We start from the raw sequence: 57,092 nt of genomic DNA, 5'->3' as shown, positions 1-57,092 counted from the left end.
GGCCGCCTGGAACAGGATGCGCACCGGACCTGTCAGTTGCTGTTCGCGCTGCTTCAGCAGAATAGCGGCACCCAGAGCGGCGGAACTGTGAAAATCATGGCCGCAGGCGTGCATCACCCCAGGATTCTGCGAAACAAAGTCAACACCGGACTGCTCTTCAATCGGCAGGGCATCGATATCGGAACGTAATACCACTAATGGCCCTTGTTGCGGTCCCACCTCGGCCACCAGACCGGTCTTCAGCGGGAGGTCCAGCACACGAATGTGATAATTTTCCAGCTGTTGGCGAATGCGTGCAGTGGTTTCAAACTCCTGGTTAGAGAGTTCAGGGTGGCGATGCAGTTCGTGGCGGAAAGCGATCAGTTGTTGTTCCAGACTCATACGTCAAACTCCAGGCTGTTGAGCAGCGAGTTTTTCCCACCAGATGTCATGCTGCGGCTGGTTCAGGACTTTTTTCATATACAGGGTGATGTGGCCTTTGCCAAGGTCCGTGGTATGCATGGCTTCATAACCGCGTTTCAGGTACATCTCTTTCAACCACGGATGGCTGGTCGCGGTGCCCAGTGAAACTGCGGGTGCTCGCAGTTGGGCAATCAGCACCTCTTGTTCCAGTCGATCTAACACCTGGCGGCCAAAGTGGTGCCCGGCATAGTCAGGATGTGCGCCGAACCAACCAATATGCGGTAAACCAAACGGGCCTGGCAGTGGTCCCCAGGGGTAGCGAATGGTCACCGAGGCAACCATAACGCCGTCGGCGTATAGCGCGTACACGCCGTGTGAGGCGAGATGCTGTGTCGCCTGCTCCAGTGTCGCTGTTGCGGCATCAAACTTAATTCCCAGCGCTTTAACCGGCGCATAAGCGGCGTGCATCAGGTCCAGATACGTGCGGACTTCATCACTGCGGACCTGACGAAAATCGAGTTGCATAACGTTCCCCGGAATAGCGATTTCAGGCTAAGAAAAAAGTAGAAAAAACCAAGGGATCAAGATTACAGGAAAGCGATTATCTTCTATATGTGAAAAACAGATAAGCAAATGCAAATATGAGATTTAGAAAGGGCGGCTTTTGTCAGCGCTAAGCGGTAAAATGCCAGAATTGATTCTGTTTATGCATTATGCACTTTTTTGAACCAGGAAGATTATGCAAAGTTCATCACAACAACGTCGTTTGCGCTTGGGTCTGTTTGTACAACCGGTTGGTCAGCACGTGAGCGGCTGGCGGTTAACGGAAAATCTCGGATCGCCAACCGATATCGACTGGCTGATCACGCTGGCTAAGAAAGCGGAAGCGGGCACGTTTGATCTCTTCTTTGTTGGCGATGCGCTGGCGACCAGCATGTATCGCCTGCCATCCACCATGGCGCGCCTTGAGCCGCTGACCCTGTTGTCGGCGCTGGCTGTTAATACACGCCGTATTGGTCTTGCCGCAACGGCTTCCACCACGTTTAGCGATCCTTTCACCATGGCGCGTGCGTTCTCCTCCCTGGACCACATCAGCCGTGGCCGTGCCGCATGGAATGTCGTGACTTCTTTCTCTGCTGATGTCGCACGTAACTTTAGCCGTGATGATATGCCCAACCACGCAGAGCGCTATGGCCGTGCGCGTGAGTTCCTGGACGTGGCCTTCAAACTGTGGGAAGGCTGGGAAGAGGGGGCGGTGCAGCCAGACGCGGCGAGTGGCCGCTACTTCGTGGATGAAAAAATTCAGCCTATTAACCACCAGGGTGAGCATTTCCAGGTGCAGGGGCCGCTCAACATCACCCGTTCTCCACAGGGGCGTCCAGTGATTATCGAAGCTGGCTCGTCTGCCGATGGGCAAAAACTGGCCGCAGAAACCGCAGAAGTGATCTTCACTGCGGCGGCGAGCCTGGAAGAGGCGCAAACGTTCTATCGCTCGCAGAAAGATCAGGTGGTTGCGGCAGGTCGTAATCCAGAGCACGTGGTGATTATGCCGGGTGTGATGCCGATTGTTGGACGCACGCGTGAAGAAGCACAGGCACTGTGGAAAGAGCTGAACTCACTGGTTGATATCGAAAATGGCTTACGCCAGCTCTCGCTGCGTTTCAGCATGGATATGTCCCAGTTCCCACTGGATGGCCCGGTACCGGAAGTTCCGCTGGGTGAAGGGAATCAGAGCCGTGTGAAACTGATGACCGATATGGCAAAACGCGAAAACCTGACGCTGCGTGAGTTAGCGGCGGTTGCAGCAGGTTCCCGTGGTCACCGTGTGATTGTCGGTACGGCTGAAGATATTGCCGATGACTTCCAGCTCTGGCTGGAGCAGGGTGGTGCAGACGGTTTCAACATCATGCCTGCGGTGATGTCAGAACAACTGGACCTGTTTGTTGAGCTGGTTATTCCTGAACTGCGCCGCCGTGGGCTGTTCCATGAAGATTATGAACACGCGACGCTGCGTGAGAACTTAGGTTTGCCGGTGGCCTGATAAAACTAAGCCAGCCGTTGAGGCTGGCTTTCGCTTAAATCAGGAAGTCTTCCAGAGAGCCGCCGTTGTCGATGGCTTTCTTAATCGGTGAAGGTGTGCGACCCTGGCCGGTCCATGTCTTCTCCGCACCATCTTCATCGGTGTAGCGGTATTTTGCTGGGCGCGCGGCACGAGTTTTGCTCTCCTGAGCACTCCCCATCAATTCGCTGATATCAATTCCATCATTGAGCAGCATGGCACGATACTGAGCAAGCTTATCGGCTTTTTCCTGACTGGCAGCGTTTTCTGACGCCATTTCTTCGCGCCGTTCTGTAACTACCACTGAGAATTTATCTAACATCTCATCAAGCATGTCCACGTCCATTTCACGGACCAGAGCACGCAACGTGCGAATGTTATTTAAAGACTTTAACGCCTCGCTCATTCATTATCCTTTATAAAACTGCTTTATCTGAGTCGGGGAGTCTACGGCAAAAAGAGAAAGAAAGCGATATGAGTAAAGCGTCGAAAATTTACACTGAAGACGTAACACGATTTAATAAAAATAAATGGAACGAGGCGCACCTCGTTCCGAATAGTGGAATTAATTAACTCGAGTGATAAAAGGGAAACCCGGCCGTTGCCAGACTGGCGATCAGTAATACCAGTGATGTTGCACAAGACCAACGCAGGGTGTTGCGCTGCACCTGGGCATAATCCTGTTGCAGCATCCCCACCAGCAAATAGGTGGAAGCCACTAAGGGACTGAGGATATGTACCGGCTGCCCGACTAAAGCGGCACGCGCCATCTCAATAGGCTCAATCCCGTACTGTCCTGCGGCTTCAACCAGTACCGGCAGCATCCCGAAATAGAACACGTCGTTAGACACCATCCAGGTCACCGGAATACTGATTAGCGCTGTGATCAGGGCGAGGTAAGGGCCGAGCGTATCCGGGATGACATGGACAATCCCTTTTGCCAGGCTGTCCGCCATCCCTGTGCCGGAGAAGATGCCCGTAAAGACGGCGGCGGCAAAAATCAGGCTCGCAACGGAGAGAATCGCTCCCGCATGTTTTTGCAGCTGTTCCTGTTGTTCCGACAGTTTCGGATAGTTAATTAAGAACATCAGCGCGGTCGCTAACATAAACAACCACGGCATCGGGATCACATCCAGTACCAGAACGGTCATCAGTGCAATGGTCAATGCCCAGTTACACCAGAAACGCCAGGCCGGACCACTGTTTTCCGGCAGTGAGAGTGTTGGCACTGTTGAAGAGGTCTCTGGCGAGAAACCCAGACGGCGTCTCTCCTGACGGCCGAATATCCATGCCATGACAAATGTCCAGACTACGCAGGCCAATAATGGCAGTAGCATCGGAACAAATAACGATGAAATATCGGCTTTCACTGCGGCTGCGGCACGCGCCGTTGGACCACCCCAGGGAAACATATTACCCAGTCCGGTACATTGCAGCAGGATGCAAGCCGCTTTGAGTTTTGATAATCCCACGCGTTCGTAAATTGGCAGAAAAGCGGAGAGTACGATCATATATACCGTAGCGCCATCACCGTCCAGGGCCACAATAAAGCCCAGTAATGCGGTGCCGAGGTATATTTTTACCGGATCGCTATCAACAGAAGAGACGATTCTTCTGATGATGGGATCAAACATCCCGGCGTCAGTCACGCTCATAAAATAGAGCATGGCAAAAATCAGCATCACTCCGGTGGGTGCTACGGTACGCAACCCTTTCACCACCATCTCCCCGGTATCCCCTGTGTGTCCGGCCAGCAGGGCGAAAAGGGTTGGAATCAGGATCAAAGCGGTTATCGCCGACATTTTTTTGCTCAAAAGCAAGCCAATAAAAGTGACGATCATAAGCAGGCTGATGATCAATAGCATAGTTATTTCCTATATCAGAGGTTTATTATTTTTTACAATCACGCATCACAAAAAATACAAATATGAAACAGTTCTGGCGTTGGTGTTTTTCATTTTTCAGTAGTAAATAGTCATGGTTATTAATTAACGCTGACCCGTGTCGATCATTTTATGTTCGGAATATTCCCCCTGTGATTTCAGTGCCGGTTTATAGACAGTGTCGTTTTTGACACTGATATTTACAACCTATTTAGGCTTTGCCTTCCGGTCCCTTCTCCAATGCTGTATAACCATCCTGGCATTACCTGAAGATAAATAATATTCTCTCATTTTTATGACTAAATTCCTGGCAGGAATGAATGGAACTGAAAGATCTACATTACCTACTGGCGGTACGCGAGACCGGGCACCTGGGCAAGGCCGCTCAGTCCCTTGGTATCACTCAGCCCGCACTGACAAAATGCATCCAGCGCCTTGAGAAAATGTACTCAACCCGACTCATTCTGAAAGTTGGCCGTGGCATGCAACTGACGGAAGCGGGTATCCTACTTTGTGAACGTGCTCAAAAAGTTGTCCACCTGATGCAGGTGACGCGACAAGACATGCAGGCTCTGGGAGAGGGCAAAGCGGGCGTGATTCGCATTGGCGTTGCCGCAACCGCCGCAGAATTCATGTTGCCACAGCTAACACATGAACTGCTGATGCGTGCCCCTACGGCCGTACTGGAAGTGCAGGTGGGTCTGAACGATCTGCTGCAGAAAAAACTGCGTGAGAACAAGATCGATCTGATTTTGGGCTTCTTACCGGGACAAAATAATGAATTTGTCACCCGACCGCTGGTAGAAGATCCGGTGGTGGTGGTCGCCAGTCGTAACCACCCGCTAGCGGGCATTCACCCCACACCAGAGCAGCTAGAGCAATATCGTTGGTTACTGACTTCAGATAACGTAGCGACACGGCAATGGTTAGAGCAGCGCTTGCGCAGTGGGGGCTATGCGGCGCCGAGAGTCCAGATGCTAAGTAATACCATGTCACCCATGCGTCAGGTGATTGCGCAGACCCAACTGCTGAGTTTTATTTCTCGCCGTCTGTTACAGGGGCAGGAGTTATTAACTGAAATTCATCTGCCGTTAGTGATTATGCCGCGTACTTTCGGCTGGCAGTTCCGCTCGTTGAGCGAGCTCTCGCCTGCTTCACGTCTGTTAGTCGAACTGGCCGAAAAACACTGGCGCTGGTGAGCATAGCGAAAATGCACGCACGGATGTCGTGCATCTTCTCCTCGCGTTAAAGGGTTTTTAGTTCTGCCTTTGCCTCAATAAAGATATATTTTCACTCCGATAATCACGCAGCAAAATCATTATTCCGCGCAGTCCAGATGAAATAATTTCATTGAGGTAAGCTTTATTGTAAATAATCGGTAGCTACTGACAGTAACAACTTGCGCTGATAATAATAATGCGTATAGTTCTCATCAGCATTCTGTAAGTTATGCTGAATGATTCAGCATAGTTTAGGTGAAGCCTATCGTCTCGCCCCGTTCAGAGTGGGCAATGCGTTTGTCTGCACCTCTTGCAACACAACAATAAAAGCCGTCAGAGGATTTCATGATTAATGATGTTTCGCGCGTCAGGGATTCGTTCGTCCCAAAAACACCACTTCGTCTCTCGCTTCTCACGCTGTTAGTAGCTAGCGCGCTGGCGCATGCCGCCAGTACCGATCAGCCTACGTTGACGGTCAATGCGGATGCCAGCGCCAGCGGTGACAGCAGCAGTTCGCAGCAGGATTCCCAGGACTATGCGGTCAAAAGCACCCGAGCAGGCACCAAGCTTAATCTGGTACCCCGTGATGTGCCTCAGTCGATCAGTGTGATCACTGAACAGCGCTTGAAAGATCAGAACCTGCAAAATATTGGTGATGCGCTGGCGAATACCACTGGCGTGACGCTGTCACAAATTGACTCCGATCGACAGAACTTTTTCGCGCGCGGATTCTATATCAATAACTTCCAGTTTGATGGTATTCCTGCCACACAGAGCAACGTGTGGGACTTCGGCGACTCTTCACTCGATAGCGCGTTCTTTAACAGCATCGAAGTTGTGCGTGGCTCTACCGGCCTGATGAGCGGTTCCGGTAACCCGTCTGCAACTGTGAATATGCTGCGTAAACACGCAGACAGCCGTGAGTTTAAAGGCAACGTTTCAGCCAGCTACGGCACCTGGGATAACCAGCGCTATGTGGCTGATTTGCAGGCTCCACTGACGGAGTCGGGCAACGTGCGTGGTCGCCTGATCGCAGGTTATCAAGATCAGGATAGCTGGATGGATCGCTACCACAAACGCGATAAATTCTTCAACGGCATGATTGATGCCGATCTAACCGACAGTACTCAACTTTCGGTGGGGTATATTTATCAGGAAAGCCATACCAATGACCCGTCATGGGGCGGGATGCCGATCTGGTACAGCAATGGCACGCGCGTTAACTACAGCCGCCATTTCAATGCCGCACCAGACTGGACCTTCTCTGACAAAGAGATCAAACAGGTTTATGCCACGCTGACGCAAAACTTTGCTAACGGCTGGCAGGCGCGTGTGAATGGCACCTACACCGAAAACGTCTTCAACACCTTGCTGATGTATGGTTATGGCAATCCAGATCAGGAAACCGGCGAAGGCGTAGTGGGCTATGGCGGCTGGAATAAAGGAACGCGCAAGGTGGCGGCTTTTGATGCCTATGCCAGCGGACCGTTCGAGCTGTTTGGTCGCCAGCATGAGTTGATGTTTGGTGCAAACTATAGCCGTCAGCACAGCCGCTTCTTCAATTCATCCCCTACCGAGACGTTGGATCTGGGCGATTTCAACAACTGGAACGGGAATGTGGCCTATCCGGAGTGGAGCGACTGGTCACTCTATTCCGACGACACCATTCGTCAGAAATCGGTTTATACCGCTGCACGCTTCTCGCTGCTGGATCCGTTACATCTGATTGCGGGTGCGCGCTATACCCAATACAGCACCAACGGCACCACCGCGAACGTGAGCAAAAACGATCTGACGCCGTATGCTGGTCTGATTTACGACATTAACGACACCTGGTCAGCTTACGCCAGCTATACGTCAATCTTCCAGCCGCAGACGGAACGTAATACATCCGGGCAATACCTTGATCCGATCCGCGGCAAAACTTACGAAACCGGCCTGAAGTCAGACTGGTTCAATGGTCGCCTCACCACCTCCTTCTCGGTGTTCCGCACCGAGGAGCAGAACCTTGGACAATCGCTTTCTAACACCTACGTCAATGGGTCAACGGAAGTGGCTTATCGTCAAACGAAAGGCGTGGTGAGCCGCGGTGCGGAGTTTGAAGTCAACGGTGCGTTAACCGATAACTGGCAAATGACCTTTGGCGCAGCGCGTTATGTGGCTGAAGAGCGCGATGGTACGGCGGTTGAGCCAGATAAACCACGCACCACGCTGAAACTGTTTACCCGCTATCAGCCTTCTGCCCTGCCTGATTTGACCCTCGGTGGTGGCATCAACTGGCAGAGCAAAATCTGGGCTGACGACGCAGGCGGCCCAAATGGTCTGAATTATGTTGAGCAAGGCAGCTATGCTCTGGTCAACCTGTTTGGTCGCTATCAGGTTACTAAGCAGCTGTCCGCACAGGTTAACCTTAACAACCTGTTCGACAAGACCTACTACAGCTACCTCGACAGCTACTCAGTCTATGGCGCACCGCGTAACGTCTCGGTTAGCCTGAGCTACGATTTCTAATCCCTACCAGCCAGATAAAACACCTCTTCGGGGGTGTTTTTTTGCCTTGACGCTGAGCAATAAACATCCAATAATAACTATTAACAACTATTGTTATGGAGGTGTTTATGCCAACTAGCATCGCGCTGAATCCTTATTTCGAAAATTTTATCCGTGAACAGATCAAAAGCGGCCGTTACAACAACGTCAGTGAAGTGGTTCGTGCAGGGCTGCGAGCATTGCAAGAGCGGGAAGAACGTTCTGAGCTTGAAATTCTACGTCAGGCGGTAGCGGCGGGTATTGATAGTGGAGAGGGTAAAGAAGCTGAAGACGTTTTCAAACGGTTGCGCGAAAAATATCGCAGCCAGGAGAGTGAAAACGGATGACCCGACTGCAGATATCCCCCTTAGCGGAGCAAGACTTGGAAGAGATCGGTGACTTCATTGCGCGCGACAATCCGCAGCGCGCAATGTCTTTTGTCGAAGAAATTTATGGCAAGTGCCTTTCAATAAGTGAAACACCTGAAATATATCCTCTTCGCCCTGAATTAGGCACAGGAATAAGAAGTTGTTCGTTTGGTCGATATATTATTTTCTTCACTGATAATGAAAAATCAATCCGTATAGAACGTGTGTTACATGGTGCCAGGAAATGGCAGAGTGATTAAATAACACATAACCTCATGCGAAATCAGCATAATTGCACCACTGGCTCCTGCTTTGAATACAATTTATTCTGCTTCTGATTAATTAAAACCTTCACGATTGTTAACGGTTGTATTTAGCATTCGTTTAGCCGTGAATGTAAATGCTATTTGTATCGCGCCGATGCGGGTATAAAGAGAGTTTCACGCCTCCTTAAGATAACAGGAGGCGTGAAGATTAAACGACTAATGGCTGGGTAAGTAGCTGGATCGAAGTGACGGTTGCTACCGCTTGTTTCAGGTTTTCTGTTGCGATACGGGCGTCAAACAGTTGCGTTGAAAGATAGTTCCCCCCGCCATCGGCCAGTAACACCACAATTCTCTTCCCCTGGTTCTCCGGCCGCGCAGCTAGCTGTTGTGCTGCAAACAACACCGCACCTGAAGACTCACCCGCAAGAATGCCTTCTGACAATGCCAGCTCCCGCGCTGCCTGATAAGCCTGCCAGGTTTCAACCGCAATCACTTCATCGTAAACGCTGTGGTCAAGATTGGAGGGGATGCGCTCCGGCGGCTGATTGGTGAACGCATGTACGCCGGTGATCTCCAGCGGTTCCGGACGTTCGTCGCTAGGCTGCGAATCGGGGCCGGGTTCTACCGCCACCACCCGGATGTCAGGCGACTGTGACTTAAGGTAACGCCCGGTGCCGGAAAGCGTACCGCCAGTACCCACTGAGGCGACGAAAATATCCACTTTACCGGCGGTATCGCGCCAGATCTCCGGGCCAGTGGTGGCTTCATGGGCTTGTGGGTTGGCCGGGTTTTCCAGCTGTTGCAGGAAAAATACGTTGGGTTCAGCTTCCGTAACCTGCGCGACCAGCCAGCGCGAGGCGGCAACGAAATCGCCGTCGGTGGCTTCAAAAAACTCCGGGAACCCCGGCACAATACTGAATGGCACGACTTCAGCACCAAAGGCGAGAGGGATTTTGCTGCGTTCAATGCTGACAAAATCGTTGATGTAGACACGAAAACGATAGCCTTTGGCTGCGGCAATCGCGGCAACCCCAATGCCGGTATTCCCACTGGTGGTCTCGGCAATGATATCGCCCGGTTTCAACTTGCCGCGACGTTCTGCATCTTCAATCATCGCCAGCGCGATACGATCTTTAACGCTGTGGTTGGGGTTAAACAACTCCAGCTTGGCGACGATCTCCGCCTGAAGTGACTGCTGCTGGCTAAAACGGTCTAAACGTACCAGAGGGGTATTGCCCACCAGTTGAGTAATCGAAGCGTAAATGGATTCAGCCATAATGGAACCTTATGCAAGGGAGAAGCACGCCAGCCTGTGCTGGCGTGGGAAAGGGTTACCACTTAACGGTATTTCGCTGCCAGGCCAGCGTGCGATCGCGGACGACAAACAGCAGTGAAATCAACGATGAGAACAGCAGCGCCATCACAATCAGCGCGGCGTACATGTTGGCGTAGGCTGCCCAGCCCTGTGCCCATTGCAGATACCAGCCCAGCCCTGATTTCACGCCCATCATTTCTGCGGCGACCAGAACAGAGAAAGAGGCACCTAACCCCATAAACAGGCCGACAAACAGGCTGGGCAGTGAAGCCGGAACCGCAACGCGCAGCACGAGAAATAGCGAGTTCGCACCTAGTGTGCGGGCGACATCGTAATAGCGATTATCCACGCTCGCGACGCCAGACCAGGTCAGGACCGTCACCGGGAACCAGGTGGCTAAGGCAATCAGGAACACCGCCGCAGAGAAGCTCGACGGGAAAAAGTACATCGACAGCGGTAACAGCGCGGTGGAAGGCACCGGGCCGAGGAAGCGCAGGATCGGATGTACCCAGTAGCCCAGCCCGCGTGACCAGCCGATTGCCACCCCGGTAATGAACCCCGCGATGCTGCCATAGACATACCCCAACGCCAGCAAACGCAGAGAGTGCAGCACGCTATCCAGCAGGCGAGGCCAGTCAGTCACGTAGGCTTCGATTAAGGCGCGGGGAGGTGCAAAAAAGGGCAGCGGCAACAGTGCCAGTTTTGCGGTACACAACTCCCAAATGCCGGTCAGAATGGCTATCGCCGTTAACCAGCGCGCACTGCGCTTCAGCGGACTGAGCACCGCCAGTCGCGGTGCTGCGCTGCTCAGTAAGGTCAGTAGCGAGAGTAAAACCGCGAAGCCGATGAAAATATCATGGGTCTGAGCCACATAGCGCGGTGGGGCAAAACCCTGCACTTTATCAGGCAGACCGGTCATTAATGCCACCAATGCCCACCAGAACAGCAGTGCTGTCCACACGGCCGGTTCGATGCGCTTAACGCGCGCCTGTTGCTGCTGTAGCGTCAGGGTTTCGCTGGACATGACTCTCTCCTCAGCTCGACATATTCATATGTTGATGGCCATTGTCTGGCGTCGCAGGCAACAGATTAGGCACATAGTGGTCGGCGAACTGCTGTGCATTGGTGTCCGGACGAATCACGTTGATGGTTTTCAGCTCATTAACGTAAGTCGCAATCTCACCCCGCAGCTGTGCTCCGGTTGAGTGATGGCTATGGGTGTGTTCCTTTAACATCGCCGCGATAGACGCTACCGGGACGGAGCCGGGGACATACGGCTGGAAGATTTTGGCGGTTTCATCCGGGTGATCGGCTGTCCACTGTTGGGCATCAACAATTGCCTGAGTAATCGCCTTCGCAACCTCTGGATTGTCCCGCACCAGTGAACCGCGCAGACCTAGCACACAGCAGGTCATGTTCATGTACTCGCCGTGCATGTTGTTCGACACTTCCACCAGGTCGTGCTGATGCTTCAACAACCAGCCTTGTGGGTCATCGGTCGCGAGTGCCTGAACTTCACCTTTGCGCAAGGCCTCACCAAACAGATCTTCCGGATATTGCAGCCAGTTAACCTGCTTATCGGGATCGATACCCTCTTTGGCCAGTTGGATGGCGAAGAAATTCCGAATCGGGCTGGCCTGGTCACTCACCGCGACGTTTTTACCGACCAGATCGCTGACCTTATTAATGCCGCTGTCTTTAGGGGCCAGCAGGCGCATACAGCCACCGTGTGTGCCCACAGTAAGATCAACATCGAACCCTTGCTCCAGCGGCTTCAACCAGCGCAGCGCCATACCAATGCCGCCATCCGCCTGGCCGGTCGCGATGGCCTGTAATAGCGCATCAGTGGGGCCACTAAAATTTACCGGTTCAACGTTGAGGCCATATTTTTTAAAAAATCCCTGTTTCAGCGCGACGGAAATAGGAGCCTGACAGACGGCGCTCTGCCCCCAGGCTAATTTAATGGTTTTGAGTGTTTTATCGTTATTGTCTGCCAATGCTGTGCCAGTAAATACCGGACTTAATCCAATCCCAACGCCCAGTGTCGCCAGACCGTGTAATAGGGTACGACGACTGAGAGAAATATCCTCGAATGCCATGACCTAATCCCTTATTAAAATGATTTTCACAGGTACTATCGCAAACGGATTTTCCCGCACCAAATAACATTCCCGCATGTGTACATGCAATTTTTCATTATGTTTCGTCAGCAAACCCATAGCTGTAATCCGCATAGTGGGGTAGGGGAAAGCGTGCTATTCATGAGAAAATTTCAGTGAGGAAATCAGCGTATGGCACTCTCAACTTCTGGCGTTAATATCGATATTAATAAAGTCAGCCACCATTTTACTCTTGAAGGTAATCATCTGCCGGTGCTGGAAAATATTAACTTACAGGTTAAACCCGGTGAATTTGTTGCACTGTTGGGGCCATCCGGCTGCGGAAAGTCGACGTTGCTGCGTTTATTGGCAGGCCTGGAACCTCCTGCGTCAGGCGTGTTGAAAGAGGACGGCAAGGCGATCACCCATCCACATCCTTCACGCGTGGTGGTGTTTCAGGATCCAACGCTTTATCCATGGCGGACGGTGGCGGGCAACGTGGGTCTGGGGTTGCAGATCCGTGGTGAGGATAAAAAGCAGACGGAGCCGCAGGTGGAAGCGATGCTGAAACGCGTAGGTTTACAGCAATTTGCTCGCGCCTGGCCACATCAGCTTTCGGGCGGTATGGCACAGCGTGCTGCGCTGGCGCGTGCCTTGATTAATCAACCTCGCTTGCTGATCCTTGATGAGCCGCTGGGTAAGCTCGATTCATTAACCCGTCTGCGTATGCAGCAAGAGATTGTCGACCTGTGGCAGGAGCAACAATTTACGGCGCTGATGGTGACCCATGACGTGGAAGAAGCCCTGGTGATGGCGAACCGCGTGGTGGTGTTTAGCTCAAGGCCCGCGAAGATACTGGACATTATTGACGTCAGCCAGTCATTCCCGCGTCGGCGGGATGATCCGCAACTGGTGGCGCTGAGAAGTAAAATCCTCAGCTTGTTGGGCAGCGAAGAGGCAACGGCAGCCTGAGGAAAAGGGAGGGATCGCCTCCCGTTATCACACTATTGGTGGAAGCGGAGAGCGACATTGAACGCCTGTCCTGGGGCAATAACGATCACGTTATCCTGCTCGTCGAAGGGAATTTTGCTGAGCAGCAAACTGGCTTTCACCTTTTTGATGTCCTGGGTGCGGAAACTCAACGCGGCCATACGGGCACTCCCGTCATAATCATCTGGCAATGTGCCAAAACGCTGCTCCACATGTTCGGCGGCGGCAAAGCGCACGGTTGCGGTGGCGGCATCCAGTACAAACGCGCCGTCAGGGCAGGCCCGAATACGCCCGGCCCCAAACAGGTGGCTGTAGACCTGCGCTGCATAGGCGGGGTCCTGCGCGACGATAACAAACTCACTGATCGCCTCGACCCCATTAGGGTGTTCTTGCCATACCGTCTGCCAGACAGCAGCGGGTGTCAGATGCTGGCAGAAAAAGGATCGGCCATTAGGAACCAGAGCCGGGCGTAAGCGAACCGTGCGAAAGCGTGCTTCACTCGCACTGCCATTGGGGAGTGTGACGGGGCGAAAGAACTCAGCCGGTTCATCGCCGTCCAGATCCTGACGCTCCAGATGGCGAAACTCCTCACTGGCATCTTCCGTCTTCCAGACCAGGCCGGTTAGCCCAATGGGTGCCTGCCAGAGTTCCGCCCGTTGGCTGGCATTCTGGGGTTCATACCCTAACAGCTCCAGATAGTTATCGGCAAAAATGGCCAGATGATTACTGGAGCCAAGGGAGTGATGGCCGCGTTCTGTTAACTGAAAACCCAACTGGCGAAAACGTACGCTAGCCTCGTCAAGCTGATCCGCGACGTTGATCACTACGTGATCAAGCTGCGGCTGTGGGGAATATACCGTTTTCATCACACGCCTCCTTTTGCGCATCAGCATGCTGCGGCCTTGAGAGCCAGCGGTGCCAGTGCGGTGAAATAGCTGACGGCAGAGCCGATCAGCGCCTCGTTAGGATCAAACTGCGGGTGGTGCAAGCCGAACAGGCTGCTGCTACCAATGCTGACAAACACGCCGGGTACGTGATGCAGATAAAACGCAAAATCCTCCCCGCCCATCAGTGGGGTGGCGGTTTGAGTGGCATACCCCTGTTTTTGTGCCAGATTAAGCGCGAAGTCTGCCCACTCCGGGGTATTAATTACCGCGGGTGGGCCTTCCTGCCACTCCAGCTCGACACGCGCATCAAACCCTGCCGCGATGCCCTGTGCCAGGCGACGGATCTTCTCCGGGATTTGACCCCGGATCGTCGTGTCATGGGTGCGAACGGTCCCTTCCAGTTCCACGGTTTCCGGTAAAACATTCCAGGTATTCCCGGCGGTGAAGCGCGTAACGCTTATCACCACCGAGTCCAGCGCACTGAACTGGCGAGCAGGAATGGCATGGAGTGCAGTGACGATTTGGCTGGCAATGGGGATCACGTCAATCCCTTCCTGAGGGCGTGCCGCGTGAGCTCCCTTGCCATGAATGCGCAGGGTAAAGCGATCAACATTGGCATAGTAAGCACCGCCGCGCGTACGGAAAGTGCCAACCGGTAGCTCGGGCGCATTGTGCATGCCAAAAATGGCCTGCACGCCTTCCAGTGCGCCAGCATCAATCAGTTGCTGTGCGCCGTTGAACGTCTCCTCTGCGGGCTGGAATAAAATACGCACTCGGCCCGGCAGCGAGGCTTCCTGTAATTTGAGTTGTTGCGCCACACCGAGCATGACGGTGGTGTGTACGTCATGGCCACAGGCGTGCATAACGCCGGGGTTTTGTGAACGCCACGGCAGTTTAGTGGCTTCTTCAATCGGGAGTGCATCAATGTCTGCCCGCAGCGCAATCAGCGATTCACCCTGGCCGATTTCAGCCACTACGCCGGTTTTCAGCCCCAGCGGCAGTAATCGAATATCACTTTGTTGTAACCAGCGGGTGATGCGCTCTGTGGTGGCGAACTCCTGATTCGACAGTTCAGGATGCTGGTGCAATTCGCGACGTATCTGCACCAGTTGTTCTGTGGTAAACGTGGTCATGGCAGTTCCTGTTATTCAGCCGGCACAAAAGGTTCGCCCAAAGTGAGCATCAGTCGGTTGGCCCAGGCAAAGAATGCGGTCGACTGCACCAAATCCAGCAGGGCTAACTCGTCCAGGGCCAAATCTCGAAGCGCGCTTATCTGTTGCTGAGTGGCGCGTGGCGGAGTCACCGATAAGGCCGCAGAGAAATCAATAATCGCCTGCCAGCGGGCAGATTGGCCTGCTGATAACACGGCACCCGGCGCGGTTTGTAATAAACGTTCAACGTCGCTGTTCTGTTTGGACAGTTGGCTGGCTTTACGCGCATGAACGGAGGCGCAATAGATGCAGCCGTTCACTTTGCTCACCACCGTAGCCGCCAATTCCCGCTCCGCGCGCGGCAACCCGCCAGCGGTGTAAAAAATGCCTTTATCGGTCAGGGTACGCTGTTCCAGCAGGGGCAGGTTGCGGCCCAGCAGGCGGAAATAGTCCGAATCACTGTGTCCGTTCCGGGCCAGCGTCGCTTGTTCATCAGGTGTAAAGGCAGTCAGGGGTTTTGCCGCTAACCACGGCTCCCAGCCCAGTTCCTTTTGCGTGAAAGCGGTAAGGGCGGTCTTGCCGCTGGCGGTCAGTGGCGCGTTATGCCAGCGTCCGGCGAGCACGGGTTCAGGTGACGTTGTCACCTCCTGGTCCTGCAACAGATGGAGTCCGGCCAGCAGTCGGCTCTGGAAACTCACAAAGGCAACCAACTGCGCCAACGTGACAATGCCGCGTTCGCTCCATCCTGCCAGCGTGAGATGTGCAATGTGCTGTGGTGCTGCTTCCACCGGTTCAAAGGTTAAACGGCGGGCGAACGCTTCCGCCTCTTGAATACGTGGGGTATCGCTCAGCTCACCCGCCAACTGCTCGTAATGGTGCTCCAGCGCCTGTTGCCCATGCCAGCCTGCAACCCGGGTCGCGAACCAGTAACGCTCCGCGAGGGGAAAGTCTTTATCATCCTGGCCAAACAACACGTCATAACTCCCCTGGGCGTGTTCGGTGGCCGCGTTGCGGGTATGTCGGGCGGCGGCAAGCGGGCTTTGTGGGTCAATATCCGCCAGGTTTGCCAGCAAATCTGCGTGATCGGTCATGTCCTTTTCTCCTGTCAGCGTTGCAGTTGCGGCACGATCTGTGCGGCAATCAGTTCAATAGAGCGCAAAATATCCGCGTGTGGCGGATCGATGGAATGTACCTGGAAGGAAATATCAGTGACGCGATCCAGTACGCTATCCTGGGCCAGCGAGGCGTTAACGGTAGCAGCGTCGCCCACATGGGCATCAAACTGACGCAGGTAATCATCCAGCGTATGGCCGTCAACACGGTGGCCCGCTGCACGAAAGTGCTCCGCCTGTTCTGTCAGACCGGGCAGCGCCAGTTCACGCGCACGTGCCAGGTTATCGGCGACAAACACCGTGCGTGAGGCCAGTATGCGTGGCTCAACACCCGCAGGGAGCGCGGCCAGATAGGCGTCTATCATCGGGTTTTGTATCTCTGGTAGCGGTAAATCTGGCCGTTCGGCCGGGCGTGGTTGGGTGCGTGACAGCATCAGCCCGTGACCGGCAGCACCGGCTCGTGCTGCGCCTTCCACCGAAAACGTGGCGATCCACACCCGTTTCGCCAACTGGGGCGCAGGCGGGTAAAGGTGGTTATCAGGGTGAGCAATATCATCGCCCCGCCAGGCCGCCAACAGGGTGTGCAAATGCTGAGCAAACGTCTCTGCACGCTGGTCAATGGTCAGGCCGAAGGGCAGAAATGAGGTGGCTGTTCCACCGGAGCCAAAACCCAGTTCCACTCTTCCACCTGAAAGCAAGTCCAGCACGGCGGCATCTTCCGCGACGCGCAGCGGTGTCTCCAGCGGTAAAGTGATAATCGCGGTGCCGAGGCGAATGCGCTGAGTCTGCGCCGCCACATGGGCGAGAAAGACTAACGGCGACGGCAGTCCCCCTTCGTTTTCATGAAAGTGGTGCTGGGCAATCCAGGCGGTATCAAACCCCAGACGTTCAGCATGTAATATTTGCTCGGTAGCCAGGCGATAGCGCTCTCCGGCGCTGACTTTATCCAGCAGACGAGTGAAAAAACCAAAACGTTTCCGCGTCATGCGGGCTCCTCCATTAACGGCTTGAAATGTGGGATGGCGGCAATCAGCTCGCGGGTATAGGCATGGGCTGGTTGGCTAAAGAGGGTCGTGGTATCCCCCTGTTCAATGACTTCCCCGTGCCGCAACACCGTGACGCTGTCAGCGATATGGCGTACGGTGGCGAGATCGTGCGTGATGAACAGGCAGGTGACGCCGGACTCATCCTGTAACGAGGCGATAAGGCGCAGGATTTGTGCCTGCACGGTGACGTCCAGCGCGGAGGTGGCTTCATCCAATACCAGAATCTCGGGTTGCAGGATCAGTGCCCGTGCAAGGGCTACGCGCTGGCGTTGCCCACCGGAAAGGGCCTGAGGCTTGCGCGCGAGCAATTCGATCGGCAGCGCCACGCGCCGGGTGATCGCTTCCACCTGCTCCCGTCGTTCAGCGCGGCTTAAGCGTGAGAAATTGCGCAGGGGTTCTTCAATGATGTGAAACAGCGTCTGACGCGGGTCCAGCGATGCGTAAGGGTTTTGGTACACCAGTTGAATGCGGCGACGCAGTTGGCGCAGATCCTCACCACGCAGGCTGTGCAGTGGCGTGCCTCCCAGCGTAATGGTCCCGGAATCCGCCTGCTCGAAGCCGAGCAGAATACGTGCCAGAGTGCTTTTTCCGCTGCCGGATTCACCCACCAGGGCGTGTAAACTGCCGCGTTTAACCGCGAAAGAGACCTGGCTCAGCGCCTGCAAATGCTGTTTCCCCCCGAGGGAAAAACGCTTATTCACCGCCTCGACCGTAATCATATTTTGTTCGCTGATGCGACGAGTGGCCGCACGTTCTACTGCGGGCACGGCATCCTGAAGTAACTGGCGTGTATAGGGATTACGCGGGGCGGTGATGACCTCGCGGGTGTTGCCCGCTTCCTGTAACTCCCCATGGCGGAACACCAAAATACGGTCGGCCCGCTCGGCGGCCAGCGCCAGGTCATGGGTGACAAACAGCACGGCAGTGCCGGTTTCCTGGCGCAGTTCATCAATCAGATCCAGAATGTGACGTTGTACGGTCACGTCCAGCGCGCTGGTTGGCTCATCGGCAATGATCAGTTCCGGTTTGCAGGCGAGGGCAATGGCTATCAGGACGCGTTGTTTCATGCCGCCTGAGAGCTGATGCGGGTACTGTGCAACGCGCTGTTCGGGGTAACTCAGGCCGACGCGGCTTAACAGCTCAATCACCCGTTGCTGGCGCTGCTCACGGCTCAGGCGCTGATGCAGTTTCAGCATCTCTTCAACCTGTTCACCCACCGTTTTTACCGGATTCAGTGAGTTGCCTGGATCTTGTGGCACCAGACTGATGCGGCTACCGCGCAGTTGTTGCCATTGACGAGGTGACCAGTGGCTGATGTCGGTGCCGTTCAGGTGAATAGCGCCACGATCGCGGCGGCCATTTTCCGCCAACAGGCCGATGATGGCCTGGGCGGTGGTGGTTTTACCGGAGCCAGATTCTCCCACCAGCGCCACGATTTCACCGGCTTTTAGCTCAAAGCTCACGTCATGCACCACCTGGTGCCAGTGATGATCGCGACGGTAGCTGAGGCTCAGATTTTCAACTTTTAACAGCGGTGTGGTCTGGCTCATCGTGTCGCTCCTGCCAGTTGGCGGCTGATACGGTTAGTGGCTAACACCACAATCACCACCACCAGGCCGGGAAAGGTGGTCAGCCACCATGCGGTAGAGAGATAGTTACGCCCCTCGGCAATCAGCAATCCCCACTCCGGCGTCGGGGGTGGCGTGCCATATCCGAGGAAGCCGAGCGTGGCCAGCGCAAGGATGCTCTGACCAAACTGCAAGGCAGCGTAAGCGATCACCGCAGTGAGTGAATTGGGCAGAATGTGCCGCCACAGGATGCTAAAGAAGGTGCCACCACTGCCCTGTGCTGCCTCAACAAAAGCGCTGTGGCGCAGACGCACCACTTCACCACGTACCAGACGGGCAAAGCTGGCAATGGAGGCGATTCCCACGGCGAGCGCGGCATGTAGCGTGCCGAAGCCAAGAAGAATGAGAAAACTCAGTGACAACAGCAGCGAAGGAATAGCGAGCAGCACATCCACCAGGCGCATGATGAGTGTCTCAATCCGGCCACCCAAACTGCCCGCGATCAGGCCGAGCGCGGTGCCGGGTATCAGCCCCATCAACACCGCCAACAGCGCGGCCGATAACGTATGTGATGCTCCCCAGAGAATACGGGCGTAGAGATCGCGCCCCAGTTGATCGGTTCCCAGCCAGTGGTCACTTTGTGGTGGCAGACGTTGCGCGCCTGCAATCCCCTCGGTGGCGCTGTAGTGGGTGAACCACTGCGGTGCGAATGCCACGATCACCACCAGTACAATCACCGTCCAGGCCAGCCACAGCCCAGGTTGCAGGCGAAGCAGACGTGGCGTGGCCGGTTGCGGTTCATTCGATCGGGCGACAGAGTAATCCACCAGGCTCATCGTGCTTCTCCCGATAGGGTATGTAAACGAGGGTCAAGCAGCGGCATTAGCACATCGACCAGTAAATTAATCAGGACAAAGCCAAGGGCAGAGATCATCACGACCGCCTGTAACACCGCGACATCCTGGTTGTTCACCGCCTGTTGCGTGAGTTGACCAATGCCGCCAAGGCCAAATACGGTTTCGGTAATCAATGCACCGGCAATCAGCTCGCCCAGCAGCAGACCGGCAACCGTCAATGCGGGTAGAAATGCATTGCGCATAACATGACGCCACAAAATGCGGTTTTCACTGGCACCTTTAGCCCGGGCAACGGCCACAAAGGGCAGTGTCTGGACCTCGTCAATGCTGCGCAGAAGGATCTGCGCCAGTGGCGCTGAAATCGGCACTGCCACGGTCAAGACCGGTAAAATTAGCCCCTGTAACGGTGAAGGATTGATCACCGGTACCCAACGTAGCTGAAAGGAGAACAGTTGAATCAACGCGATGCCGAGCCAGAATGTGGGTAGAGATATAAACAGAGCTGGCACCGAGTGCAGCCAACGGCTCAGTGGGCGCAGCCAGCGTTGGTTTGCCAGCGTTGCCAGCAACAATGCCAGCACCACCGCGAGGGCAAATCCTGCTACGGCCAGGCTCAGGGTGTCTGGCAGGTTGCTGGTCAGCTGTTCACTGACCGGGACGCCGGCCTGAATGGAGAAGCCAAAATCCCCGTGCAGCATGGCGAACAGCGTATGGAAATACTGTTGCCACAACGGCGTATCGGCACCGTAAGCGAGACGCATTTCAGCAATCTGCGCCGGGCTCAGCCCAAGGTCAGGGTTCTGAAACTTAATCAGCACCGCATCACCCGGTAATACCTGCAACAGCAGGAAGGAGAGGGTAAAGGCGGCCCATAACACCAACACGCCCTGGCCTACTCTTCGCAGCAGAAAATGCCCCATGACTTACCCTCTCACTCAGTGCTTTTCAAGCCACGCGCCGTAGAACGAAGGGCGGCCAACGGCTTCAAAACTGACGCCTTTAAACCACGGCGCACCGGCGAAGACCTGTGGCTCTTCAAACACCGGAATGACATAAGCCTGATCGATCAGATAGCGCTGTACATCACCCGTAAGCTGTAAGCGTTTGGCCGGATCGACTGCCGCAGAGATATCCACCAGCAACTGGTTGAGTTTGTCGTCACGGAAACTTTTTACCTTGTCGCTGGAGCCGCCTTTTTGCAGCAGCGCATCGCGGTTAGTGGGGTAGAAGCTGCTCTTCACCACATCGGGATCGGCGCGGCCCACTTCGGTGACGTTAAGCGGCGTTTTCAACGGGTCGAGGCTATCCAGAGTGCGGCTACCGGCATCCCCGGCTTTCACGCTTAACGCCACGCCAACCTCACGCCATTGCTGAGCAATCAGTTGCAGCACTTCTTTGTTCTGTGGCTGAGGCAGTGATTCATACACGGTCAGGGCAAGACGTTGACCGTCTTTTACACGAATGCCATCTGGTCCGGGTTTCCAGCCTGCTTCATCAAGCAGTTTCTTTGATAATTGCGGATCAAATTTCAGCTTATCAGCAAGATTGACGTAGCCTGCGGCACTGGCAGCGAGCAAAGAGGTGGCCTGCGGGTAGTTAGGTGAAAACAGCGTCTGCACCACCTGATGCGTATTGGTGGCATGCAGCAATGCCTGGCGCACGCGGATATCGCTGACCAACGGGTTATCCGGGCGGAAACTGATGCTATCGTTGACGCCCCGAGTGGGTGCGGCATAAACAGGGAATTTTTGCGCTTCGGCCTGTTTCTCATCGTAGGCCTGGACCTGACGAATAAAATCAGCCTGGCCCGCCAGCAGCGCGCCGATGCGCACGCTGTCTTCCGGCGTGACAATCACTTTTATACCATCAAGATTGGCCGGGCCTTGCTGAGCAATATTTTTCGGTCCCCAGTGATAGTCCTTGCGTTTCACCAGATCGACTTCACGCCCCAGTTTTTCGTCACTGACCACGAACGGACCCGATCCAATGATATGGCGCGCATCCCCTAACTGGTCAAAACTGCGATCCAGGGTACTAAGCGACACCAGACCTGAACCAATGGTGGCTGTACCTTGCAGGAAGCCCGGTGACGGTTTCTTGAAGAAGAACTTCACCGTCAAAGGATCCACCACTTCGCTGTGGTCGTAGTTGTTGATCACTTCGGACACCGGCAGGTGCTTCTCTTTATTTCCCAGTCCGTAGGTATCAAAGTTTTTAGCCACTGCATTGGCATCCAGTGGTGTGCCGTCTGAAAAGGTAATGCCAGGGCGGATTTTAAAGGTATATTCGGTTTTATCCGTGTTGCTGGTCCAGCTCTCCGCCACCCAGGGTTCGACCTGTAAGGTGTTAGGATTTTGCCAGGTGAGCTTATCGGTGATCTGGTTGAGAATACCGCCGTTAGGATAGAACCCCCCGGCCGGTGGGTAGAGGTTAGTATGTGCCTGCTGTTCCAGGTAAATTAAGGTTCCACCCTGAACCGGCTTATCTGCCGCCAGCGTGCTGAAACTCCCGGCGAGTAATGTAATAGCAAATGCACTTTGTACTGGTGAAAGCGAAAAACGTTTTTTCATCTCGATGCCTTTATTATTAAGTACCTTTAGCGGTCTTAAATCATCATCGAATGTGATACCAAACAGGTGAAGCAACGAATTGAGCTTAGCTTTGCTGCAATAAACAAATAGCAGGCCAGCGACGCTTTTCTCCTTTATTTCATGCTAATTTCGGCACATAACTGCCTGATTGCTGCTGTCTATTGCCAGATTTGTTATTAAGGTGAGGCTGCACCAACGACTGGCTTTCAATCATATAAGATTTTCTTTATAATAATGCTCCATTTGGACAAAAAAAGGACACGGACGTGGGCGTCATTCTTCTGTTAGCACTTCTCGCATGTATCCCGGCAGCCATCGCTAAGCTCAAAGGTCACTCGTTTATTGCATGGTGGTTTTATGGGGTCTTTCTGCTGGTGGTTGCGTTGATTCACTCACTGTTTTTACGTAAGAAGCCGAAAAATCCAGAGCCGGTTCCCGTGGACATGCGCGGCAAGGTGAACTGAGCCAACACCGATCTGCCTTACGGTAGCGATGGTGTACATCATCGCTACCTTCACCGTTGGTTATGCCAGTTTTTCTTATCTGTTCTCTGTGGCTTAATAAGAATAGCGCAAGCCATAAGCCAGCTTTTTCATATCTTTTCAGCAGGGAAACTATCAGGCTCTGTTAAAACAGCCGGTTATCTTCCTAAATTCATTTTGCTTAATAGATATATCAGAATCCCCTAACCAAATGACTTTATGTTGTTTTACGAAATATCTTTCAGGTTTCAGACTTAGCGACAACTGCTTATATAAGGAATTGACGCATGTCCTATCGACTGAGTCTGTTAGATAAATCGCCGCTGGCGGCGGGAGAGACTGCCAGCCAGGCACTGCAACGTACACTTCATCTGGCGCAGCAGGCAGAAGCCTGGGGTTATCACCGTTTCTGGGTCGCTGAACACCATAATACCGATCAACTTGCCGGTCCTTCCCCCGAAGTCCTGATTGCGTGGATCATCGCGCAGACCCAGCACATTCGTGTTGGCTCCGGCGGTGTGATGTTGCAGCACTACAGCCCGTATAAAGTCGCGGAAAATTTCAATCTTCTGGCTTCATTAGCGCCGGGGCGTATCGATCTCGGCGTAGGCAAAGCGCCCGGCGGTCTGCCACTCTCCACCCGTGCTTTACAGCAAGGGGTGCATGCTGACGAACGTGGTGACTTTGCGGCGCAGCTGGAACAGCTCAACCTTTATTTACAGACTGCGCCACCGCGAGATGAGCATGAAGACAGCCTGCGTGCCACGCCACAGCCGCCGCGCCCGGCGAATCGCTTCCTGTTAGGGGCCAGCGAGCAAAGTGCTCGCACCGCAGCCGATCATGGCTGGCATCTGGTGTTTGCTGCGCACCTGAATGGTGACCGCACCCTGTTGGAAAATACCCTGAATACCTACCACCAGTTAAGTGGTAAACGCGCGCTGGTGGCGGTGCAGGTCGTGGTGGCCGAATCTCCGGCAGAAGCGGATTTGCTGGTGGATGGATTGCGCCATTTCCACGTCAAGGTGGCCGGAGGGCAAGGGGTGAACGTGGGCAGCATTGAACAGGCGGAACGTTATGTACGCCAGGGGGGATTCACCGACTACGTCATCGAGCCGCGTACCCCTTCATTGTTAAAAGGCACAGCGGCGCAGGTGCATGCTCAGCTGGAAGCCCTGCACAACAATTTTGGCATTGATGAATTTGTTATTGATACCCCGATCAGCGATCCGTTAGCGCGTGAGAAATCGTTGCAATTACTGGCGACGCATCACTTAGTCGCAGCCTGAACTTTTCCGCCCGGAGGTAACGATGAGTGACACCCTAGCGACACAGTTAATCAACTGGCGCAGAGAATTGCATACCTGGCCTGAAATTTCATGCAAGGAAGTCGCCACGACGGAGCGCATTCGTAGCTGGCTACAACAGGCGGATATCCGACTGCTGGATTATGCGATAGAGACCGGCGTGGTAGCAGAAATTGGCCACGGCGAACCGCTTATCGCGCTGCGGGCTGATATCGACGCACTGCCGATCCATGAAGCCACTGGCCTTAAATTTCACTCCCGGAATCCGGGTGTCATGCATGCTTGCGGGCATGATGTGCACAGCGCAGTGATGCTGGGTGCAGCATTGCAACTGAAAGACATTGAGTCACAGTTGCCGGGCCGGGTGCGGATCCTGTTCCAACCGGGAGAGGAGAACTGCACCGGGGCTAAGCAGTTCTTACGCGCGGGTGTGCTGGACGGCGTGCAGGCCATTTTCGGCATGCATAATGAACCGGGTTTACCGCAGGGGGTGTTCGCCACGCGCGGCGGGGCGTTTTACGCTAACGCGGACAAATTCATTATTCGCGTCACTGGTAAAGGCGCTCACGCGGCATATCCGGAAGAGGGTGTCGACGCCATTCTGGTGGCCAGCCAGATCATTCAGGCACTGCAGGCATTGACCAGCCGCAGCTTTAACACGCTGGATAGCCTGGTCTTAAGCATTACCCGTATCGACGGGGGTAAAACCTGGAATGTCTTGCCCGGCGGCGTCGAATTTGGCGGCACCGCCCGGACTCACGATCTGGAAGTGCGTGCGCAACTGGAACGTCGCGCTCGTCAGGTAGTTGAAAATATCGCGGCGGCGGCAGGGGCCAGCGCCGAGCTGAGCTGGCATCCGGGGCCGCCTGTTTTAGTAAATGATCCGGTCTGGGCTGACTTTAGCACCCAGGTGGCGAGAGAACAGGGCTACGAGACACGTACCGCCGACTTACATCTGGGGGGGGAGGACTTTGCCTTCTATTTACAGCAAGTGCCCGGCGCTTTTGTCAGTATCGGCAGCGCCAGTGAGTTTGGTCTGCACCATGCGGCATTTAACCCCGATGAAGCCGCTATCGCACCCGCTGCGCATTACTTCAGCGCACTTGCACAACAGGCATTAGAGCATCTGCATGCCCGATGTCCCGCAACTTCCCTGAATTAATGATTTTGCTGCTGTGCCAACAGGTGCAGCAGAACCTCCCTTTATTAATGAGAACATTATGGCAAACCGACAGTTAAGAATTGGCACCATTTTGCATGGTGCATCAGGCAATATGTCCGCATGGCGACATCCTGCGGCCGTCGTAGACGCGAGCATTAACCTGAAGTATGCCACCAGCGTGGCGCGCAAGGCAGAACAGGGCAAACTGGATTTTCTGTTTGTGGCTGATGGCCTGTTTATTAATGAGAAATCGATTCCGCATTTTCTTAATCGCTTCGAGCCACTGACGCTGCTCTCCACGTTGGCCGCAGTCACCGAACACATTGGCCTGGTGGGAACCGTTTCCACCTCTTACAGCGAACCTTTTACGGTGGCGCGACAGTTTGCCAGCCTCGATCATCTCAGCGGGGGCCGCGCAGGCTGGAACGTGGTGACATCACCTCTGGAAGGCTCGGCCAAAAACTTCTCACGTGCGCAACATCCGGAACATGCTTTGCGCTATCGCATTGCCGATGAATATTTGCAGGTCGTAAAAGGCTTGTGGGATTCCTGGGAGGAAGATGCCTTTATCCGTAATAAGGAGAGCGGTCAGTTCTTTGACGCCAGCAAATTACACACGCTCGATCACCACGGTGATTTTTTCCAGGTGCAGGGACCGCTGAACATTGGCCGTACACCGCAGGGCCGTCCGATTGTGTTCCAGGCGGGGGCTTCCGTCGATGGACGTAAACTGGCTGCACGCCATGCCGATGCGATCTTCACTCATCAACCGACGCTGGAAGAGGCGCAGGCGTTCTATCGTGATGTTAAACAGCAACTGGTGGCAAACGGACGCAAGCCGGATGATCTGCACATCTTCCAGGGCGTCAGCGTCATCGTCGGGAAAGATGCTGAAGATGTTGAACAGCAGTACCAGACGACTGCCTCGCTGGTGTCGATCAAGGATGCGCTGAACTATCTGGGACGCTTCTTTGATCACCATGATTTTTCTCAATATCCCCTTGATGCGCCATTCCCGGACATTGGCGACATTGGCCAGAACAGCTTCCGCAGCACCACGGATGAAATTAAAGAGAAAGCACGGAAATACGGGCATACCTTGCGTCAGGCTGCACTGGAAGCTGCCACGGAGCGGCCGAAATTCTTTGGCACGCCAGAGGAAGTTGCGGATGGCCTGCAACGCTGGTTTGAAGCCGAAGCCACAGACGGCTTCATCATCCACGGCGGAACGCCAGATACCTTTGAACGCTTTGTCGATCAGGTGATCCCGGTGCTGCAAGCGCGCGGTCTGTTCCGCAGTGAATATCCTGGTGTCACTCTGCGTGACAGCCTGGGTTTATCTCAACCTGTTAATCAGTTCTCTCAATAATAAGAGTCGAAAAAAATGAAAAAAACCCTGCTTGCTCTGCTGTTAGCCCTGACAACCAGCACAGCCTTTGCCGCCGGCACGGAAGTCGCTGTTAACGGTAAGGATATCAGTCTCGAGGCGAACAAGACGCCAATTGATACCAGCAAAAATCCACAGGCGATCGCACAGATCCCTGCCGGACATAAATTCATTGTGCCGGGTGAGTTCACCGTCGCGATCACTGCGCAGAACTCGCCACCGCTAGCGGTGTTTGCGGACGATAACAAGACCTTGTTGGGCAGTGAGGTTGATATTGCGCGTCTTGTTGCGGACAGCCTTGGCCTGAAGCTGAATATCGTCCCGGTTTCCTGGGAAGACTGGCCGCTGGGCGTGGCGTCTGGCAAGTATGATGCGGCGATCACCAATGTGACCGTCACGAAAGAGCGTAAAGAGAAGTTCGACTTCGCAACCTACCGTAAAGACCTGCTGGGCTTCTACGTGAAAGATGGCAGCAGCATTAAGTCAATTAACAAAGCGGCGGACATTGCCGGACTGCGCATTATTGTGGGTTCCGGCACCAACCAGGAAGCCGTCTTACTGGCGTGGGATAAAGAGAACCGCGCGAAAGGCCTGAAACCCTTTACTCCGGTTTACCTGAAAGACAGTGCAGCCGAGAACCTGTCACTGCTATCGGGGCGCGCGGATGCCTGGTTAGGACCGAACGTGATGGGTGCATGGCGTGCCGCGCAGAACCATCAAACCCGTCTGGTGGGGAATATTGACGGTGGCTGGCCTCAGGTGGCGCAAATTGCCGTCACCCTGAAGAAAGGCAATGGCCTGGTTGAGCCGGTGGCGACCGCACTAAACGGTGTGATTCAAAACGGCGATTACAAGAAAGTGCTGAATCGCTGGGGGGAAAGTGTTGAAGCGCTGGACCGTTCAGAAATCAACCCACCAGGATTAGGTGACTAAGGATATCGCCATGAGCCAGCAATTTTTCCGTGATGTTTCTCCCGAAGATGCCGAGTTACAACCGATTCTGACCGGTCTGTTTGGTGAATATGCGACGCGTTATGGTGATTTTTTCCGTAATCAACCGGAGGTGGTGGAACTGACGGAATGGTATTTACCGCCACAGGGACTGTTCATTGTGCTGGAGCGCGACGGTGAGATTATCGCGATGGGGGCTTACAAACCCTACGATGAAAATACTGCGGAGCTTAAGCGCATCTGGACCCGCAGTGACCTGCGTCGACAGGGGCTGGCAGCGCAGATTCTGCATGAGCTGGAGAGGCGGGCATTGCTGGCGGGGTATCAGCGTATTTTCCTTACTACCGGTTTTCGTCAGCCTGAAGCAGTACGCCTGTATATCAGTTATGGCTACCAACCGCAGTTTGATACCACAGGGGATATGGAACGTTATGGCCAGCCCCCGCATGACGGGCGACTGCGTTTTTTAAAAACGATCGGGGCTGAGTCGGTCGCACAGGCCAGTATAAGGAGCAACAATGAAGTCACATCCTCAACTTAAGGTGATCCCGGCGCGCTACCCGGGACGCACTATCGGGGCGCTGGTCGCCCTGTTTATTCTGGCGGGGGTGATCCAGTCGGTCGCCCTCAACCCACGCTGGGAGTGGCGGGTTTTCGCCCGCTGGTTCTTTGATCCGGCGATCATTCACGGTCTCGGCCAAACGCTGTTACTGACGCTACTAGGCACGGTGTTTAGCCTGATATTGGGGGGAGTGCTGGCACTGGCGCGTCTTTCCTCTTCCTGGCTGTTAAGCAGTATCGCCTGGGGATATATCTGGTTATTCCGGTCGCTACCGCTGATTGTGGTGCTGATCATTCTGTATAACTTCTCTTACCTCTATGACACCTTGTCGCTGGGAATTCCGTTTACCCCGTTGAGCTGGGGGAATTTCCAGACCATTAATGTGCTGGGACAGTTCTCTTCGGCGGTGATTGGTCTGACGCTGGTTCAAGCCGCGTACAGTGCCGAAATCATTCGTGGCGGTCTGCTGGGCGTAGACAACGGCCAGTATGAAGCAGCGGCGGCCCTGGGACTTTCGGCCTCACGTCGTACGTTGCGGATTATTTTGCCGCAGGCGTTACGAGCGATTATCCCGACGGCTTTTAATGAAGTGATTGGTCTCGCCAAAGGCACTGCCATGGTTTACGTGCTGGCGATGCCTGAACTGTTTTACACCATTCAGATGATCTACAACCGTAATCAGGAAGTGATCCCACTGCTGATGGTGGGGGCGGTGTGGTATCTGATCATCACCACGGTACTGTCCATTCTGCAATACCGGGTTGAGCGTTTACTGGCTCGCAGTGTGGATCGCCAACGGCCCCCTTCACGCTGGCGCTTATGGCGTAGCCCTGTGACCCCGATTGCAACTTCAGAGGAGACTGGTCATGTCCGAGGCCATTGATTATCGCCAGCAAACCGTGGCGGAAGCGCGCGGTGCAATCAGTATTACTAACGTCAGCAAATCTTTTGGCCGCCACAAAGCGCTGGATGATGTTTCGCTGGAGTTAGAACCGGGTTCTGTCACCGTGATCCTTGGCCCGTCTGGCTCGGGAAAATCCACGCTGCTGCGTACCCTGAATCATCTTGAACGTGTTGATCAGGGCTTTATTCAGATTGATGGTGACTACATTGGCTATCAGCAGCGCGGCGATAAGCTCTACGAGCTGAAAGAGAAAGATATCCTGCGCCAGCGCGTCAACGTGGGTTATGTGTTCCAGAACTTTAATCTGTTCCCGCATTTAACGGTGCTGGAAAACCTGATTGAGGCGCCGATTGCCCATCGCAAGCTGTCGAAGCAAGACGCAATAGCCCGTGCGGCGGAATTGCTGGATGTGGTAGGGCTGCGCCACAAAGCTGATGCCTGGCCGCGCCATCTCTCCGGCGGCCAGCAGCAGCGTATCGCCATCGCCCGTGCGTTGATGCTAAAACCGCGCGTACTGCTGTTTGATGAACCCACCTCTGCCCTCGATCCCGAACTGGTGGGCGAAGTGCTGGACGTCATCAAAAAGCTGGCGCGATCGGGCACCACGCTGGTGGTGGTGACACATGAAATCGGCTTTGCCCGTGAAGTCGCGGACAAAGTGGTATTTATGGTCGATGGTAAGATTGTGGAGCAGGGGAGCAGCCAGCAGGTGCTGAGTAATCCCCGCCACGAACGCACCCGGCGCTTCCTCGCCCGCGTGCTGTAAGTTTCCCTCCGGGTGGTCACTGCCACCCGTACTTCTCTCCCTCTTTAGTCGTCTTTTCCCCTGTTAGATGGTGTGGGGTTCAGTGCGCGATACAAATTTATGCAACAAAGTCAGGGATATGTGCTGTTGATCTCACTTTAGTCAGTTAAAAAATCCTCATGATTGAATTCTCTCATTGATATCTGCATTATGCGCGCCATGTGATTATCATATGTGATGATCACTATGGGTGATCAATGGAAAAGGAGAGAAGGGATGAGCAGTAGAAATGACATTATTGATGGGCTTGATGCTGCAAATGCAGATTATGGTCTAGTTTATACCGAGGTTTTGGGATGGATTGACTTAGGACATGCAAGGGGAAACGATATTCGACATTTAATGCAGAGAATCAACGCTGGCGAAGAAGCTGCTGGTCCAAACTACGAGATTACCTATTCCCAAGGAATGGCAAGTAAACGTATTACTCTTGAAGCGGGTAAATTTATCACCTGGCGTATCAGAAAAGGGCGGACTTATCAGGAAAGGCAGAGTATTGCCTTAGCGATGATGATGACTCTAGCTCGCCGCTTTGAAGCCTACCAACAACAATTTCCATTCTATATGGTTACTGACAGCGGATTTAGTGGAGAAGATTTAGTCTCAGATCTGTTGGGCTTTTATAGAGTCATGCGACTTCGAAACCCTTTTCCGTTTCTACGCCCGGTAAGCAAGCAGGAAGCATTGAAGCGATGGGACTATTATGGTCCAATTGGTTCTTTTAAGAACCGAGACTTTTTGCCGTTACTATTCCCTGATCCAGAAAAATTTCGCAACGCACAACCCCGAAAAGGTGTATTACCTGAGTTTATGAAAACAATTCAGCCATACAGGGATTTCAAATCAGGCAATGTGCTTGTTAGTGTAGATGATGGCCACTACTTGAAACGCTTCCAGCCATCTTCAAAATCCAGTGATCAAGATAGCCTTGATGAAATGGATCTCACTAATGAGAAAGGTTAATTGAATGCGTCTTACGAAGAAGATATTCACTTTTGCGCTATTGAGCATACTTATTATGTTCGCAGGTTGGCTAGCCTTCGTATGGCCGACGCTGAAGGTAGAGTTAGAGGGGAGTATGGTTTATCGTCAAAGTGACTTTCGCGAATACTATCTTCTTACACCCGATCTGCTCAAAGAAATGCCACGCATATCTGATGATTACTTTTTCGCTTTTGCAAATGTGTCAGGTCAGGTGACTTTTATTTCAACAGTGACATTTGAAAATACCACGGTCACCAGTGATATTAAAAAGTATCTTCGTTCCAGAGGCTGGGTAGAACAAAAAACCTGTCATCTTGAGGCTAAATGCTGGCAGAAGAATGGTGATAGAGAGGTTTTGTCTGTAGTCACCAATACCAGGGAAAACTATGTGCGGGTACAAATTGCAGATAGTCCAAACCTGGATGTGTATTACGCAAAAAATCCTAAATGACAAAAGAATGTTGCAGTGATAAATATGATGAGAATCAGACCAGCCCGAACAACGATTAATACATTGTTTATCACTGCTATTTTGCTTTTTTCTATCTGGCTGGCATTTGCATGGCCAACGCTAAGAGTGACTTTTGACGGAAGTCTATATTATAAAGAAAGCGATTTTCGCGAGTATTATATAATGACGCCTGATCTGTATAAAAACATGCCGCGTATCTCAAAAGAGTATGATTTTTATTTTAATAATATCTCTGGCCCTGCAGTTTTAATTTGGGGTGTCAGGTATCTACGATACTGATGACGCAAAGCCGATTGAAGATTATCTGACAAGTCAGGGATGGTGCTTACAGTCGTACTGCGATGTTGAAGCCGATTGCTGGAAAAAAGAAGGCATGAGCGAAGTGCTGTCAGTGATTAAACCTAGACCTGGCTGGGAAAAAAAAGTGGAACTGCAAATGGAGCTTGGTCCCTGGAATAAAATTTTTCAGACACCCACTTGTCCGTAATTTTTCCGAACATCAGCCGGATCTTCAATACATTCGGCCGATGGTGCAGGCCAACGAACACAACGAATAGACACCCAAACCTTCATATTCATCGCACGCCAACGCCCTGGCAAAAAAAATGTATCTTTCGCGCCAGTTCTGCCAGGGTGTAAGGGTGACTCACTCAACATAACGTACATTTCCAGGATGAAGATGAAAATACGTTTCCTTTCCGCCAACGAACAGAAGCTCGATGAAGTTCGCACCATTCTTGGCCCTGTGGGGGTTGACGTGGTGCCGGTTGCGCGGCGTATCGAAGAGATCCAGACGGAGAATGAGCTGGATTTGGTGCGGGATAAGCTGACAAAAGCCTTTGCTATTATTGGCCGCCCCGTGTTTGTTGAACACAGTGGTATCTATCTGGACGGATTGAACGGTCTACCCGCTGGGTTGACGCGCATCTTCTGGAGCCGACTGAATCCAGAACGCTTTGCCGCACTGGTCAAAGGACTGGATAGCCAACAGGCTACGGCGAAAACAGTTATCGGTTACTGCGACGGACGAAAAATGTACCTCTTCTCCGGTGAGGTACGCGGTACTATCGCCACGGAACCTGCGGGATCGCGGGAATTTCAATGGGACTGCGTATTTATTCCTGAAGGGGAAACGCAAACGTTCGCTGAGATGGGGGAGCGTAAAAACCAGATCTCGATGCGCCGTAAAGCACTGGATCGCTTCGCTCACTTTCTGAAAAACACCCGGGGTGTGATATGAAACCCGAACTTAAACGTGCTTACGATGCCGGAAAGCTGATTCTTTTTGCCGGGGCAGGGATTTCACGTAATCTCGGCCTGCCAGAGTGGCATGAATTGATCGCCCACCTCGCCAATGAGTTGGGCTATGATCCCAAAATCTTCAATACTTACGGCACGCACTTATCGCTGGCGGAGTATTACAAACAGAAAAAAGGGTCATTAGGCCCGTTGCGTAGCTGGATGGATCGGGAATGGCATCGACCCGATATTGATGTCCGCACCTCTGAAATTCATACCATGATCACTCAGGCCAATTTCTCCCGCATCTATACCACCAACTATGACCGCTGGCTGGAAGCGGCCCATGATGCGCATGGGGTTCCCTACAGCAAAGTGGCTAATGCCGCAGACCTGGTGGCGCTGACCGAAGACAAGCGTCACATCATTAAATTACACGGCGACTTCGATGACGATACGTCAATTGTACTGGATGAAAGCAGCTACTTTGAACGGCTCTACTTTGACTCCCCGTTGGATATCAAACTCACACACGATGTGATCGGCAGTTCGGTACTGTTTGTGGGCTACAGCATCAGTGACTTCAATATCCGTCTGCTGTTTTATCGCCTGACTAAGATGTGGAATCGCACCGGACTGGCCACAGCGCGCCCACGCTCCTATCTGTTTACTAACCGGCATAATCCGGTCGCTAAAGAAGTGCTTGGCCAGTGGGGGATTGAAATGATTGTTTCGGAAGAGGACAATCCGCGCAAAGCGTTGGCTGATTTCCTCACTGAACTGATTTCATGAGTGAAATCAGCTATTTCTGACAATTACTGTCAATTTTTCCTGGACAGTGTCAACACATGCTGTACACTGTATATAAACACAGTGATGGAGAGATAAAATGGCTGTTGAAACCAAATTTGTTGTGGTCAGAAAGGGTGAAGAGAAAATGACGTTTGCCAGTAAGAAAGAGGCGGATGCCTACGACAAAATGCTGGATATGGCTGAAGCATTTACCGACTGGTTCCTGCAGCAGCAACCAGAACTGGAAGAATCACAGGCTGAGACGTTGGGCCTGTTACTGGCGGAGCAGAAAGAGGTGGTGCAGCATATCCTGCGTACCAGCAAACTGCCAGAAGCGGTAGAAGCGGATGCAGAACTGTCTGAACAAGACGAGAATGAAACGGTACGTGATATCAAAGCGGCCTGATTGACGACTTAATGGCTTCCCCCCATGCGCGGCTGTATCAGCTGGCATGGGGGTATTTCATTTTTGAATGCTTAACCATGTGCTTCTTTCAAACTGACGAAATAGAGCGATGCAGTACCAGAGATAATATGCTGTTCGTCGTGCCCTGGTTTATGTTTCTCTACATCCGTGATGTGATAACCCGCCGCCCCTGCGGCCAGTGCTTTCTGTACGAAAGCATCATTCAACTCTTCCATTGAGGTTGCCCAACTCACTTTGGTCACACCGCTCGCCTGCAATGAGGCGATTTCCTGCTGAGTAAGATCCGCGCGAATTAACACTGGGTTGATAGTCTGTGGTGAAAAAATAGACATGATGTCATGGACAAGTTCTTTCATGATGTGACTCCTCGAAGTCTGCTGCCCAGGCTGTGCGCTGAGAGCAAAGGTGGCGATGTAATACCTGTTTTGTTGTTAGTGTCATATTGCGCACGGCAAATAATGACCTCCAGCACCTTCAATAAATACCTTTTCATCACGTGATATTTAGCTATTAGGGCTATTTCGGACGTCACGAAATCAGTCCCATAACTTAATTAAGAATTCAGCGGGATATTTTCAACTGCTTACACTTTGCGCGTTTTAGATACGTGTAAGATCGAATTTCTTACCTGGTGGAAAGGGGAAATAGCGCCAGCACGATGCTGGCGATTAATTAGGGCGTGAGTTGCATGCGGATAAAAGCAATATCACTTTTATAAAAGGTTTCAGCGACCGGGATGAATCCAAATCGCTGATAGAAGGCGCTGGCACTGAGCCGCGCATCCAACACCACCTGAGTATCTTTCAGGGTATTGAGCACGGCCCGGAGCAGATGCGTGCCTAAGCCTCGTCCCTGATAGCCGATGGCAGTAGCGAACTTGCGGATCTGAAAACGGTTATCACTACAGGCGAAAACCGACAGGCAGCAAATGAGCTGCTCCCGCTCTCTGATGCCAAAATGCTGTGCCTGTTCATCCCCCTCAACCCGGCTAAAACTGATATCGCGATCGGGCCACAGCACCTGCTGACGCAGGGGAAGGCATTCATCCACCGAGAGTAAGACGATTTGAGGTTGATCAGGCTGAGGCATCAGTGATGGTTTCAGGCTGAAGCTGATACACCCACGCAGTCACCTGACCTTCTTCAGTGGTCACCTGGGCTTCAACCCGGTCATAGCCATCTTCAAACTCATCCAGCATCGGCCAGTGAGCCTCCAGATTTTCGGAGTAAAACAGTGAACCATGAACTTGTACGCCATTTTCAGCCAGTACGATGCCCGGAAAACCTTCGGCTGCACCCCAGCCGCTGTCATACAGCTTGCCGGTCACTGATCCCGCCAGGAAATGCCCGCCAATATTTTCCAGAATATGTGCATTGGAACGGCCTGGACATAACGTGCCATAGACAAATAACGGTTTCATATCACCCCTTAATTCGGTGTTCACGGAGCTGACTGGCAGCGAAAAGAAAAAGCATCATTCGATAATCTACAATTCCTGTCAATCCAACTGTAAGGCAATGTCGAAAAGGTTGTCATCCAGCGGTCATCAACGTTGTATGTTATAGCTGATCGATGATTGGCCAAGGCGAGAAAAAGCATGTCAGAAAAGTTAGCGGCACAGTGCCATTGTGGCGCAGTCACGTTTAGCGTTGAACTGCTCAATGGTTTTAACGGGCTTCGCAGATGTAACTGCTCTTATTGCCGGATGCGCGGCGCGGTGATGGCTTTCGCACCACTTTCCGGGATAACGGTATTAAGTGGAAAGGATAAGCTCAGTGAATATCGTTTCAATACGCGCCAGGCAGCACATTTCTTTTGCTCGGTGTGCGGCATTTACACCTTCCATCAGCGACGTTCCGATCCCAGCCAGTATGCGGTTAACGTGGCTTGCCTGGTGGGTATCTCTCCGTTTGATTTCCACGATGTGGAGGTGGTTGAAGGCGCGAAGCACGTCAGTGAGGGCGGCGGCGGGTTAGCCGGAAGAATGAAGTTTTTCCCCCAGTAAGAGAACGACCCGTGCGACAGAAGCGTTTGCATTCCCCTTTTGGTTGAGTTAAATCATTATTAATTCGCCTTTAGTTACTGGAATATTCATCTGAATGAAAAGCAAATCACTGGCGCAGGTTACGGATTTTGACCTGAAGCTATTGCGGATTTTCAAGACGGTTAGCGAATGTGGCAGTTTTTCCGCCGCTGAGAGCCTGCTTGGGATCACACGTTCTGCGATTAGCTTACACATGAGCGATCTGGAAAAGCGGTTGGGTATGCGGCTCTGTCAACGTGGGCGGGCGGGATTTGCCTTAACCGATGAAGGACGCGATATTCTGCATCACAGCGATAGTATGATGGCGGCGATTGAAAATTTCCGCCAGCAAGTCAATCAGATGCATAAGCATATGCGCGGTGAATTTAATATTGGCATCATCAATAATCTGGTGACACAGCCCCGGATGCGCATCACAGGTGCACTGGATTCGCTGCGCAAAAACGGGCCGGAAATTCGTCTCAATCTGAGCATGAGCACCGCCGCAGATATCGAAAGGGGGTTGATGGATGGGCGTCTGCATGTGGGTGCGCTCCCGCTGACCTCGCCGATGTCCGGATTAAACTATTCGCAGCTCTATGATGAAAAATCGATGCTTTATTGCAGCAATACGCATCCGCTTTTCAATATGGACGTTGAACCTGATGATGAGGCATTAATTCAGTATGACGCCATTGTTCCAAGCTTCCGCATGACAGCGGAAACCATTGGCATGCATCAGATGTTGAACTGCACCGCCACCGCCACTGACCGTGAAGGCATCGCTTTTCTGATTCTGACCGGGCGCTTTATTGGCTTCCTGCCCGATCACTACGCCGCACAGTGGGTTGAGAAAAAGCTAATGCGCGCCATTGCTCCCGAGCGTATGCATTTCAGCAGCAAAATTGCCATTGTCACCCGCAAGGGGCGTCGTCCTAATGCGATCCTCGAACACTTTCTCCACGCCCTCGATCTCTAATCCGCCTATTGTCCCGCTGTAGCAACTCCTTAATTGCATAGCGGATAAACTCGCGGGCTGGCCAATGGGGATATCTGGTTAGGCGCATCCCGATCTGGATGCGCCTAACCGTCAGCTTAACGGCTGTAGATCGAACGGTAAGCCCACCAGGTCTCCCGCTTTTTTTAATTCACCCAGCACGCTTGCAGAAACGGGAATTCCGTTCGCTTTGCGCTCGGCTTCGCACTGCGCAGCACGTTGCCCCGGATAGCGCGCATTGTCCCCTGACGCTGTCAGGTAGGTTTCCAGCCAGCTCAACATATGTTGGTCAAAAGCTTCACGGCCGAGCAATAACGCCGGATTAATCACCAGCACAAATGCGCTGACATTGCCCGCACTGCTGGTAGAAGAGTGCTGAGCGGCGCTTGCTGCCGTGGCCGATCCTGTCAGGCTGCCCGCCAGTACCTGCACCAGCATGGCCAGCCCAATCCCTTTATGTCCGGCAATAGGTAGCATGGCGCCGTTGAATGCCTCCTGCGGGTTCTGGGTCTTTTTACCATCCGGGCCAATCGCCCAGTCATCGGGGATCGATTCGCGGCCCTCTTTGATCGCCTGCAACACGTTGCCCCGCGCGACAACGCTCGTCGCCATATCGAACACCAGCGGTGCCTGGCCGGCAACCGGGGCGGCAAAGGCCACCGGGTTATTGCCAATCGCCGGTTTTTTACTGCCTTCCAGCGCCATCAGCGGCGGCGTTTCCTGACAAATTACCGCGATCATGCCTTGTTCGGCGGCTTCAAGGGCAAACTGCCCGAGGGCGGCGAGGTGGCCACTTTTACGCAGTAACAGGGTCACCACAGGTCGGCTCTGCGCCAGTTCTACGGCCGCCGTAAAGGCCTCCGTCGCAACAGACTGACCAAGACCGCCATCACCATCGAACCAAATCACGTTGTCGCGCACTTCGCATTGGAAATCAGGTTGGGGATTGACTTCCCCCTGCTGCATTTTCTCCAGATAGATCAGCACACGGGTCACGCCGTGGGTATCAATACCGCGCAGGCTGGTGCGTACCAGTACTCGTGCGGTGTTTAGTGCATCACACTCTCTGGCACCTGCGGCCTGATAGAGCTGGCTAATCCAGTGCTGTAATTCCTCCGCGGAATAACGGGCGGGACTCGGTTGGGACATGTAACGCTCCTTGCTGTGTCTGGTTAGTTAACCGGTTGTAGATGATGACGTCGGCAGAAGGTGTTTCTGACAACCCGCAGTATGCGGCGAAGCGTGCTTTTGAGGAATGTTTAATGAGTTTTCGCCGCCATCCTTTAGTGAGGAAATACTGCCAGAAAGATTGGATAAATTTTTTATTTAAATAATGGCGTTGAATAGGTGATGTCAGCTTTGTGTCATTTCTGACACGAATGCGCTAATTGATGTCAGATTGCATCAGGAGGTGATTTTATATCTTCCTGTATATTATTCTCGTGATGTTTTGTTTTTTTTCGATTAAAAATCAGATGGTTAAAATTAATCATATTAAATGATAATGATTTTCATCATCGATTGCCTGCGAAAATATTTGTGCTAACCTACGGCCCTTAATCACCAGTTAATAATAACATCTCGAATCCTGTTGCTATTTATTGGCAACTCAGGTTCTGAGATCCCTGTATTTAAAACAACAGTAAAAGTGAGCTTAAGTAAAAAATGAACAGTAAAGTTCGTGGTAGCGCATTGCGCGCAGTGGCCGTCATGGTTTCCGCTCTGATTGCACAACAGGCTCTGGCTGATATGCCTCAGCCCGCTAATCAGCCGCATCCGCAGATGCAAGGTCAGGGCAAAGACGGGCAGCATAAGTGGGCACCGCCACCGCAGCCGGTAAAAGTATTGCCGGATAATCGCGTGGTGTTTACTTTGCGCGCACCGCAGGCCAGTCAGGTTGAAGTACAAGGTGGCTGGCCGGGCGGAACGCAGGGCGATAGCCACGTAGCGCTGAATAAAGATAAGCAAGGGCTTTGGAGCGTCACCGTGGGGCCGCTGGCATCAAACATCTGGAACTATCAGTTCATCGTGGATGGCGTGAAAGCGCAGGCAGAGTTTGGCCGTAAATCCCCGGCTACGGGTCTGCCAAAAGATGAATTCGCGATACCTGGTGATAAAGCTGATGACTTCATCCCACACGGCGCGGCGCGGGGGAGTATTACTTACACCTCGGTTCCATTTATGGATAGCCAGAAACGCTTTACGGTGTATACCCCACCAGGTTATTACAGCAGTGATGAACGCTATCCGGTGCTGTATTTGACGATGGGGGGGGCGCATGATGGGTCACGCGATAATGAAGACAGCTTTGTGTTTACTCTGTTGGACAACATGATTGCGTCACACCGTATCAAGCCGATGATTGTGGTTATTCTTGACCCGGATGCGCCAGATGGCAGCTCATTGGGTAACTCGAAGTTCCACGGTGGTGGCAATGAAACCGACCCGAGTTACGTTACAGCAGCACAAACCATTGTTGATAATATCGTGCCGTTCATCGATAAATCCTTCCGGACCGAGGCCGATCGCGAACATCGCGCCATTGGCGGTTTTTCTTCGCCGGGTGCGCAAGGCTTCCTGGCTGGCGCACGTAATCCACAAACATTTGCCACCATTGGCACCTTCAGCGGCGGTTTCCCAACCTGGCCTGGCGTGGGCAAACAGATTGAAAGCAAATTGCACTACAGCCACTACACCGGTCCCGATCTGAATCGCGTACCCGATATGGAAAAGCTTGGCGCGTATATCCCGCAGCTGAATGCCGATGCAAAAATGAAGCTGGTATTTATGAGCGTGGGTAGCGATGAGCCATTAATTCAAACCTTTGATCTCATGAAAACCTTCCTGGATAAGCGTGGTGTGAAATATCACGCGATAGTTGAACCCGGTGAAATTCATGATGCCAGCAATATCCGTATCTCGCTGCGTAACTTCCTGCCGCTGCTGTTTAAATAAATAAAAATAATTAAGCCTGCCTGAGCAGGCTTAAACTTTATTACCCACTCGCAATCAACTGCGTTATTGGGTGGTGCACCCGTAACCTAAAATTTAATTACACCTCGAGAATATATATGTTGAGAAAATCTGCACAGGGATCCCCGCGTCTTTCACCTCTGTCTTTCGCTATTATCATGGGATTAACCGCGCTTCCTGCCCACGCCGATGACCAGATGACAGACCTTAGTAACGATAAAGATCAGGATACCATGACGGTGACGGCGTCAGGTTTCCATGAGGATGTCACCAAAGCGGCGGCTTCGGTCACGGTGATCAGCAATAAAACCCTGCATTCACGCGCTTACTACACGGTGCTGGATGTATTACGCGATGTGCCTGGCGTCTATGTGACGGGCGGCGTGGGGTCTGAAGAGATTACCATGCGCGGCATGGCAAGTGACTACACGCTGCTGTTAGTCGATGGAAAGAAGGTGGATATGCGTGAGAGTGAATCTGAAACCACCACCACGGGATATCAGTTTTTGCCGGGTATTGAAGCCATTGATCATATTGAAGTGATTCGCGGCCCTGCGTCATCGCTATATGGTTCTGATGCGATTGGCGGGGTGATCAATATCATCACTAAAAAATCGAATCGCCAAACGTGGCATGGCTCGGTGACTGCGGGGTCAATGATTCAGGAGCACAGTCGTTCTGGCGATGTTAATCAAACCAGTATGCATCTTGACGGCCCCTTAATTAAAGATCAGCTCAGTATGAAACTGGATGGGACTTTCCAGCAAAGAAATGAAGATAACTATGACGGGGGAGCAGCAAAGCGAAAATTACTCAACGGTGGGATCGGTTTTACCTGGACACCGGACGTCGATAATATCATCGACTTTGATGTGACCCGCGCGTTGCAGGAGCAGCTCGCAACCACTAAAACTTCAGGTGGTATTACTAATCATACCTATACGCGAACCAACTACACGCTGAGCCACAAAGGGTATTACGGCATTCTGGAAACCAGCTCTTACGCACAGATCGAAGATTCAACTAACTCCAGCAGCAACATTACCGGGCGCAATACCACGCTTAATACCATTGATAAACTCTACCTGGGCGACAGCCACACCCTTTCTGTGGGGGCCATGTTCCTGAATGAGACCATTAAAGACGCCAACAATGTGATTAAGGTGGACAGTGGCGATCCGGCGTCAAAGCTGGATCGTAATAGCTGGGCGTTAACGGCTGAGGACCGCTGGAACATTATTGAGCCGTTTGATTTAGTCCCAGCGATTCGCCTGGATGAAAATGAAAAGTTTGGCTCGCACGTCACGCCGAAGCTGTATGGCGTCTGGACCATTAATCCGCAATGGACAGCCAAAGGAGGGATTTCGGGCGGCTATAAAAACCCAACGCTCCGCCAGTCGGCCTCCAACTGGGCTGACTCTGCCGGGTCCGGTCATCGTGATGGTGTGAGTATTGGTAATCCCGATCTTAAACCGGAAACCAGCACCAACTATGAGCTGTCACTCAACTGGGATGCGGGTGATATCAAAGCAGGTGTGACCGGGTTCTACAGCAAATTCAGGAATAAAATCGAGTTAGAGACCTTGTGTACCGGCGATGCCGGATCTTATGCCTGCGACTATAACGGCGAAAAATATGATTTTGTCTCCTCGTACTATAACGTCAGCAAGGCGATGATGCGTGGTATTGAAAGCACCTTTGCATGGGACATTCTGAGTAACCTGCACCTGAATACGTCTTACACCTATACCGAAACCAAACAGCAGTCAGGCGAATATGCCGGGCAACCCCTGAACCAGCAACCGAAGCATTTGATTAGCGCGCGACTGGATTATGATTTCTCGCAGGATATTAGCCCGTGGATGCGCGTTTACTATCGTGGCAAAACGTCTGAGCACTATGCCGGTAACTCGCGTTCAATGATGACCGAAGGATATCCGGCTTACACGCTGGTCGATTTAGGGGTTAACGTTAAGCTGACGCCGAAAGTAAACCTCAATACCAGCGTCTCCAACCTGTTCGACAAGTATATTGACAGTGACACCTATGGCGGTAACGTCGATGGCCGCCGCTACAATGTCAGCCTGACTTATAATTTCTGAGGACTTGTTTCGCCCTGGCGTGCCAGGGTGATTCGTGCAGTCAACCCCTGCGGAAAGCGATTGAACAGCTCAAGTGTTCCGCCGTGCAAACGGGCGATATCACTGACAATCGATAATCCTAAACCTGCGCCGCCCCGGTTTTGTTGCCGGGCGGCATCGATGCGATAAAACGGTTCTGTCACTTTTTTCAGCAAGCCTGCAGGAATGCCTGGACCATTATCACTAACCTCAATCAACGTCAGTTGTTCAGTCTGCCAGCTCTCTACAGTAATTCTGGTGGCGACTACGGCAGCGTTATCGATCAAATTGGTCAATGCGCGCTGTACGGCATCGGGTTTACACCACAGAGTAAGGGGTTCCGCAGATTGATAACTCACCTGAATGCCCGCATCTTCATAATCATCGCAGAGGGTGGTAATCATTGAATCCAGATCGCACCATTCGGCCGATTCGCCATCGGAGCCGGTTTTAATAAACGACAGCGCACTGCCAATCAGCTTATTCATCAGGTCGATATCGCGGACTAATTTCTCTCGTACGCGAGTGGGCTCCGTATCCTCAAGACATAAGCGCATCCGAGTGAGCGGGGTACGCAAGTCGTGGCTGATCGCGGCCAGCATACGACTCCGGCTCTGCATCTGTTCGGCGATGCGTTCTTGCATCAGATTCAGCGTATGGGCAACTTTACGGATCTCTGTCGGGCCTTCTTCTTTCACTGGCATTAATGTCAGTTCACGTCCAAAGGCATCAGCATGGCGCGAGATTTCTCGTAGCGGGCTGATGACGCGCGCAATCGCCCAGACTGACATCACCACAATCCCGGTGAACAAGAACACCATCGCGCATAGTGTAGGAAAGGTTAAACGCGTCGGTTCCCGGCCCATGTTGTCTATCATCGCGATCAATTCGCTATCACCAAGAGAAACCCGTACCTGAATGTCCTTACGCGGATTCTGCGCATTACAGGACGCTACGCTGACCTGCTGCTTGCCACCCAGTTCCCAGCGCAGCGTCTTGGCTAAATCCCAGGTATTAAAGGTTTCGCTGGTGCAGATGGGCGGCTGGGTTGCCAGTGCGTAATGCAACCCGGCATCACTCTGTGCCGCAGCCAGAATGGCTGGACGATAGGCTTCAGGGGTGTGATTGAGGATTTTTACCAGGCTGGCAATACGGTAGGTGGGCTGCCAGGGCCACGGCGGGCCTGGTGGGCCTTTCGGAATAAACAACAGCGTGCTCAGTGCGGTGAAGGTAATGAGGGTAGAACAGCCAATAATGAGCAGAATCTGACCGAGCATGGTAGAGAAAAAGCGGCGCATCATAGCCCTCTGACTTCCGGCCTGAAGAGATAACCGTTGTTGCGGAAAGTCTGGATCAACTCCTCTTTCATATCGTCAAACACCAGCTTGCGCCGCAATCGGCTAATTAACAGGTCCACTGAACGCATAGAAGCGGCGCTGCCATTTTCACCCCGCATCAAATCGATAAGATCTTCACGCGACAGCACTTTTTTCCCGTTTTGACAGAGCACCAGCAGCAGATCCGTTTCCCCTGCAGTTAATGATTTACGTATGCCTGTTGGGCCGTGTAGATAACGGCGCAGCGGATAAAACGTGCAGTTAGCAAAATGGATAACGTGCTCGCCGCCTGTTTTCACTGCTGCTTGCTCTGCTCCGTTCACACGACGTAATACGGCCCGAATACGTGCCAGCAACACGCTGAGATCAAAAGGCTTAGCGACATAGTCATCAGCACCCAACTCCAGTCCGACAACGTTATCAATCGGATCGTCAAGGGCGGTCACCATAATAATCGGTGGGCAGTAACCTCCACGCAAACGACGACAAAAATCCAGGCCACTCTCTCCCGGCAGCATGATATCCAGCAGAATCAGGTCAGCCTTATGACTTTTCAGCCACTGTTGTGCGGATTCGGCGGATTCGCAGACAACGACACGATAGCCGTTGTTCATCAAGTAGTTTGCCATTGGGGTGCTGATATCAGGATCGTCTTCCACCAACAGTAGCGTTGCGTCATTCATGGGTAAGCCAGGTAAATCAAGAGGTAAGCTTTGCCGATTGTATCAGTTATTGATAATGAGAGGCGTTTGCAAAAAAGGATTTTCCGATCGGATTTTGTAAAAAATCCGTGTTGATCAACGATGAATCATTCGCGGGATTGAATCTGATAATGGAAAAAACGGCCATTCCGCGCGTGCTGACGCTGATACCTTCAGGTCATTTCATACGATCCCTGCCTGAAACCACGATCTGCGATCCGTGATCGGCTTCTGAGTTTTAATTGTGCACACCGGGCAATATTCAGACATATCGTAATAACAGATATATCTAGTTTTGCATTGCGACATGTTGTCGTCAGCCCGTGTGCTGCCGTTGCCGCCAGACTTGCGATTTCTTACGCCGTTGCTATTCGGCAGGAGCGATTATGGATTTGGGGATTCAAGGCAAACGCGCCTTTATTTGCGCGTCATCACAGGGGCTAGGGCTGGCATGTGCAGCGGCGCTGGCAGCAGAAGGTGTGAACATCACCCTTAACGGACGGGATGCCGCTAAATTGCACGATGTTGTTACCCAACTGCAGCAGCAATTTCCTGCTGTGCAGGTTGGTTCTATTGCGGCGGATTTAACCAGCGATGTGCAGCGGCAACGCATCGTGGCGGAACTGCCTGAAATCGACATTTTGGTCACCAATAACGCGGGTCCTCAGCCGGGTGCGCTGGTGGACTGGGACGAAGCTGCGCTCCGCCAGGCGATGGACGCGAATTTTCTCCCTGCCGTTGGGCTGATTCGTGCCTGGCTGCCCGGCATGCAGGCACGATCCTTTGGTCGCATCGTGAATATCACCTCCGCCATGGTTAAATCCCCGCACTACATGATGGGGCTGTCAACCTCTGCCCGCACGGCACTCACTGCCATCTGTAAGGCAATCAGTACCGATGTGGCAAAAGATAACGTCACGATCAATAACCTGCTACCGGAGCGCATAGACACGCCGCGTCAGGAGTTTATGTTGCAGCGCCTCATGGCTAAAGAGGGGCTGAGTCGTGAGCAAGCGCGACAACGTAACGTGCAGACCATTGCTGCACGGCGCTACGGCACGCCGGAGGAGTTTGCCGCTGCCTGCGCTTTCTTGTGTAGCGGGCAGGCGGGGTTTATCTCCGGGCAAAACCTGCAACTGGATGGTGGTTCCAGCCACGGGCTGCTGTAAGGAGCGGATGATGCGTGAAGATGAAATCCTGCTCAGCCTTGAGCAGCAGCGCCAGCAGGCATTAATTACGGCAGATATACCCCTGCTGGCCGGGCTGCTGGACGAAGCACTGATCCATATCCATAGCACCGGCATGGTGCACAACAAGGCGCAGTTTCTCCGGCATATTGAGCGGATGGGGGGATTTGTCGCGATTACCCGACCGACACCGCAGATCCAGCTCAGCGGCGACACCGCGCTACTCACCGGCAAAACCTGCAATGTCGTACGACTGTTGGAAAGCGGAGAGACTGCGCAACGGGTCGGTTTCTCCACGTTGGTCTGGCGACGCACCGCCAACGGCTGGCGCCTGCTGTTATCCCAACTCACCCCCATTGAACAAAGGACAACGTCATGAAACTGGTTCGCTTTACGCAGGATGGCCGCACGCGGATAGGTAAGGTTATCAATGAGCAGGTGGTCGATCTCTCAACCATTCCCGGCGTAGGGGAGTCTATGCGGCAATTGCTGGCGGATCTTCCCCGGCTCAGCGGTGTGATTGTTGCAGCCAGTCAGCCCTGCTTCCACCTGAATGAGGTTGAGTTAGAAGCCCCGCTACACGACCCGCAAAAGTTTCTCGCGATTGGCATGAATTACCGCAAGCATGCTGATGAAGCCAGGCTCGCCGGGATCCCGATTCCGGAGAGCCAGCTGTGGTTTAACAAACAAGTCTCCTGCATTCATGGCCCCTATGCACCAGTGGTAAAACCGGATGTCAGCGAGAAAATGGATTACGAAATTGAACTGGGAGTGGTGATAGGTAAACGCTGTCGTCATGTTAAAGCCAGTGAGGCGGCTGCTGTTATCGCGGGCTATTTGATTGTTAATGATGTCTCGGCGCGTGACTGGCTGCATAAGTCACCCACATTTACCCTGGGTAAGTCGTTTGATACCCATGGCCCTATTGGTCCGTGGATCACCACAGCGGATGAAATTGACGACCCGTTGCAGTTGGAAATGAAACTCTACATCAATAAAGAGTTACGGCAGCACTCGCTGACGGGCGACATGATCTATGACATCTACGCGCAAATTGAATACCTCTCAACGGTGATGACGCTGGAGCCAGGGGATATTCTTGCCACGGGCACGCCCTCTGGCATTGGTGCGCCAACAGGACGTTTCCTGCAACCCGGTGACGTTATGCGACTGGAAATTGAAAAACTCGGGTTTATCGAGAACCGGGTGGTGGCGGAAACACCGCGTGAGGCAACGCTATGACAACGCCATCATTCCAACAGTTTCTGCTGCCGCAGGACAATCCGCGCCTGCAACTGGCGCGCAATAACACGCTGGCTGATTATGCTGCCCATATGCTGGCAACCGATAAAGCACAAAACCTCAAGGCGCAGTGGCAACGCATGCTGGAAGAAACCTTCACCGGTATCACCAGCAACGGCGAAGTGATTCCCTATCTCTATCCCCTGGACGATGAGGGGTTTGAGGTCGAACAGGCAGTAGCGGCGGCACAGCAGCTGGTTTCAGGTTTAACCGAAGCCCAGCAAGAGAAAATCCGTTATCCGTTGGACTCCTCTGCCTGGCGCGCCTGGTACAACCCGGAAATTCCCTTTAATGAACTGGGCCTGCGGTTGGAGCAGAGTTCAGCAGGGAGTCAGTCGGCATTTTTAGCGCTACTGCGTAGCTGTACCAGCGAGCGTGGTGCGCAGAAAGTACAACAGCTAATGGATGCAAACCATTTCCTTGGTGAGCTGTATGACATCACGCACATCATGAACCGCTGGAGTTTTCATTTTCTGCTGTTTGGTGAGCCATCCATGACCAGGCCCTGGGGATGGAGTATCTATGGTCACCATGTGGCGTTTTGCTGCCTGATTGTCGGTCGGCAGTTAGTGATCGCCCCGACGTTTATGGGAGTTGAGCCGAACGTGATTGCACGTGGCAACGCCAACGACTGCACGCTGTTCACCGCCGAAGAGCAGGCGGGTTTGGCGTTGATGCAATCCCTGCGTCCATCACAACAGGAAACGGCAACGATCTTTCACGACATGGAGGATCCCCAGATGCCGCCTGAACGCTTTAACTTCGCCGATCAGCGCCATCTGGCGGGGGCATTTCAGGATAACAGAGTGATTCCGCTAGAGGGGATCTGCGCAGCAGAGTTTAGTGCAACCCAGCAACGAGCACTGATGACGTTGATTGCGATTTTCCTTGAGTTTCTGCCGGATGGGCCTCGTGCGGCGCGTCTTGCATTAATTGAGCGTCATCTTGATCAAACCTGGTGGAGCTGGATCGGCGGCTCTGACGATGAAGATGTGTTTTATTTCCGTATCCAAAGCCCTGTGGTGTTACTGGAGTTCGATCATCACAGCGGTATGTGGCTGACGAATCAGCATCCTGAGCGTTTCCATATTCACACCATCACGCGTCTTCCCAACGGCAACGACTATGGCAAGGCGTTGCTAAAGCAGTTAACACCGTAGTTACGTCCTTTCGTCGTACCGGGTGTCGTCGTATTGCCCGGGTAACCCATCGCGCAGTCTGACCGTATCGGCAACGATTCGGCAGGCCGCGCTGTACCTAAAAATCAATTTTACCTGGTGATACGAGGTTATCTGGCCATGCGTTTTATCAATAATAATCGCAGCAATACATTTTCCCTTATCCCTCTGGCTCTGGCTTGCAGCACCTGTTTTGCTGCCGATCCGGCAACCGATACTGACAGTTTGAATAGCTGGCTGGCGCAGGGAAATATCTCTGGTGAACTAAAAACCATGACCTATTTCAAGGAGTTTAGCGGCACCTTGCCCAACAAGCGGACCAGCTCAGTGGGTGGGGATGTGCAGTACCGTAGCCCTGAAATCGGCGGTTTTAGCTTTGGTCTGGGGGCTTATGGTGCCTACAACCTTGGCCTCAATCCCTCTGACGCTGAGCGGACAGAGATTTACCTGCCGTCCAGTAACACCACTGTGCTGGGTAAAGCTTTTTTGCGCTACCAGGGCTATGGATTAGATCTAAAAGCCGGGAGGATCGGACTGGATACGCCGTTTGCGAATGAAGGTGAGGGTTGGACCATGATTCCCGCCCTGTATCAGGGTTTCGGCGGCACATATGCACTTAACGAGAAGGGGGATTTGAAACTCAACGCCTGGCGCATTTACAGTTTTAAAGCATTGAGTTCAGACACCTTTGGTAAAGGTGATGCGGGCACGCCAGAAATCGAAGACACCACCATGCCATCCGTGGACAGCAACGGTTTTACCACGCTGGGCCTGCGTTATGGTCAGCAGTGGAATACCAGCGCAGAGGCCTGGTATTACAACTTCGATAAGCGAGCACAGCTGGGCTACGGCGGCGTGCAGATCCCGGTAGATAGCCTACGCTTTGGCAGTTGGACGCCTTACTGGGGCGCGCAATATCTCCACGAGTGGGACGCCACCGATCAGGCTTATCCCTATCACAACATTGATACTGACCTCTATTCCGGCCGGATTGGCGTACGTTCACGCAATCACGATATCTATTTTGCGGCTACGCATGTGCCCACCAAAGAAGGGGCATTCCTCAGTGGCGGCTTCTTCGCCCCTTATAGCTACGGCATTTATGACCACACTCCGCTAGAGAGCGGTCAGCCGCTGGTCTCCATGGTGACAACCAATCAACCCGGAAACGCCTTTGCGCTGCGCTATGCCTATCACGATGAACGTTATCTCGGCGTGTTTGGCGTAACCAGACTCGAGCTGAAAGATTCTACCGGGATTTACTATCCGTTACCGGCAGAGAACATCAACGCGGCTTTTATGATCCTTGGCTACAACCTGACGCCGCGCCTGCATCTTGAATTTGAATTTGACTATGTCCATTCCCCGAATGCCGTCACCGGTAATTATCACGCTGAACGTCTGCGTCTGGTTTATCGCTTTGGCGAAAAAATGGCGGATGACGAATATTAATCAGGAGACATCATGACGAAGCGACAAAGCATTTATATTGAAGCCTTTCCCCATGCGAATCCGGTTCCTGCGGCCAGCCGTATCGGCCAGATGCTCTATTCTGGCGTGATATACGGGCGCGAAGGGGCGACACAGCAGGTTCCAGACAGCCTCGAAAGACAGTGTGAGCTGATGTTCGGACACCTGCAGAGCATTGTTAGCGCCGCAGGCGGCACGCTGGATGACGTGATTAAAGTGACACTATGGATGAAGGATAAGACTCAGCGCACGGTGGTCAATTCCTACTGGGAAGCGCTGTTTCCGGATGCTAATTCGCGCCCAGCGCGCCATACGCTGGAGAGCACATCCAGCGGCAATATCCTGATCCAGTGTGATTTTGTCGCGGTGCTGTCGAACTAAACTTCCTCTCAAGGCACAGTCAACGTTGTACCTGACCGTGCCTTTCTCTATATTGCCTGTGTGCTTATGCAGCGGCTAAATCCTGTGATTATGCGACAACTATCAACGAATTTGCGTCCAAATCCACACTCTATGTGGTGAGATTTGGTGTATTACGAAAATTTCGATATATTTAAATCCAGTTACACAGTGTGGTCTTTGAGTCGGGGTCAACGATGGTGCAAAAACGCCGTTCAGGTGAAAACAAGGAAGATCGGATAATCGAACCCAGTGCAGAAGCTGCGCCCGCGGGACGTGAAAAGCAGGAGCGCCGTTCACGCACTTTCGATTATGGAGAGCTTCGCCTGCTGCTACTGGCGATTATCGCCAAACAGCCCAGCCACGGTTATGAACTGATCCACGCCGTGAACGAGCGGCTGGGTGGGACGTATAAGCCGAGTCCGGGGGTGCTTTACCCTGCGCTCACCTGGCTTTACGACCGTAGCTATACCGAAATCGACCTGGAAAAAGGGGGACGTAAGCGCTATAGCATCACCTCTGAGGGGCAAGCATTTCTCAGTGCTAATAAGGCCTCGATTGACATGCTCCTTGCACGGGCGGCCGTGAAACCACAAGGCCAGTCGCCCCAGGCGATAGTCGAAGCCATGGACCACCTGAAGCGTGCGCTGAGCCTGCGGGCGAAGCGAGAACCTGTGGCGGAAGAACTGATTGAGCGCATCGGTGGGATCATTCATGTTGCGGCAAACCAAATTGAAGCACTGCTCAACGCACCGATGCTGAGTGAAGGGGCCGCGAAATGTGTTGCAGAGATTGTTACGCCGAATGGCGAACGCTTCCTGCGCCGCCTGTGCAGTCACTTTCAACACCGTACGCCCGTGGTGACGGATGAAAACAGCGGGCATTTCCGAATGAGCATGGGAGAAGTTCGGATGGAAGCGCTGGAAGGCATTTTCCGCGTCACGCTGACCGCATTAAGTCCGGAAAAATTGATTGAGATGCAACATATTTTGCAACGCCATCTGGAAAAAGAGGCTGTGCGGGAAATATTGCAAATTCACTGGGAAATTACCTGAGATTTTATTTTTTCTTCGACAGAAATAAGCGTAATGCTAGTGAGAAACACAATCCCGGTATAACGTTGAACAAATAAGCGGCGAGCAGAGGCCCGCCGCATAGACTTAAATAATAAAGTGGTAGTCAATATGATTAACCGTAGTGGATCAATCCAGTTTAAACATCCTTGCTGCATTGCCCCCTAAAATATTGGCTTTGTCTTCGTCGCTAATATCCAGGCTATCAATCGTTTCTATGCCGGTGAAGAACCAGTCTTTACGAATAGGGTAAGAGCTACCGTAAAGAATATTCTTGCCACCGATAACCTTCACGGCGGCTTCAAGTTGCGCTTTGCCCCATTGTGGCGCGCCTGAGGTATCGAAGAAGATATTATTACTTAACTGAGCACGAAGGTTGCCGGTGCCGGTCTGGAAACGATCCACCGCATCATTGAACTGGTGCTGCGGGGGAACCAGCATATCGGCAAAGGCATAAAACGCGCCGCCCAGCATGGAGTGAATAAATTTCAGATTTGGCAACTCATCAAACATCCCGCTGAACAGCTCACGCCCGACCGCCGTCGCCTGGTCGACACAGCGGCCAAACTGGCGACGTTGGTTGGTGTAAGGCAGCACCGAGTTAAAATCCACCGGCAACGGTGTATGGTGGACCACCACCGGCACATTGAGGTCGTTGAGGTATTTCAGGTAGGGGCGAAACGCGGCGTCATCCAGATAGATTTGCCCATAGTGCGCGACAATCTGTGCACCCCGGAATCCAAGTTGATTCAGGCAACGATCGACTTCACGCAGACACGCATCCGTGCCCCAGGGTGGCACAACGGCAAGGGCGGACATACGGCCCTGACTGCGCTTAACATAGTCAGCCATACGTGTGTTGACCTCTTTGCAGGTCTCCAGGTCGAGCCACTCTTGCCACACCGGCAAACGGAAAATAGCATGGTCGACACCGGCTTTTTCCATGTCAGCCAGTTGACTCTCCAGCGTATATTGCCCCTCAGCATAGTTGAGGTTGATGTAACCTTTAGGCTGTTCAATAATCAGTTGGCTGAGTTCTTTTCCCTCTATTTTTTCCACTCGGGTATGTACGCCATACTGTTTAGGCACGCAATCAAGAAATGAATTAAGCAACTTTTTATCTGAAAAAAGCTCACCAGGTAGCCAGTGCATATTTGCATCAATAATCTTTCTCATCATTAATTCCTTGTCATGTATTTAGCCAAAAAAGAGGGGGTTATTTTTGTGTTGCAAAAACAGATTTATATTTACTTTGTTTTTCTTTTTCTCCCGGAATACGCATTCCGGCTTTTGCGTGATACTCACTAAAAATAGACAGGGCTTCTTCGTGTGGGAAAATCGCTTCGATATCCGCAAAAGGTTGGCCGCCACTGCGTTCTTCCACAATGCGTCTGACCACTTCCGGACCTTCACCACGAGAGGCCAGCACCAGCCAGTTCACTTTTTCACGACGTTCTTGTTCATAGGCTTTTAGCGCCACTACCGGGTCGGTGACAGTGGCTAGCTTATCGGCGATGACGCGGGCATCGACAAATGCCTGGCAGACACTGTTGCCTCCACGTGGGTACATCGCGTGGGCGGCATCGCCGAGGAGCGTGACCCGGCCAAATGACCACTGCGGCAGGGGATCGTGATCGATCAGCGGGAACAGGTAGCATTCGCGTGCGTTACGAATCATCGCGCTCACGTCGAGAAAATCGAGTTGGCAATCGGCAAAAACGTTTTCTATCTCTTTAACGCCCGTGGTCTGGTTCCAGTCTTCTTCACTTTGCGGCTTTTCGTTCTGCTCAATCACCCAGTTCACCAACTGGTTGCCTTGGCCATCGACGTTTTCCTGAATCGGATAGACAATCAGCGTCCCCTGGCGTACAGGATCGCCGATGTGCAGAATGCTGCCCCCGGTTTTGAACGGCGGCATAACGGTGACCCCACGATAGAGCGTCAGCCCTGAGAAGTGACTGCGTGACGAGTCCGGTAAGAGTTGAGCGCGGATCGCAGAACGGATGCCATCAACGCCGATGACCACATCAGCACGCACGGTGGCAGGGGCATCCGGATTGTGCTGAGTATCGAAATGGAGTGTGACGCCCTGGTCATCTTGCTCAAAACGGGTGCAGCGCGTGCCAAGCGTAATCGCCTCTGCGCCGAGTCGCTCCTGTACCGCTTTATACAGCATCATCTGTAGTTGACCACGATGAACGAAGCGTTGGTCATGCTCGTAGCCCATGTAAGTCCCGCATGCTTCGGCGAAAATTTGCTGGCCGTGACCGGTATAAAATACAGATTCTTTAGCATCGACCGAGATATCAACAAACGCCTCATACAACCCCAGCTCGGTGAGCTCTTTTACCGCATAGGGTTTGATATCAACCCCAACGCCGAGGGGTTTAATTTCTGCCACTGCTTCAAACAGGCGCGGGCGAAAACCTTGCTGATGCAGGCGCAGAGCAGCCGCCAGTCCAGCCGGACCGGCACCAATGATGACGATATCCAACATGATAACTTCCTCTTGTAGTGTTGCTTATAGCGAAACAGAGACGATTAACTGTGAATTTTCAATGAGTCCTGGGGTGAACCGTTACCTTCCCGCCCAGGGTGAGAGGTCACATCGCGTAACCAGATGGGGATCCCGGTCAAACAGACCACCAATCCACACACCACGAGCAGCGTGATTGGTGAGGTGCTGGCGCTATTCTGTGCGACGATGAACAGTGGCGGTCCGAGGAATACGCCAACCAACGTCAGCTGCGTGATCAGTCCGCTGGTTGCGCCAATACTTTCGCGTGAAGGTGCCACTACGGGGGCTAACGCCCACATCCCCACCAGCAATCCACTGCCAAACATAAACAGCCAGGAGGCGGCAATCGAGACTGCAAAGCCGAGTGGCAGCAGGTAAATCGCTAATGCAGGCACTCCCGTAATGAGCAAGCCGCAGCAGCCAATCAAAACCGCTCTTACGCCCCGGTTCAGCAAATAACCCACCAGCAGGCAGCCGATGCCATTGCATATCATCGCCATGACGTTCCAGTGTGCGACTTCAACCACCGGGACGTTGTAGCGCTGAGACAACCAGGGGGCCAGCGTAGAGATGATGCCCGTTTGCAGGAACGCGTCTGCGCCAAAAGAGATACCCAACAGATAGACCCACGGGCTGCGTAAGACGCTGCTCAGGCCACGCGTGCGTGAGAACTGTGCTTTTTCGGCGGATGTGCGCCTTGGCAGGCTCACCAGCGCCAGCGTAGCTAACGCTAACGTCAGCACTGAGTGCGCGAGGAATGCCGCTCGCCAGCTACCAAAATGTTCGGCAATGCCCGCTGAGAGGAACGGCAGCAGGAAACTGGCAGGGACGAAAGTCGACCAGAGAGCCATCGCCATATTGCGCTGTTTACCCGTAGTGATACGAATTAACAGCGTGACGGCAGCCACCGCAGTCAGCACGTAACCAATACCCGTGACCACACGCCCTAACAATAACCAGTGAAACACCGGGGCTGCGACGACCAGTACATCACCCGCAACAATCACGCCTGCCCCCATCAGCAACACCACACGATCCCCGGCGCGGTCAACGATATAGCCTGCGCCTAATGCGCCCAGTGCGACCATCAACGAGGGCAACGACATAATCATGCCAATTTTGCCGTGGTCATAAACGTGGAACGCGTTAGCAATGGCACCTAATTCGGTAACCGCCTCGCTGACCGTCATCGCCGCCATGACGCCCAAGGCATACGCTAAAAAGATTCTTACTAAAGGGTGTTGAATGACTTTACTCACGTTGTTCTCCCGATGAGAAGTGGGGTTGAGATGCCTTCACTAAGCGTCATTCGCCATAGCCAGAAAACGTTCCAGTGTCGGAGGATCGATATGGAGGTCGGGCGATGAGAGCGGCACATGGGTAAAGGGCGTAGCCTCGGCAAACCATTTGCTTTGTGCGGGAAGCCCCCATTGGTCAGCGCGTTGTGGATCGGCCAAATCCCATCCCTGTGCGGGTTCAGCATCTATATGCTGATAGTGGGTGTTAAACAACTCGATACGATGGCCATCGGGGTCGCGGAAATAGATAAACAGCGCCCCACTGATACCATGTCGGCCGGGGCCGCGTTCAAGGCAAGAGGCATAGCCCAGTGCACCCGCGACATCGCAGGCACGAATTAAATCGTTGCTGTCGGGCAAGGTGTAGGCGAAGTGATGCAGACGCGGGCCTGGGCCTTGTGTGAAAACGATGTCATGAGGATTGCCTTTGCGTTGTAGCCAGACGCCCCACAGATGCGGCAGATCGGCCTGCTCCTGGGAGTAGGTATACTCACTGACTCTGAATCCCAGTGCCTGATAAAACGCCCAGGCCTGACGCACATCCGGGGTCTGAAGTTGATAGTGGTCCAGACGCTGCGCGCAAGCGCCCCGGTAGCGATCATAGTGTTTCAGCATGCGTTCACACGCCGTCATATCGGCACACAATTCGAGCGGGACGCCAGCATCATCATTGACGACCAGCGTCAGGCCCTGGAAAGGAGACTCAAGCATCTCGGTTTTTCGGCCCTGGCGAGCAAAAACCTCCTGCGCCTGATAAATATCCGTTTCACTGGCGACGCGCATGCCAATACGCTGACAGCTAAGGTCGTGGGACTTATGCAATACCAGGCTGTGGTGCGCGCGCTCTTCCAGTCCACGCAACCACACCGTTGCGTCATCTTCATCGCTGATCACCAGCCCCACCAGTTCAGTGTAAAAGCGTTTGCTGGCCGCAAGGTCACGGACATTCAGTACGACGTGACTGGCGCGTGTCACGTTAAACGGGGGAACCAAAACCAACTCATCAATCTGTGGCATGGATATGTTCTCTCTCAGACAGAACTAACTTCAGTGTTATCTGTGTGTCCCGCGCTATCAAAACTGACTTCGGTAACCGGGGATGTGTGAATTTAGATATATCGCGTTAATAGATATATCTCATTGAGTGTCTGCAATTGGAGATCGGGCGCACAATTTATGATCAAAGCCGTAAATTGCTGTGGGGAAGGCGGCAGGAAAAAACCGCCCAGCAGGGGCGGTTTGTCATAGGTTACTGATTAGAAAGAGGTGGTGATGCCAACGTAGTAATAACGGCCCGGTTCGTTGAAGGTGTAAGCCCCTTCGTTGGAACGATAGATCTGTTTATCAAACAGGTTACCAATCCCGGCGTTAAAGCGAACGTTGTGGTTCAGATCATATTTGAGGTTCCAGCCGAAAATAGAGTAGGCCGGCAACTCTGTATCGGTGGTGCTATCCCGGCGGTGCTCTGCGTGGGTACGCGGATGAATACGCCCGTACATTGTCCAGGAAATGTTGGTTGAGAGATCATCGGTAACGTTCCAGTCCAGCATGTGGTTCAGCGTATATTTCGGTACCAGCGAGAGTGGATTGCCGGTCGATTTTTGCTTCGAGGTAAACATATAGGTCGCGTTAGTACGCCACGTCAGTTTATCCGCTACCAGAGGCAAGGTCAGGTTCCCCTCCAGGCCTTGAGTGACGGCTTTGCCACCATTCTCCCAGCGATAAACGTCATACCATTCAGAGTAGTAGGTACTGTTGACGTAGACTGACTGCACCGTATCGGTACCGGAAACGATTTTGTTCTGATAGTCGTTACGGAAATAGGTCAGACCGGCAGCAAAGCCGCTGTCATTCCACTGAATGCCGATATCTTTATTAACGCTGACTTCAGGATGCAGATTGCCATTACCCATCAGATAACAACCGCTGGTGCTGTTGATTGCACAGCCGTTGCCGCTGCTGGCTAACAGATAGCCTTCACTCGATTGATACAGGTTAGGGGCTTTAAAGACGCGCGCAATACCGGCTTTCAGGCTGAAGTGGTCGCCTAAATCCTGCGAAAGGTTGAGGCTGGGGCTCCAGTTACTGCCAAATTTATCGCTGTAGTCGAAGCGAATGCCTGGAATCAGCGTGGTGCCTGGCAGCACATCAATGGTGTCTTCCAGATAAATAGCGCTGAGCTGCTGGCTATTTTTGCTGCTGCGTAGGGCCGAGTTTCCTGAGACACCCCCAACAGTGGTGACATCAACGTTGGTGGAGGTCGCGGCAGGATCATTTAATGCTTCACGATCCCACTCGAAGCCAGCCGTCAGGGTATTGTCTACCCACAGAGTAAACGGGACAGTAAATTCCTGGCTGGCGCGCCAGGTTTTGTAGTTACTGTCGCTGAACTGGGTATTGGTGATGGTGCCATCAATACCGCCGGTCAGCCCTTCGTTCATGCGTGAGTTTTTCGTGCGCTCGTAGCTCAGAATGGTTTTTGACTGCCCCCAGTCCCAAATACCGTTGTGCGTCAGGCTGTAGTTCTGACGATACATCCGGTTGGTTTCCTGGCCCACCAGCGACTGAGGCAACGTAGTGCGCCCGTTGCTGTATTGCGTGTCACCGGCATAAATATTGCCCTGGCGGCTAAAGCCGTAGTCAAAATCAACGTACTGCCTGGGATCTATTTTCCAGGTCAGCCCGGTATTAATATCGCGGTT

57 protein-coding genes (2 of these 57 only partly in view) are annotated in these 57,092 nt (G+C 52.9%); 31 read left to right on the top strand and 26 right to left on the bottom strand.

Translation table 11 applies throughout. The features are described from left to right. Positions 1-381, bottom strand: the 5' end (the start) of a protein-coding gene (locus F3J40_RS12425; protein WP_167015037.1) for an amidohydrolase. It extends 759 nt beyond the left edge of the window; only the first 381 of its 1,140 coding nucleotides appear in the window; the start codon lies at positions 379-381; its stop codon lies beyond the left edge, outside the window. 3 nt (positions 382-384) lie between these two features. Continuing rightward, positions 385-927, bottom strand: a complete 543-nt coding sequence (locus F3J40_RS12420; protein WP_167015035.1) for a GNAT family N-acetyltransferase — start codon at positions 925-927, stop codon at positions 385-387. Positions 928-1,141: 214 nt separating this feature from the next. On the opposite strand from F3J40_RS12420, the gene F3J40_RS12415 reads away from it, so the two are divergent. Next, the gene (locus F3J40_RS12415) at positions 1,142-2,443 is read left to right on the top strand and encodes an LLM class flavin-dependent oxidoreductase (protein ID WP_167015033.1); all 1,302 of its coding nucleotides are present in this window, start codon (positions 1,142-1,144) and stop codon (positions 2,441-2,443) included. A 34-nt stretch (positions 2,444-2,477) separates the two neighbouring features. Here F3J40_RS12415 and F3J40_RS12410 read toward each other — a convergent pair whose 3' ends face one another. Further along, the gene (locus F3J40_RS12410; protein WP_167015031.1) at positions 2,478-2,867 is read right to left on the bottom strand and encodes an H-NS family histone-like protein; all 390 of its coding nucleotides are present in this window, start codon (positions 2,865-2,867) and stop codon (positions 2,478-2,480) included. Between the two features lie 163 nt (positions 2,868-3,030). Further along, positions 3,031-4,326, bottom strand: coding sequence for a CitMHS family transporter (locus F3J40_RS12405; protein WP_167015029.1), 1,296 nt, complete (start codon positions 4,324-4,326; stop codon positions 3,031-3,033). 338 nt (positions 4,327-4,664) lie between these two features. Here F3J40_RS12405 and F3J40_RS12400 point away from each other — a divergent pair, with 338 nt between their 5' ends. The 4 genes from F3J40_RS12400 to F3J40_RS12385 all read left to right on the top strand — a co-directional run bounded on the left by F3J40_RS12400 (position 4,665) and on the right by F3J40_RS12385 (position 8,721). Continuing rightward, positions 4,665-5,543, top strand: a complete 879-nt coding sequence (locus F3J40_RS12400; protein ID WP_017346696.1) for a LysR family transcriptional regulator — start codon at positions 4,665-4,667, stop codon at positions 5,541-5,543. Positions 5,544-5,909: 366 nt separating this feature from the next. Beyond that, complete coding sequence (gene fhuE / locus F3J40_RS12395) at positions 5,910-8,075, top strand: ferric-rhodotorulic acid/ferric-coprogen receptor FhuE (protein ID WP_167015027.1); 2,166 nt, start codon at positions 5,910-5,912, stop codon at positions 8,073-8,075. Between the two features lie 107 nt (positions 8,076-8,182). Then, on the top strand, positions 8,183-8,440 hold the full coding sequence (locus F3J40_RS12390; protein ID WP_167015025.1) for a type II toxin-antitoxin system ParD family antitoxin: 258 nt from the start codon (positions 8,183-8,185) through the stop codon (positions 8,438-8,440). Continuing rightward, complete coding sequence (locus tag F3J40_RS12385) at positions 8,437-8,721, top strand: type II toxin-antitoxin system RelE/ParE family toxin (RefSeq protein WP_167015023.1); 285 nt, start codon at positions 8,437-8,439, stop codon at positions 8,719-8,721. Before F3J40_RS12390 ends, F3J40_RS12385 begins: the two co-directional genes overlap by 4 nt. Positions 8,722-8,935: 214 nt before the next feature. Here F3J40_RS12385 and F3J40_RS12380 read toward each other — a convergent pair whose 3' ends face one another. The 3 genes from F3J40_RS12380 to F3J40_RS12370 are packed head-to-tail and all read right to left on the bottom strand — an operon-like array spanning position 8,936 to position 12,141. Further along, entirely contained in the window at positions 8,936-10,003 is a 1,068-nt protein-coding gene (locus F3J40_RS12380; RefSeq protein ID WP_167015021.1) for a PLP-dependent cysteine synthase family protein, read from the bottom strand. 55 nt (positions 10,004-10,058) lie between these two features. Continuing rightward, positions 10,059-11,066 (bottom strand): ABC transporter permease, encoded by a 1,008-nt coding sequence (locus tag F3J40_RS12375; RefSeq protein WP_167015018.1) that lies wholly within the window; start codon positions 11,064-11,066, stop codon positions 10,059-10,061. Between the two features lie 10 nt (positions 11,067-11,076). After that, positions 11,077-12,141 carry an ABC transporter substrate-binding protein gene (locus F3J40_RS12370; protein WP_205297330.1) on the bottom strand — a complete coding sequence of 355 codons (1,065 nt, stop codon included), beginning with the start codon at positions 12,139-12,141 and terminating at the stop codon, positions 11,077-11,079. A 192-nt stretch (positions 12,142-12,333) separates the two neighbouring features. Here F3J40_RS12370 and F3J40_RS12365 point away from each other — a divergent pair, with 192 nt between their 5' ends. Continuing rightward, complete coding sequence (locus F3J40_RS12365) at positions 12,334-13,113, top strand: ABC transporter ATP-binding protein (protein WP_167015016.1); 780 nt, start codon at positions 12,334-12,336, stop codon at positions 13,111-13,113. Positions 13,114-13,145: 32 nt separating this feature from the next. Here the strand turns inward: F3J40_RS12365 and F3J40_RS12360 are convergent, their stop codons facing one another. Genes F3J40_RS12360 through F3J40_RS12325 form a run of 8 tightly spaced genes read right to left on the bottom strand, consistent with a single transcriptional unit; the run spans position 13,146 to position 22,322 of the window. Continuing rightward, positions 13,146-13,997: a VOC family protein gene (locus tag F3J40_RS12360; protein WP_167015014.1), complete on the bottom strand. Its 852-nt coding sequence runs from the start codon at positions 13,995-13,997 to the stop codon at positions 13,146-13,148. 20 nt (positions 13,998-14,017) lie between these two features. Further along, positions 14,018-15,151, bottom strand: a complete 1,134-nt coding sequence (locus F3J40_RS12355) for an amidohydrolase (RefSeq protein WP_167015012.1) — start codon at positions 15,149-15,151, stop codon at positions 14,018-14,020. A gap of 11 nt (positions 15,152-15,162) precedes the next feature. Continuing rightward, complete coding sequence (locus tag F3J40_RS12350) at positions 15,163-16,260, bottom strand: alkylhydroperoxidase domain protein (RefSeq protein WP_167015010.1); 1,098 nt, start codon at positions 16,258-16,260, stop codon at positions 15,163-15,165. A 14-nt stretch (positions 16,261-16,274) separates the two neighbouring features. Then, positions 16,275-17,267 carry a putative FMN-dependent luciferase-like monooxygenase gene (locus tag F3J40_RS12345; protein WP_167015008.1) on the bottom strand — a complete coding sequence of 331 codons (993 nt, stop codon included), beginning with the start codon at positions 17,265-17,267 and terminating at the stop codon, positions 16,275-16,277. Next, entirely contained in the window at positions 17,264-18,877 is a 1,614-nt protein-coding gene (locus F3J40_RS12340; protein ID WP_167015006.1) for a dipeptide ABC transporter ATP-binding protein, read from the bottom strand. Before F3J40_RS12340 ends, F3J40_RS12345 begins: the two co-directional genes overlap by 4 nt. Next, a complete protein-coding gene (locus F3J40_RS12335; protein ID WP_167015004.1) occupies positions 18,874-19,731 on the bottom strand; it encodes an ABC transporter permease in 858 nt (285 codons plus the stop codon). The genes F3J40_RS12340 and F3J40_RS12335 overlap by 4 nt, the downstream gene beginning before the upstream one ends. Then, positions 19,728-20,672 (bottom strand): ABC transporter permease, encoded by a 945-nt coding sequence (locus F3J40_RS12330; RefSeq protein WP_167015002.1) that lies wholly within the window; start codon positions 20,670-20,672, stop codon positions 19,728-19,730. The genes F3J40_RS12335 and F3J40_RS12330 overlap by 4 nt, the downstream gene beginning before the upstream one ends. Before the next feature lie 15 nt (positions 20,673-20,687). Continuing rightward, positions 20,688-22,322 (bottom strand): TIGR04028 family ABC transporter substrate-binding protein, encoded by a 1,635-nt coding sequence (locus F3J40_RS12325; protein ID WP_167015000.1) that lies wholly within the window; start codon positions 22,320-22,322, stop codon positions 20,688-20,690. 287 nt (positions 22,323-22,609) lie between these two features. On the opposite strand from F3J40_RS12325, the gene F3J40_RS12320 reads away from it, so the two are divergent. From F3J40_RS12320 to F3J40_RS12255, 14 genes are all read left to right on the top strand, one after another. Continuing rightward, positions 22,610-22,807, top strand: coding sequence for a hypothetical protein (locus tag F3J40_RS12320; protein WP_167014998.1), 198 nt, complete (start codon positions 22,610-22,612; stop codon positions 22,805-22,807). Positions 22,808-23,112: 305 nt separating this feature from the next. Further along, positions 23,113-24,111, top strand: coding sequence for an MsnO8 family LLM class oxidoreductase (locus F3J40_RS12315; RefSeq protein WP_167014997.1), 999 nt, complete (start codon positions 23,113-23,115; stop codon positions 24,109-24,111). 22 nt (positions 24,112-24,133) lie between these two features. Continuing rightward, positions 24,134-25,291 (top strand): amidohydrolase, encoded by a 1,158-nt coding sequence (locus F3J40_RS12310; RefSeq protein WP_167014995.1) that lies wholly within the window; start codon positions 24,134-24,136, stop codon positions 25,289-25,291. A gap of 58 nt (positions 25,292-25,349) precedes the next feature. Further along, positions 25,350-26,660: an LLM class flavin-dependent oxidoreductase gene (locus F3J40_RS12305; RefSeq protein WP_205297329.1), complete on the top strand. Its 1,311-nt coding sequence runs from the start codon at positions 25,350-25,352 to the stop codon at positions 26,658-26,660. Between the two features lie 15 nt (positions 26,661-26,675). Beyond that, the gene (locus tag F3J40_RS12300; protein ID WP_167014993.1) at positions 26,676-27,611 is read left to right on the top strand and encodes an ABC transporter substrate-binding protein; all 936 of its coding nucleotides are present in this window, start codon (positions 26,676-26,678) and stop codon (positions 27,609-27,611) included. A 10-nt stretch (positions 27,612-27,621) separates the two neighbouring features. Then, positions 27,622-28,170 (top strand): GNAT family N-acetyltransferase, encoded by a 549-nt coding sequence (locus F3J40_RS12295; protein WP_167014991.1) that lies wholly within the window; start codon positions 27,622-27,624, stop codon positions 28,168-28,170. Further along, on the top strand, positions 28,148-29,074 hold the full coding sequence (locus F3J40_RS12290; RefSeq protein ID WP_167014989.1) for an amino acid ABC transporter permease: 927 nt from the start codon (positions 28,148-28,150) through the stop codon (positions 29,072-29,074). Before F3J40_RS12295 ends, F3J40_RS12290 begins: the two co-directional genes overlap by 23 nt. After that, positions 29,058-29,861 carry an amino acid ABC transporter ATP-binding protein gene (locus F3J40_RS12285; protein ID WP_167014987.1) on the top strand — a complete coding sequence of 268 codons (804 nt, stop codon included), beginning with the start codon at positions 29,058-29,060 and terminating at the stop codon, positions 29,859-29,861. Before F3J40_RS12290 ends, F3J40_RS12285 begins: the two co-directional genes overlap by 17 nt. A gap of 255 nt (positions 29,862-30,116) precedes the next feature. Beyond that, on the top strand, positions 30,117-30,863 hold the full coding sequence (locus F3J40_RS12280; protein ID WP_167014985.1) for a DUF4056 domain-containing protein: 747 nt from the start codon (positions 30,117-30,119) through the stop codon (positions 30,861-30,863). Positions 30,864-30,867: 4 nt separating this feature from the next. After that, entirely contained in the window at positions 30,868-31,335 is a 468-nt protein-coding gene (locus F3J40_RS12275; RefSeq protein ID WP_167014984.1) for a hypothetical protein, read from the top strand. A 277-nt stretch (positions 31,336-31,612) separates the two neighbouring features. After that, a complete protein-coding gene (locus F3J40_RS12270; protein WP_167014982.1) occupies positions 31,613-31,843 on the top strand; it encodes a hypothetical protein in 231 nt (76 codons plus the stop codon). A gap of 192 nt (positions 31,844-32,035) precedes the next feature. Further along, positions 32,036-32,596, top strand: a complete 561-nt coding sequence (locus F3J40_RS12265) for a non-canonical purine NTP pyrophosphatase (RefSeq protein ID WP_017346724.1) — start codon at positions 32,036-32,038, stop codon at positions 32,594-32,596. After that, on the top strand, positions 32,593-33,387 hold the full coding sequence (locus tag F3J40_RS12260; RefSeq protein ID WP_017346725.1) for an SIR2 family protein: 795 nt from the start codon (positions 32,593-32,595) through the stop codon (positions 33,385-33,387). Before F3J40_RS12265 ends, F3J40_RS12260 begins: the two co-directional genes overlap by 4 nt. A 97-nt stretch (positions 33,388-33,484) precedes the next feature. Next, positions 33,485-33,793, top strand: coding sequence for a YebG family protein (locus F3J40_RS12255; RefSeq protein WP_167014980.1), 309 nt, complete (start codon positions 33,485-33,487; stop codon positions 33,791-33,793). A gap of 71 nt (positions 33,794-33,864) precedes the next feature. Here F3J40_RS12255 and F3J40_RS12250 read toward each other — a convergent pair whose 3' ends face one another. The 3 genes from F3J40_RS12250 to F3J40_RS12240 all read right to left on the bottom strand — a co-directional run bounded on the left by F3J40_RS12250 (position 33,865) and on the right by F3J40_RS12240 (position 35,234). Further along, a complete protein-coding gene (locus F3J40_RS12250; RefSeq protein ID WP_167014978.1) occupies positions 33,865-34,170 on the bottom strand; it encodes a YdgH/BhsA/McbA family protein in 306 nt (101 codons plus the stop codon). Positions 34,171-34,486: 316 nt separating this feature from the next. Next, a complete protein-coding gene (locus tag F3J40_RS12245; protein WP_167014976.1) occupies positions 34,487-34,903 on the bottom strand; it encodes a GNAT family N-acetyltransferase in 417 nt (138 codons plus the stop codon). Continuing rightward, entirely contained in the window at positions 34,890-35,234 is a 345-nt protein-coding gene (locus tag F3J40_RS12240) for a gamma-glutamylcyclotransferase family protein (RefSeq protein ID WP_167014974.1), read from the bottom strand. The genes F3J40_RS12245 and F3J40_RS12240 overlap by 14 nt, the downstream gene beginning before the upstream one ends. Before the next feature lie 177 nt (positions 35,235-35,411). Here F3J40_RS12240 and F3J40_RS12235 point away from each other — a divergent pair, with 177 nt between their 5' ends. Beyond that, the gene (locus F3J40_RS12235; protein WP_167014972.1) at positions 35,412-35,819 is read left to right on the top strand and encodes a GFA family protein; all 408 of its coding nucleotides are present in this window, start codon (positions 35,412-35,414) and stop codon (positions 35,817-35,819) included. A gap of 94 nt (positions 35,820-35,913) precedes the next feature. Then, positions 35,914-36,816 carry a LysR family transcriptional regulator gene (locus F3J40_RS12230; protein WP_167014970.1) on the top strand — a complete coding sequence of 301 codons (903 nt, stop codon included), beginning with the start codon at positions 35,914-35,916 and terminating at the stop codon, positions 36,814-36,816. Positions 36,817-36,927: 111 nt separating this feature from the next. On the opposite strand, the gene F3J40_RS12225 is transcribed toward F3J40_RS12230, so the two are convergent. Then, positions 36,928-37,983, bottom strand: a complete 1,056-nt coding sequence (locus F3J40_RS12225) for an Ldh family oxidoreductase (RefSeq protein ID WP_167014968.1) — start codon at positions 37,981-37,983, stop codon at positions 36,928-36,930. 516 nt (positions 37,984-38,499) lie between these two features. Here F3J40_RS12225 and F3J40_RS12220 point away from each other — a divergent pair. Together F3J40_RS12220 and F3J40_RS12215 are read left to right on the top strand one after the other, a co-directional pair. Further along, on the top strand, positions 38,500-39,789 hold the full coding sequence (locus F3J40_RS12220) for an esterase (protein ID WP_240155438.1): 1,290 nt from the start codon (positions 38,500-38,502) through the stop codon (positions 39,787-39,789). A gap of 215 nt (positions 39,790-40,004) precedes the next feature. Beyond that, complete coding sequence (locus tag F3J40_RS12215) at positions 40,005-41,909, top strand: TonB-dependent receptor domain-containing protein (protein WP_240155437.1); 1,905 nt, start codon at positions 40,005-40,007, stop codon at positions 41,907-41,909. Here the strand turns inward: F3J40_RS12215 and F3J40_RS12210 are convergent. Further along, positions 41,897-43,228, bottom strand: coding sequence for a HAMP domain-containing sensor histidine kinase (locus F3J40_RS12210; RefSeq protein WP_240155436.1), 1,332 nt, complete (start codon positions 43,226-43,228; stop codon positions 41,897-41,899). The genes F3J40_RS12215 and F3J40_RS12210 overlap by 13 nt on opposite strands. Beyond that, positions 43,225-43,947 (bottom strand): response regulator transcription factor, encoded by a 723-nt coding sequence (locus F3J40_RS12205; protein WP_167014964.1) that lies wholly within the window; start codon positions 43,945-43,947, stop codon positions 43,225-43,227. The genes F3J40_RS12210 and F3J40_RS12205 overlap by 4 nt, the downstream gene beginning before the upstream one ends. Before the next feature lie 404 nt (positions 43,948-44,351). Between F3J40_RS12205 and F3J40_RS12200 the strand changes: the two genes are divergently transcribed. The 7 genes from F3J40_RS12200 (at position 44,352) to F3J40_RS12170 (ending at position 50,556) form a co-directional block, all read left to right on the top strand. Continuing rightward, positions 44,352-45,134, top strand: a complete 783-nt coding sequence (locus F3J40_RS12200; protein ID WP_167014962.1) for an SDR family oxidoreductase — start codon at positions 44,352-44,354, stop codon at positions 45,132-45,134. A 7-nt stretch (positions 45,135-45,141) separates the two neighbouring features. Then, positions 45,142-45,531 carry a nuclear transport factor 2 family protein gene (locus F3J40_RS12195; RefSeq protein WP_167014960.1) on the top strand — a complete coding sequence of 130 codons (390 nt, stop codon included), beginning with the start codon at positions 45,142-45,144 and terminating at the stop codon, positions 45,529-45,531. After that, positions 45,528-46,394, top strand: coding sequence for a fumarylacetoacetate hydrolase family protein (locus tag F3J40_RS12190; protein WP_167014957.1), 867 nt, complete (start codon positions 45,528-45,530; stop codon positions 46,392-46,394). The genes F3J40_RS12195 and F3J40_RS12190 overlap by 4 nt, the downstream gene beginning before the upstream one ends. After that, positions 46,391-47,614: a DUF3500 domain-containing protein gene (locus F3J40_RS12185; RefSeq protein WP_167014955.1), complete on the top strand. Its 1,224-nt coding sequence runs from the start codon at positions 46,391-46,393 to the stop codon at positions 47,612-47,614. Before F3J40_RS12190 ends, F3J40_RS12185 begins: the two co-directional genes overlap by 4 nt. Positions 47,615-47,752: 138 nt before the next feature. Beyond that, the gene (locus F3J40_RS12180; protein WP_167014953.1) at positions 47,753-49,084 is read left to right on the top strand and encodes a hypothetical protein; all 1,332 of its coding nucleotides are present in this window, start codon (positions 47,753-47,755) and stop codon (positions 49,082-49,084) included. Between the two features lie 12 nt (positions 49,085-49,096). Next, complete coding sequence (locus F3J40_RS12175; RefSeq protein WP_167014951.1) at positions 49,097-49,483, top strand: RidA family protein; 387 nt, start codon at positions 49,097-49,099, stop codon at positions 49,481-49,483. Between the two features lie 215 nt (positions 49,484-49,698). Then, positions 49,699-50,556, top strand: a complete 858-nt coding sequence (locus tag F3J40_RS12170; RefSeq protein WP_167014949.1) for a DUF2218 domain-containing protein — start codon at positions 49,699-49,701, stop codon at positions 50,554-50,556. Positions 50,557-50,703: 147 nt separating this feature from the next. Here the strand turns inward: F3J40_RS12170 and F3J40_RS12165 are convergent, their stop codons facing one another. From F3J40_RS12165 to F3J40_RS12145, 5 genes are all read right to left on the bottom strand, one after another. Then, entirely contained in the window at positions 50,704-51,753 is a 1,050-nt protein-coding gene (locus tag F3J40_RS12165; RefSeq protein WP_240155435.1) for an amidohydrolase family protein, read from the bottom strand. 37 nt (positions 51,754-51,790) lie between these two features. Next, positions 51,791-53,071, bottom strand: coding sequence for an FAD-dependent monooxygenase (locus F3J40_RS12160; protein WP_167014947.1), 1,281 nt, complete (start codon positions 53,069-53,071; stop codon positions 51,791-51,793). A gap of 44 nt (positions 53,072-53,115) precedes the next feature. Then, positions 53,116-54,351: an MFS transporter gene (locus tag F3J40_RS12155; protein WP_167014945.1), complete on the bottom strand. Its 1,236-nt coding sequence runs from the start codon at positions 54,349-54,351 to the stop codon at positions 53,116-53,118. Positions 54,352-54,390: 39 nt separating this feature from the next. After that, entirely contained in the window at positions 54,391-55,407 is a 1,017-nt protein-coding gene (locus F3J40_RS12150) for a VOC family protein (RefSeq protein WP_167014943.1), read from the bottom strand. A gap of 239 nt (positions 55,408-55,646) precedes the next feature. Further along, positions 55,647-57,092, bottom strand: partial view of a FepA family TonB-dependent siderophore receptor gene (locus F3J40_RS12145; protein ID WP_167014941.1) — the 3' portion only. 825 nt of this gene lie beyond the right edge of the window; 1,446 of the gene's 2,271 nt are visible here — the last part of the coding sequence; its start codon lies off the right edge, out of view; its stop codon occupies positions 55,647-55,649.

The sequence above is a fragment of the Candidatus Pantoea multigeneris genome (assembly GCF_011752615.1).
In the GTDB taxonomy this organism is placed as follows: Bacteria; Pseudomonadota; Gammaproteobacteria; order Enterobacterales; family Enterobacteriaceae; genus Pantoea; species Pantoea multigeneris.
This window is presented reverse-complemented; position numbering and strand designations above follow the sequence as displayed.

What these genes read in the sequence shown, in the direction of transcription:
- F3J40_RS12335 (WP_167015004.1), bottom strand. Translation starts at nt 19,731, where the DNA reads ATGAGCCTGGTGGATTACTCTGTCGCCCGATCGAATGAACCGCAACCG.
- F3J40_RS12165 (WP_240155435.1), bottom strand. Translation starts at nt 51,753, where the DNA reads ATGATGAGAAAGATTATTGATGCAAATATGCACTGGCTACCTGGTGAG.
- F3J40_RS12325 (WP_167015000.1), bottom strand. Translation starts at nt 22,322, where the DNA reads ATGAAAAAACGTTTTTCGCTTTCACCAGTACAAAGTGCATTTGCTATT.
- F3J40_RS12330 (WP_167015002.1), bottom strand. Translation starts at nt 20,672, where the DNA reads ATGGGGCATTTTCTGCTGCGAAGAGTAGGCCAGGGCGTGTTGGTGTTA.
- F3J40_RS12235 (WP_167014972.1), top strand. Translation starts at nt 35,412, where the DNA reads ATGTCAGAAAAGTTAGCGGCACAGTGCCATTGTGGCGCAGTCACGTTT.
- F3J40_RS12230 (WP_167014970.1), top strand. Translation starts at nt 35,914, where the DNA reads ATGAAAAGCAAATCACTGGCGCAGGTTACGGATTTTGACCTGAAGCTA.
- F3J40_RS12150 (WP_167014943.1), bottom strand. Translation starts at nt 55,407, where the DNA reads ATGCCACAGATTGATGAGTTGGTTTTGGTTCCCCCGTTTAACGTGACA.
- F3J40_RS12215 (WP_240155437.1), top strand. Translation starts at nt 40,005, where the DNA reads ATGACAGACCTTAGTAACGATAAAGATCAGGATACCATGACGGTGACG.
- F3J40_RS12195 (WP_167014960.1), top strand. Translation starts at nt 45,142, where the DNA reads ATGATGCGTGAAGATGAAATCCTGCTCAGCCTTGAGCAGCAGCGCCAG.
- F3J40_RS12220 (WP_240155438.1), top strand. Translation starts at nt 38,500, where the DNA reads ATGAACAGTAAAGTTCGTGGTAGCGCATTGCGCGCAGTGGCCGTCATG.
- F3J40_RS12405 (WP_167015029.1), bottom strand. Translation starts at nt 4,326, where the DNA reads ATGCTATTGATCATCAGCCTGCTTATGATCGTCACTTTTATTGGCTTG.
- F3J40_RS12190 (WP_167014957.1), top strand. Translation starts at nt 45,528, where the DNA reads ATGAAACTGGTTCGCTTTACGCAGGATGGCCGCACGCGGATAGGTAAG.
- F3J40_RS12300 (WP_167014993.1), top strand. Translation starts at nt 26,676, where the DNA reads ATGAAAAAAACCCTGCTTGCTCTGCTGTTAGCCCTGACAACCAGCACA.
- F3J40_RS12310 (WP_167014995.1), top strand. Translation starts at nt 24,134, where the DNA reads ATGAGTGACACCCTAGCGACACAGTTAATCAACTGGCGCAGAGAATTG.
- F3J40_RS12175 (WP_167014951.1), top strand. Translation starts at nt 49,097, where the DNA reads ATGACGAAGCGACAAAGCATTTATATTGAAGCCTTTCCCCATGCGAAT.
- fhuE (WP_167015027.1), top strand. Translation starts at nt 5,910, where the DNA reads ATGATTAATGATGTTTCGCGCGTCAGGGATTCGTTCGTCCCAAAAACA.
- F3J40_RS12355 (WP_167015012.1), bottom strand. Translation starts at nt 15,151, where the DNA reads ATGACCACGTTTACCACAGAACAACTGGTGCAGATACGTCGCGAATTG.
- F3J40_RS12380 (WP_167015021.1), bottom strand. Translation starts at nt 10,003, where the DNA reads ATGGCTGAATCCATTTACGCTTCGATTACTCAACTGGTGGGCAATACC.
- F3J40_RS12390 (WP_167015025.1), top strand. Translation starts at nt 8,183, where the DNA reads ATGCCAACTAGCATCGCGCTGAATCCTTATTTCGAAAATTTTATCCGT.
- F3J40_RS12420 (WP_167015035.1), bottom strand. Translation starts at nt 927, where the DNA reads ATGCAACTCGATTTTCGTCAGGTCCGCAGTGATGAAGTCCGCACGTAT.
- F3J40_RS12280 (WP_167014985.1), top strand. Translation starts at nt 30,117, where the DNA reads ATGAGCAGTAGAAATGACATTATTGATGGGCTTGATGCTGCAAATGCA.
- F3J40_RS12265 (WP_017346724.1), top strand. Translation starts at nt 32,036, where the DNA reads ATGAAAATACGTTTCCTTTCCGCCAACGAACAGAAGCTCGATGAAGTT.
- F3J40_RS12225 (WP_167014968.1), bottom strand. Translation starts at nt 37,983, where the DNA reads ATGTCCCAACCGAGTCCCGCCCGTTATTCCGCGGAGGAATTACAGCAC.
- F3J40_RS12340 (WP_167015006.1), bottom strand. Translation starts at nt 18,877, where the DNA reads ATGAGCCAGACCACACCGCTGTTAAAAGTTGAAAATCTGAGCCTCAGC.
- F3J40_RS12275 (WP_167014984.1), top strand. Translation starts at nt 30,868, where the DNA reads ATGCGTCTTACGAAGAAGATATTCACTTTTGCGCTATTGAGCATACTT.
- F3J40_RS12240 (WP_167014974.1), bottom strand. Translation starts at nt 35,234, where the DNA reads ATGAAACCGTTATTTGTCTATGGCACGTTATGTCCAGGCCGTTCCAAT.
- F3J40_RS12160 (WP_167014947.1), bottom strand. Translation starts at nt 53,071, where the DNA reads ATGTTGGATATCGTCATCATTGGTGCCGGTCCGGCTGGACTGGCGGCT.
- F3J40_RS12255 (WP_167014980.1), top strand. Translation starts at nt 33,485, where the DNA reads ATGGCTGTTGAAACCAAATTTGTTGTGGTCAGAAAGGGTGAAGAGAAA.
- F3J40_RS12285 (WP_167014987.1), top strand. Translation starts at nt 29,058, where the DNA reads ATGTCCGAGGCCATTGATTATCGCCAGCAAACCGTGGCGGAAGCGCGC.
- F3J40_RS12245 (WP_167014976.1), bottom strand. Translation starts at nt 34,903, where the DNA reads ATGCCTCAGCCTGATCAACCTCAAATCGTCTTACTCTCGGTGGATGAA.
- F3J40_RS12295 (WP_167014991.1), top strand. Translation starts at nt 27,622, where the DNA reads ATGAGCCAGCAATTTTTCCGTGATGTTTCTCCCGAAGATGCCGAGTTA.
- F3J40_RS12370 (WP_205297330.1), bottom strand. Translation starts at nt 12,141, where the DNA reads ATGGCATTCGAGGATATTTCTCTCAGTCGTCGTACCCTATTACACGGT.
- F3J40_RS12210 (WP_240155436.1), bottom strand. Translation starts at nt 43,228, where the DNA reads ATGATGCGCCGCTTTTTCTCTACCATGCTCGGTCAGATTCTGCTCATT.
- F3J40_RS12415 (WP_167015033.1), top strand. Translation starts at nt 1,142, where the DNA reads ATGCAAAGTTCATCACAACAACGTCGTTTGCGCTTGGGTCTGTTTGTA.
- F3J40_RS12365 (WP_167015016.1), top strand. Translation starts at nt 12,334, where the DNA reads ATGGCACTCTCAACTTCTGGCGTTAATATCGATATTAATAAAGTCAGC.
- F3J40_RS12345 (WP_167015008.1), bottom strand. Translation starts at nt 17,267, where the DNA reads ATGACGCGGAAACGTTTTGGTTTTTTCACTCGTCTGCTGGATAAAGTC.
- F3J40_RS12350 (WP_167015010.1), bottom strand. Translation starts at nt 16,260, where the DNA reads ATGACCGATCACGCAGATTTGCTGGCAAACCTGGCGGATATTGACCCA.
- F3J40_RS12410 (WP_167015031.1), bottom strand. Translation starts at nt 2,867, where the DNA reads ATGAGCGAGGCGTTAAAGTCTTTAAATAACATTCGCACGTTGCGTGCT.
- F3J40_RS12290 (WP_167014989.1), top strand. Translation starts at nt 28,148, where the DNA reads ATGAAGTCACATCCTCAACTTAAGGTGATCCCGGCGCGCTACCCGGGA.
- F3J40_RS12315 (WP_167014997.1), top strand. Translation starts at nt 23,113, where the DNA reads ATGTCCTATCGACTGAGTCTGTTAGATAAATCGCCGCTGGCGGCGGGA.
- F3J40_RS12205 (WP_167014964.1), bottom strand. Translation starts at nt 43,947, where the DNA reads ATGAATGACGCAACGCTACTGTTGGTGGAAGACGATCCTGATATCAGC.
- F3J40_RS12170 (WP_167014949.1), top strand. Translation starts at nt 49,699, where the DNA reads ATGGTGCAAAAACGCCGTTCAGGTGAAAACAAGGAAGATCGGATAATC.
- F3J40_RS12400 (WP_017346696.1), top strand. Translation starts at nt 4,665, where the DNA reads ATGGAACTGAAAGATCTACATTACCTACTGGCGGTACGCGAGACCGGG.
- F3J40_RS12360 (WP_167015014.1), bottom strand. Translation starts at nt 13,997, where the DNA reads ATGAAAACGGTATATTCCCCACAGCCGCAGCTTGATCACGTAGTGATC.
- F3J40_RS12180 (WP_167014953.1), top strand. Translation starts at nt 47,753, where the DNA reads ATGCGTTTTATCAATAATAATCGCAGCAATACATTTTCCCTTATCCCT.
- F3J40_RS12385 (WP_167015023.1), top strand. Translation starts at nt 8,437, where the DNA reads ATGACCCGACTGCAGATATCCCCCTTAGCGGAGCAAGACTTGGAAGAG.
- F3J40_RS12250 (WP_167014978.1), bottom strand. Translation starts at nt 34,170, where the DNA reads ATGAAAGAACTTGTCCATGACATCATGTCTATTTTTTCACCACAGACT.
- F3J40_RS12375 (WP_167015018.1), bottom strand. Translation starts at nt 11,066, where the DNA reads ATGTCCAGCGAAACCCTGACGCTACAGCAGCAACAGGCGCGCGTTAAG.
- F3J40_RS12305 (WP_205297329.1), top strand. Translation starts at nt 25,350, where the DNA reads ATGGCAAACCGACAGTTAAGAATTGGCACCATTTTGCATGGTGCATCA.
- F3J40_RS12260 (WP_017346725.1), top strand. Translation starts at nt 32,593, where the DNA reads ATGAAACCCGAACTTAAACGTGCTTACGATGCCGGAAAGCTGATTCTT.
- F3J40_RS12200 (WP_167014962.1), top strand. Translation starts at nt 44,352, where the DNA reads ATGGATTTGGGGATTCAAGGCAAACGCGCCTTTATTTGCGCGTCATCA.
- F3J40_RS12185 (WP_167014955.1), top strand. Translation starts at nt 46,391, where the DNA reads ATGACAACGCCATCATTCCAACAGTTTCTGCTGCCGCAGGACAATCCG.